This is a genomic window from Nostoc sp. (assembly GCF_036917935.1).
GTDB lineage: Bacteria > Cyanobacteriota > Cyanobacteriia > Cyanobacteriales > Nostocaceae > Nostoc.
Genome location: NZ_JBALEL010000009.1, coordinates 1 through 57,671 on the forward strand (window position 1 = coordinate 1; position 57,671 = coordinate 57,671).

General features: G+C 42.1%; 32 protein-coding genes and 1 pseudogene (1 of these 33 running past the window's edge). 17 read left to right on the forward strand and 16 right to left on the reverse strand.

The features are described 5' to 3' along the window. From V7K62_RS05075 to V7K62_RS05085, 3 genes are all read left to right on the forward strand, one after another. Positions 1 to 723, forward strand: a 723-nt coding sequence (locus V7K62_RS05075) for an S-layer homology domain-containing protein (RefSeq protein WP_334862333.1), incomplete at its 5' end; no start/stop codon positions are given. Positions 724 to 1,188: 465 nt separating this feature from the next. Beyond that, positions 1,189 to 3,300, forward strand: a complete 2,112-nt coding sequence (argZ, locus tag V7K62_RS05080; RefSeq protein WP_334862335.1) for a bifunctional arginine dihydrolase/ornithine cyclodeaminase — start codon at positions 1,189 to 1,191, stop codon at positions 3,298 to 3,300. Between the two features lie 33 nt (positions 3,301 to 3,333). After that, positions 3,334 to 3,858 carry a DUF2085 domain-containing protein gene (locus tag V7K62_RS05085; RefSeq protein WP_334862337.1) on the forward strand — a complete coding sequence of 175 codons (525 nt, stop codon included), beginning with the start codon at positions 3,334 to 3,336 and terminating at the stop codon, positions 3,856 to 3,858. 45 nt (positions 3,859 to 3,903) lie between these two features. On the opposite strand, the gene V7K62_RS05090 is transcribed toward V7K62_RS05085, so the two are convergent. The 10 genes from V7K62_RS05090 to V7K62_RS05135 form a co-directional block, all read right to left on the reverse strand. Continuing rightward, complete coding sequence (locus V7K62_RS05090) at positions 3,904 to 4,113, reverse strand: PIN domain-containing protein (RefSeq protein ID WP_334862339.1); 210 nt, start codon at positions 4,111 to 4,113, stop codon at positions 3,904 to 3,906. Between the two features lie 238 nt (positions 4,114 to 4,351). Next, positions 4,352 to 7,882 (reverse strand): methionine synthase, encoded by a 3,531-nt coding sequence (metH, locus tag V7K62_RS05095; RefSeq protein WP_334862341.1) that lies wholly within the window; start codon positions 7,880 to 7,882, stop codon positions 4,352 to 4,354. Between the two features lie 478 nt (positions 7,883 to 8,360). After that, on the reverse strand, positions 8,361 to 8,672 hold the full coding sequence (locus V7K62_RS05100) for a hypothetical protein (RefSeq protein WP_442937224.1): 312 nt from the start codon (positions 8,670 to 8,672) through the stop codon (positions 8,361 to 8,363). A gap of 11 nt (positions 8,673 to 8,683) precedes the next feature. After that, positions 8,684 to 9,961: a glycosyltransferase gene (locus V7K62_RS05105; protein WP_334862343.1), complete on the reverse strand. Its 1,278-nt coding sequence runs from the start codon at positions 9,959 to 9,961 to the stop codon at positions 8,684 to 8,686. A 558-nt stretch (positions 9,962 to 10,519) separates the two neighbouring features. Then, the gene (locus V7K62_RS05110) at positions 10,520 to 11,806 is read right to left on the reverse strand and encodes a glycosyltransferase (RefSeq protein ID WP_334862411.1); all 1,287 of its coding nucleotides are present in this window, start codon (positions 11,804 to 11,806) and stop codon (positions 10,520 to 10,522) included. Between the two features lie 115 nt (positions 11,807 to 11,921). Further along, positions 11,922 to 12,389 (reverse strand): DUF2141 domain-containing protein, encoded by a 468-nt coding sequence (locus V7K62_RS05115; protein ID WP_334862345.1) that lies wholly within the window; start codon positions 12,387 to 12,389, stop codon positions 11,922 to 11,924. Between the two features lie 34 nt (positions 12,390 to 12,423). Continuing rightward, positions 12,424 to 13,407, reverse strand: coding sequence for a glycosyltransferase family 2 protein (locus V7K62_RS05120; protein WP_334862346.1), 984 nt, complete (start codon positions 13,405 to 13,407; stop codon positions 12,424 to 12,426). 188 nt (positions 13,408 to 13,595) lie between these two features. Further along, on the reverse strand, positions 13,596 to 14,600 hold the full coding sequence (locus tag V7K62_RS05125; protein ID WP_334862348.1) for an NAD-dependent epimerase/dehydratase family protein: 1,005 nt from the start codon (positions 14,598 to 14,600) through the stop codon (positions 13,596 to 13,598). A 208-nt stretch (positions 14,601 to 14,808) separates the two neighbouring features. Further along, the gene (gene devC, locus V7K62_RS05130) at positions 14,809 to 15,987 is read right to left on the reverse strand and encodes an ABC transporter permease DevC (RefSeq protein WP_334862350.1); all 1,179 of its coding nucleotides are present in this window, start codon (positions 15,985 to 15,987) and stop codon (positions 14,809 to 14,811) included. Positions 15,988 to 16,047: 60 nt separating this feature from the next. Next, a complete protein-coding gene (locus V7K62_RS05135; protein ID WP_334862351.1) occupies positions 16,048 to 17,256 on the reverse strand; it encodes an ABC exporter membrane fusion protein in 1,209 nt (402 codons plus the stop codon). Positions 17,257 to 18,662: 1,406 nt separating this feature from the next. Here V7K62_RS05135 and V7K62_RS05140 point away from each other — a divergent pair. From V7K62_RS05140 to V7K62_RS05170, 7 genes and pseudogenes are all read left to right on the forward strand, one after another. Further along, positions 18,663 to 18,923: pseudogene (locus V7K62_RS05140) on the forward strand (hypothetical protein). A 242-nt stretch (positions 18,924 to 19,165) separates the two neighbouring features. Then, the gene (locus V7K62_RS05145; protein ID WP_334862352.1) at positions 19,166 to 24,580 is read left to right on the forward strand and encodes a beta-ketoacyl synthase N-terminal-like domain-containing protein; all 5,415 of its coding nucleotides are present in this window, start codon (positions 19,166 to 19,168) and stop codon (positions 24,578 to 24,580) included. A 296-nt stretch (positions 24,581 to 24,876) separates the two neighbouring features. After that, positions 24,877 to 26,604: an SDR family NAD(P)-dependent oxidoreductase gene (locus tag V7K62_RS05150; protein WP_334862354.1), complete on the forward strand. Its 1,728-nt coding sequence runs from the start codon at positions 24,877 to 24,879 to the stop codon at positions 26,602 to 26,604. A 350-nt stretch (positions 26,605 to 26,954) separates the two neighbouring features. Next, on the forward strand, positions 26,955 to 31,739 hold the full coding sequence (locus V7K62_RS05155) for a PfaB family protein (RefSeq protein WP_334862356.1): 4,785 nt from the start codon (positions 26,955 to 26,957) through the stop codon (positions 31,737 to 31,739). 234 nt (positions 31,740 to 31,973) lie between these two features. Beyond that, positions 31,974 to 33,650, forward strand: coding sequence for a PfaD family polyunsaturated fatty acid/polyketide biosynthesis protein (locus V7K62_RS05160; RefSeq protein ID WP_334862358.1), 1,677 nt, complete (start codon positions 31,974 to 31,976; stop codon positions 33,648 to 33,650). Between the two features lie 2 nt (positions 33,651 to 33,652). Then, positions 33,653 to 35,167, forward strand: a complete 1,515-nt coding sequence (locus tag V7K62_RS05165; protein ID WP_334862360.1) for a thioester reductase domain-containing protein — start codon at positions 33,653 to 33,655, stop codon at positions 35,165 to 35,167. Between the two features lie 561 nt (positions 35,168 to 35,728). Further along, positions 35,729 to 36,532: an SDR family NAD(P)-dependent oxidoreductase gene (locus tag V7K62_RS05170; protein WP_334862362.1), complete on the forward strand. Its 804-nt coding sequence runs from the start codon at positions 35,729 to 35,731 to the stop codon at positions 36,530 to 36,532. A gap of 82 nt (positions 36,533 to 36,614) precedes the next feature. On the opposite strand, the gene hetI is transcribed toward V7K62_RS05170, so the two are convergent. Both hetI and V7K62_RS05180 read right to left on the reverse strand, forming a co-directional pair. Continuing rightward, positions 36,615 to 37,331, reverse strand: a complete 717-nt coding sequence (gene hetI / locus V7K62_RS05175) for a 4'-phosphopantetheinyl transferase HetI (protein ID WP_334862364.1) — start codon at positions 37,329 to 37,331, stop codon at positions 36,615 to 36,617. Positions 37,332 to 37,496: 165 nt separating this feature from the next. After that, a complete protein-coding gene (locus tag V7K62_RS05180; protein WP_334862366.1) occupies positions 37,497 to 38,561 on the reverse strand; it encodes a YheT family hydrolase in 1,065 nt (354 codons plus the stop codon). Between the two features lie 158 nt (positions 38,562 to 38,719). On the opposite strand from V7K62_RS05180, the gene V7K62_RS05185 reads away from it, so the two are divergent. Continuing rightward, complete coding sequence (locus tag V7K62_RS05185) at positions 38,720 to 39,463, forward strand: response regulator transcription factor (RefSeq protein ID WP_094331110.1); 744 nt, start codon at positions 38,720 to 38,722, stop codon at positions 39,461 to 39,463. Between the two features lie 846 nt (positions 39,464 to 40,309). Here V7K62_RS05185 and V7K62_RS05190 read toward each other — a convergent pair. Beyond that, a complete protein-coding gene (locus tag V7K62_RS05190; RefSeq protein ID WP_334862368.1) occupies positions 40,310 to 45,943 on the reverse strand; it encodes a DUF4347 domain-containing protein in 5,634 nt (1,877 codons plus the stop codon). A 751-nt stretch (positions 45,944 to 46,694) separates the two neighbouring features. On the opposite strand from V7K62_RS05190, the gene V7K62_RS05195 reads away from it, so the two are divergent. Further along, positions 46,695 to 47,450: an SDR family oxidoreductase gene (locus V7K62_RS05195; protein ID WP_334862370.1), complete on the forward strand. Its 756-nt coding sequence runs from the start codon at positions 46,695 to 46,697 to the stop codon at positions 47,448 to 47,450. Between the two features lie 71 nt (positions 47,451 to 47,521). Here V7K62_RS05195 and V7K62_RS05200 read toward each other — a convergent pair whose 3' ends face one another. After that, positions 47,522 to 48,313 carry an SAM hydrolase/SAM-dependent halogenase family protein gene (locus V7K62_RS05200; protein ID WP_334862372.1) on the reverse strand — a complete coding sequence of 264 codons (792 nt, stop codon included), beginning with the start codon at positions 48,311 to 48,313 and terminating at the stop codon, positions 47,522 to 47,524. A gap of 155 nt (positions 48,314 to 48,468) precedes the next feature. On the opposite strand from V7K62_RS05200, the gene V7K62_RS05205 reads away from it, so the two are divergent. The 3 genes from V7K62_RS05205 to V7K62_RS05215 all read left to right on the forward strand — a co-directional run bounded on the left by V7K62_RS05205 (position 48,469) and on the right by V7K62_RS05215 (position 52,249). Next, positions 48,469 to 49,368, forward strand: coding sequence for a hypothetical protein (locus tag V7K62_RS05205; RefSeq protein WP_334862413.1), 900 nt, complete (start codon positions 48,469 to 48,471; stop codon positions 49,366 to 49,368). A 14-nt stretch (positions 49,369 to 49,382) separates the two neighbouring features. Next, the gene (locus tag V7K62_RS05210; protein ID WP_334862374.1) at positions 49,383 to 51,305 is read left to right on the forward strand and encodes an Hsp70 family protein; all 1,923 of its coding nucleotides are present in this window, start codon (positions 49,383 to 49,385) and stop codon (positions 51,303 to 51,305) included. A gap of 95 nt (positions 51,306 to 51,400) precedes the next feature. Next, positions 51,401 to 52,249 carry a zinc-dependent peptidase gene (locus tag V7K62_RS05215; protein WP_334862376.1) on the forward strand — a complete coding sequence of 283 codons (849 nt, stop codon included), beginning with the start codon at positions 51,401 to 51,403 and terminating at the stop codon, positions 52,247 to 52,249. Positions 52,250 to 52,671: 422 nt separating this feature from the next. Here the strand turns inward: V7K62_RS05215 and V7K62_RS05220 are convergent, their stop codons facing one another. Next, a complete protein-coding gene (locus V7K62_RS05220) occupies positions 52,672 to 53,316 on the reverse strand; it encodes a class I SAM-dependent methyltransferase (protein ID WP_334862378.1) in 645 nt (214 codons plus the stop codon). 373 nt (positions 53,317 to 53,689) lie between these two features. After that, entirely contained in the window at positions 53,690 to 55,426 is a 1,737-nt protein-coding gene (locus V7K62_RS05225; protein WP_334862380.1) for a hypothetical protein, read from the reverse strand. 250 nt (positions 55,427 to 55,676) lie between these two features. Here V7K62_RS05225 and V7K62_RS05230 point away from each other — a divergent pair, with 250 nt between their 5' ends. Continuing rightward, a complete protein-coding gene (locus V7K62_RS05230) occupies positions 55,677 to 57,281 on the forward strand; it encodes an ArnT family glycosyltransferase (RefSeq protein WP_334862383.1) in 1,605 nt (534 codons plus the stop codon). 172 nt (positions 57,282 to 57,453) lie between these two features. Then, positions 57,454 to 57,671, forward strand: the beginning of a protein-coding gene (locus tag V7K62_RS05235; RefSeq protein WP_334727527.1) for a MarR family winged helix-turn-helix transcriptional regulator. The gene runs 250 nt beyond the window's last position; 218 of the gene's 468 nt are visible here — the first part of the coding sequence; its start codon is at positions 57,454 to 57,456; the stop codon falls past the right edge of the window.

The window sequence follows — 57,671 nt, forward strand, 5'->3', positions numbered from 1 at the left end:
ACCCCAACAACTCCAACCCCAACAACTCCAACCCCAACAACTCCAACCCCAACAACTCCAACCCCAACAACTCCAACCCCAACAACTCCAACCCCAACAACTCCAACCCCGACAACTCCAACACCTACAACTCCAACACCTACAATCGAATTAACCGATATTGCAAATCATTGGGCAGGTGAGTTTATTCGGGAATTAGTCAAATTGGGGATAGTTAATGGTTTTCCCGATCGCACATTTAAACCCGATGCGACCATGACACGGGCGCAATACGCGGCATTACTGGTAAAAGCTTTCAACCCATCGCCAAACCGCCCGGTGAGCAAATTCAAAGATGTACCAGCAGACTTCTGGGCATCTAAGGTAATTCAGCAAGCATATCAAGGTTTATTTCTCTCTGGTTTTCCCGACAATACCTTTGGCCCCAACAAAAATATCCAGCGCGTGCAAGTGATTGTCTCTCTGGTGAATGGACTGGGGTTATCTAGCGATGGTACGGCAACTATCAAAGTTTTCGATGACCAAGCAAAGATTCCTGAATATGCCAAGGATGAGGTAGTAAAAGCTATAGACAAGGAAATTATCGTCAATTACCCAAACCTGAAACAACTCAATCCTACCCGCGATGCTACACGCGGCGAGGTAGCGGCGATAGTCTATCAAGCTTTGGTAGATGCTGGTCGTGTAGCAGCAATCAACTCGTCTTATATAGTGACTGCTTGATTGGCAATTGAAGAGGAGGAGAGCGATCTTGACTTTTGATGTCAATGTAGAAAAGTCCACGAAAAGCCTAACCCCCTAACCCCCTTCCCGATGCGGGAAGGGGGAAAATTCAAAACCTCTCTCCTTTTAGGAGAGAGGTTTTCTAGATGCCGTGAAAAGTCAAAAGAGCGATCGCCACCAAATATTTGCTGCTTTTAATGGTGTTTTTACTTGCCCCACTTGACTGGAAACCCAGATTAAATCAGGCTTTCTTAATTTTGAATTTTGTTAGCGAGTCCGAGAGCGTCATTTTGAATTTTGAATTGGTATTATTACCATCTTCCAGTAATAGAATTAATAACGAAGCCTTTGTAAAGTCTTCAACTATCAAAAGATAGAAGCTCTAGTAGCAGATTTTACCTGTAGAAAAACAAAAATCTGTATTCAAAGTAAGCTTGTAGCATATAAAACGCTTGTAAGATTTTTATGACTTCCCGGATTCGCTTTTTAATGTGCCCTCCTGACCACTACGATGTAGACTATGTGATTAATCCTTGGATGGAAGGGAATATTCACAAATCATCGCGCGATCGCGCCGTGGAACAGTGGCAGGGACTACACCAGATCCTTAAACAACACGCCATTGTAGACTTAGTACCACCTGAAAAAGGCTGGCCTGATTTGGTTTTTACCGCCAACGCTGGCTTAGTACTAGGCGATAACGTCGTCCTCAGTCGCTTTTTGCACAAAGAACGTCAGGGAGAGGAGCCTTTCTTCAAGCAATGGTTTGAGGCAAATGGTTATACAGTCAATGAACTTCCTAAAGATTTGCCCTTTGAGGGAGCAGGAGACGCACTGCTAGATCGGGAAGGACGTTGGTTATGGGCGGGATACGGTTTCCGCTCGGAATTAGATTCTCACCCTTATTTAGCTAAATGGCTGGATATTGAGGTGCTATCCCTGCGACTCATAGACGAACGTTTCTATCACCTGGATACCTGTTTTTGTCCCCTAGCAAATGGCTATTTGCTGTACTATCCCGGTGCTTTTGATTCTTACTCCAACCGCTTAATTGAAATGCGAGTCGCACCAGAAAAGCGAATCGCACTTGCTGAGGCTGATGCAGTCAACTTCGCTTGTAATGCAGTGAATGTGGATAGCATTGTCATTATGAACAAGGCGAGTGATGTTTTAAAAACCCGCCTTGCAGATGTAGGTTTCCAAGTGCTGGAAACGCCGCTAACGGAATTTCTCAAAGCTGGTGGTGCGGCTAAATGCTTAACTTTGCGGGTTACAGAACCAGTTAGAGATGAAATTCATGCCAATGTCTCGGTAGAAAGCCGCGTCATTCGGATGGAAGGACACTTGCTAGATGCTGGCTTAATTAACCGCGCTTTGGATTTGATTATAGATGCCGGGGGAAGTTTCAAAGTCCTGAATTTCAACTTGGGAGAACAGCGTCAAAGTACTTCAGCCGCCGAGGTGAGGGTATCAGCACCATCTCATGAGGTGATGGAAGAAATCATCTCAATGTTGATTGATTTGGGTGCAGTAGACTTACCCCATGATGAGCGAGACGCGATCTTGGAGCCTGTGATCCAAGATGGCGTAGCGCCTGATGATTTCTACGTCAGTACCATTTACCCCACCGAAGTGCGAATTAATGGTCACTGGGTGAAGGTAGAAAATCAGCGGATGGATGGCGCGATCGCAATTACTCAAACTCCCACAGGTTTAGTTGCTCAGTGTAAAATACTACGCGATTTAAAAGTTGGTGAACAGGTAATTGTAGACGTGTTAGGTATCCGCACCATCCGCAAAACTGAATCGCGGGAACTCCGCAGCACTCAAGAATTCAGCTTTATGTCGGCGGGCGTTTCCAGCGAACGACGCGTGGAATTGGTCGTTGAACAAGTGGCTTGGGAATTACGTAAAATCCGTGATGCTGGTGGTAAAGTAGTTGTCACGGCTGGGCCTGTGGTGATTCACACTGGTGGCGGCGAACACTTGGCGCAACTGGTTCGAGAAGGATATGTACAGGCGTTGCTGGGTGGGAATGCGATCGCAGTTCACGACATCGAGCAAAATATCATGGGCACTTCCTTGGGTGTGGACATGAAGCGGGGTGTCGCCGTCCGTGGTGGACACCGCCATCACCTCAAGGTAATTAATAGTATCCGCCGTTATGGCAGCATTCCGAAAGCTGTGGAGGCGGGAGCAATTAAAAGTGGCGTGATGTATGAATGTGTCCACAATAATGTACCTTTTGTGCTTGCAGGTTCGATTCGGGATGACGGGCCTTTGCCTGATACCCAAATGGATTTGATTCAAGCACAGGAGGAATATGCCAAACACCTAGAAGGTGCGGAGATGATTTTGATGTTGTCATCAATGCTGCACTCGATTGGCGTGGGGAATATGACTCCGGCAGGGGTGAAGATGGTGTGTGTGGATATTAATCCCGCTGTGGTAACTAAGTTAAGCGATCGCGGTTCTGTAGAATCGGTGGGTGTAGTCACAGATGTGGGATTATTCCTCAGTCTGTTAATTCAGCAGTTGGATAAGTTGACAAGTCCGTATATTAATAAGGTAGGTTAAAAGAACGAACCGCAGAGGCGCAGAGAAAGGGAGATGACAAGAGTAGCTTTCAGTGAAGAGTTGCAGGTTAATTGGGTTAGTTTGATTGCTGATTTCTTGTTGGTAGGGATGGTTTTTGGCCCACCTATCGCTCCCTTTTTGGCTGCGTCTGGGGTGTCTTTGCTTCCTGGAATTGCGGACATCATTTATTTCATGGGTAATCATGTCTGTCCGCAACCAGATATGGGGTTAGATTTAGCACCACCGTTTATTATGGCTGTGTGTATGCGCTGCTACGGCACTGTCACGGGTTTGCTGATTACTCGTCTGTTGTATGGCGTAACTGGTGGTAAGGGATTTTACTGGTTAAGTCAGTATCGCGGGAGTGGTGTGGCTTTAGCAAGTGTGTTGATGATGGCTTATCCTTTGGAATTAGCAGCGCAGGTTTTCGGTTGGTGGAGTTTTAATAACTATCTGGTTACGCCTTTTGGGTTAATTACAGGTTTGGCGTGGGGATTGTTTACCATGCCTATCTTACATGGGTGGCGGGTTGCTAAAACCAGCTTGCATCAATTGTAGAAAAAGTTTTTCGGCATTTACATTTAGCCTTTGACATCGCGATCGCTACCAGCCAATAATTTCTAATGTTGATACTTTCGCAAATTCCCGATCCGCCGTTACTAGGTTCGCAGTTGCCTGAAGCGCGATCGCTGCGATGATTGCGTCGGGTAGTTTCAGCCGATATTGCTGACGAAGTTGGATAGTTTGCTCAATTAACATCGTATCACTAGCCATTAGACTAACAACTTCCAATACGGTTCGGTTAAGGTGCATAGGTTTTAAAGATCCCCCTTAGTCCCCCTTAAAAAGGGGGAAATAGAGCGATTTTTAGTCCCCCCTTTTTAAGGGGGGTTGGGGGGATCGTGTCTTATCCGAACCGTATTGCTTTGAATCTTACTCCCCAACGCTAGTAGGGAAGGGGCTGTTCTTGTTAGGTCTCTATTGAAGGCCCCTGGAAAATCCAGGGCAAAATACCACTAACACCAAGCCTATTGCCTTAACGAATAGGATTCTACGCGCTAAAGTATTTCGCTAATGGGTGATAGGTAATAATCGCAGTGGTAGACTGTTCTGGATAAAGTTGTTCACTTTCATCCATATACAACTTAATCTTGTCAGTCTGCAATAACTCCAGTTGCTTGTACTGATCCTGAATATTTGGACAAGCTGGATACCCAAAACTATACCGTGAGCCACGATAGCGTTGTGCTAATATATCCCGAATATTGTCGGGTTCTTCAGCAGCAAAGCCTAACTCTCGGCGAATTCTGGCGTGTGTCCATTCAGCTACAGCTTCCGCAACCTGTACCGCCATACCGTGGAAATACAGATAATCTGTATATTGATTGGCAGCAAACAGCTTTTGGGCAAATTCTGTGGCAATTTCACCCACAGTCACCGCTTGCATCGGGAAGACATCAATAATTCCCGACTCCTTTGGTGCAAAGAAATCTGCTATGCACAGCCGCCTTAAAGACTTCTGTCTAGGAAACTCAAAAGTTGCAACCTGTTGTGAGTGGTTTTCTGAGTCATATATATGTAGAGAATTTCCCTCAGATTGACAAGGGAAATATCCATACATCACTTGGGGATGCAACAGATTCTCTTCAATAATACGGTGTTTCCAAGTTTCTAAAACTGGGTACACTTTCTCAGCTAAGAAAGCCTGATATTCTTCCTTAGATTGTTCCTTCGGTTTGCGGAATTGCCACTGTCCAGCAATCAAAGCTTGTAAATCCAAGTGCCAGAATATTTCTTCGATGGGAATATCACTAGGCTGCAATAACTCTGTTCCCCAAAAAGGCGGCGTGGGACGTTCAATATCTATCGCCACAGCATCAGAACGTCTTGTATCTACTTCTTTTGGTTCAGCAGATGTTGTTTTCTCACCAGTTGTAGTTACTGATTCTTTGTTACCATTCGTCGAAACTTCAGCAGTTTCGACTTCGTTCAAAAATCCCTGCAAATCTTGCCAGTTATCAGCGGCCTTTGCTGGCATTAATTTATCCATGAAGTGCAAGTCAGAAAAGGCATCTTTGCCATAAACAACTTTACCTTTATAGGTTTTTTGGCAATCTTCATAGACAAACTTGGGAGTCAGTGCCGCACCACCTAAAATCACGGGTACACTAATTCCCTTTTCGTTGAATATCTCTAAATTCTCTTTCATGAAAGCGGTGGATTTCACCAGCAAACCACTCATGGCAATACAATCAGGTTTGTACTGTTCGTAAGCGTTGATGATGTTTTCCACTGGCTGTTTAATTCCCAGGTTAATCACCTTATAGCCGTTGTTGGATAAGATAATATCCACCAAGTTTTTACCAATGTCGTGGACATCGCCTTTAACTGTGGCAATGATAAAGGTTCCCTTAGCATTGTTGCCAGATTCCGATTTTTCCATGAACGGTTCTAGAAAGGCCACCGCCGCTTTCATGGTTTCCGCAGATTGCAAGACGAAGGGTAACTGCATTTGTCCAGAACCGAATAATTCCCCGACAACTTTCATCCCATCTAGCAGGAAGGTGTTGATAATTTGCAAGGGGGGATATTCTTCTAGAGCTTTTTTCAGATGTTCTTCTAAGCCAATGCGTTCACCGTCGATGATATGGCGTTTCAGACGTTCGGGGATAGGGAGACTTTCATCTAAGGAGCGATCGCGTTTTGTCGTCACCCCAGCAAATACTGTGGTAAGCTCTCCCAATGGATCGTAAACGCAGACGTTACCCTCAAACTTCCGCTCGTCATAAATCAACTGGCGACAGATTTCTTGATGGCGTGTGTCAATCTTCGCGAGGGGTAAAATCTTGTTAGCGCTGACAATGGCTGCATCCATTCCCGCCGTCGTCGCCTCGTGCAAAAATACTGAGTTCAGCACCATCCGCGAGGCTGGATTTAAACCAAAGGAAATATTGGAAACACCCAAAATTACATGACTTCCAGGCAATCCTTCACGAATGCGCCGGATGGATTCAATTGTGGCTTTACCGTTTTCTCGGTCTTCTTCAATCCCGGTGGAAATTGGTAACGCGAGGGTATCAAAGAAGATTTCTGTGGGTGGTATGCCATATTCTACAGCTTGACGGTATGCGCGTTGGGCGATCGCAAACTTTTTGTCTGCCGTTCGCGCCATCCCATCTTCATCGATAGTACCAATGATCACACCAGCACCGTATTTCTTCGCCAACTCCAGCACCTTCAAAAAGCGCGGTTCCCCATCTTCGTAGTTGGTGGAGTTCAGCAAACACTTACCACCGGCAACTTTTAAACCCGCCTCCATCTTTTCCCATTCGGTGGAGTCAAGCATTAAAGGCAATGTCACATTATTAACAATGCGCGAAACTAATTCGTGCATATCCCTTACACCATCACGTCCCACATAATCGACGTTGATATCAAGGATATGTGCGCCTTCTTTTACCTGCGCCCTCGCCATTGAAACCAGTCCATCCCAATCTTCCGCATTTAGCAAATCGCGGCACTTCTTGGAACCACTGGCGTTCAGACGTTCGCCAACAATCAAGAAGGAATTATCTTGATCGTAAGGCTGAGTGGTGTAAATTGATGCTGCTGCTGGTTCTAAACTTGGTTGTCTAACTTTTGGCTTCAGGTCTTTAGCAAGTTCTGCCAATTGTTGAATGTGTTCTGGACGTGTCCCACAGCAACCCCCGATCACTTGGACACCCAAATCTTCAACAAAATGCATCAATGACATCCGTAATTCCAACGGTGTCAGCCGGTAGTGCGCTTGACCGCCGACGTTCTCAGGTAAACCCGCGTTAGGAATACAGGAAACGATGAAAGGTGAATGTTCTGACAGATACTTGATATGTGGTTTCATCAAGTCTGGGCCAGTGGCACAGTTCAAACCGAGAATGTCAATTGGATAAGGTGCCAAAATTGTCAGCACAGCGCTGATTTCGGAACCAACCAACATTGTGCCCATGCTTTCCATTGTCACAGACACCATCAACGGTCTGCGATCGCCCTTCTTAACAAACACCTCTTCAATTCCATTCAGCGCCGCCTTAATTTGCAGCACATCTTGGCAAGTTTCCACCAGAAATAAATCGACACCACCATCCCACAGCGCCTCTGCTTGTTCAGCAAAAGTAGCTTTCATGGTGTCAAAGTCAATATGTCCCAAGGTAGGGAGTTTAGTTGTGGGGCCGATGGAACCTGCCACAAACCGGGGTTTTTCTGGCGTGGAAAATTCCGCCGCCACACGCTTCGCCAATTCTGCGGCTGTCCTGCTGAGGTAGTAGGCTTGGTCTGCCAAGTCATATTCTGCCAGCACCAGGGACGTACTGCCAAAGGTATCGGTTTCAATCACATCAGCACCAGCAGCGAGAAAGTCGCGGTGAACCTTAGCCACAGCTTCGGGTTTGGTGTGGACTAAGTATTCGTTACAACCTTCATACTGTGGGCCGCCGAAGTCTTCAGCAGTCAGGTTTTGGGTTTGCAGGTTGGTTCCCATCGCCCCGTCGAATACGAGGACTGGGCTATCTGGACTACGCAGGCGTTCAAGGAAAGGATGAGTCATATTTTCCTAGAAGAAATGAGGAAATCAAGTGAGTCTTGTGATACTCGACTTACTTTATTATTTTCTCAAATTGTGATATTTTGGGCATCTTTTAATAAAGTCTATTTTGCTGAAACTCACTATTCGCTCATTTTGACCTGATTTATCAAGATTAGCGATGTCAGAATTATGCAAAAGCGTCCTCATATCATGTCGCTTGATTGCTTATTAAACTTGAAGAACCCCACCCCGCCAAAGTTGCGCTTTCTCTCCCCTAAGAGCAAGCCTACGGTTTACACACAAGTCTGAAATAGCTGATTAACCAAGATTTTACCCCACCCTAACCCTCCTTTGCACTATTGGACAGAAAACCTTGGTCAAACTCGAAGCATCAAGCTTGTAGGGTGGGCAAATATTTGCCCACCCTACAAGTTGTCTTGGTTATGTATATAAATATGTAGAGCGATCGCCCATGTCGAATGTGTTAATTTTTCCTAACTCATGATGCGACTAACTTTTTGCGGCTGGGACGCTTGTACTCTGATTTTTTCTTTAGTCCAACCGCTTGGGCTTGATCGCTATCTGCCCCGTATTGCCCGCGCACAACTTCTTTCATCGCTAATACCGCATTGTGAAATTCCCATTCTGCTAATCGCGCAGCATCAGCAGCAGCATTGGCATCAACCTGAACTCTAGTAGAAGTACCCGATTGCACAAACCGTAAGTAGCCATCGGCGATCGCATTAGTGCCACTGTAGCTTAAACTCTTGATCACCTGTGTAGCTGACTGTGGTTGCGATCGCGTCGGAATATGTTTGACTACTATCGTCTTATACTACCTGTACCTACCTCCACCTTCTGCGCTCCTTCAACGATTTGGTAAAGTTTGTGTTCCAATTTCTGCATACATGCCGACCAATCAAAGTCAAGTATAGAGGGGCGAGCCTGTCTAGTCATATCTGCTTTCAAATCGGGATTTTCCAGAATCGCAATTACCTTTTGGGCAAAATCTGTTGGGTTGTTAGGTTGGGCAAGAAAGCCGTTACGACCAGGAAATACCTGTTCTGAGGTTGACGGTGCAACAACAGCAACCAGAGGGGTTCCAGACGCTAACGCCTCGTTATTTGTAGTGCAGAAGTTCTCGGTAACGGAGGGGTTGACAAAAACATCTGCTCTGGCAAACCAACCTAAAAGTTCCGTACCGTGGGACTCACCCCATACAGTAACACCCGATCCAAACTTTTTAGCACGCTGACGAATCTCTTCATCTAGCGGCCCACTACCAACAATTACCAGATGGACATCAGGGATTTTGGCAGCTATGACTGGAAATATATCAAGCAGTTGGTTGACATTCTTTTCGGGTGTGATGCGTCCGACAAACAAAAGAGTTGGTCGGTTATCATTAGGAATGGGGTCGTAACAGATGTTTCGTGGGTGAAATTTTTCGCAATCGATGCCTTGATAAGCGACGTATTCAGCGCGTTGGCATTTCAGTTCTTCGTATTTAGTGAGTTGTTCTTTAGAAGAGAAGTAAGTGAAGTCATAAGACTCACTAAATTGCTTGACTAAAACGGGAATGATCGGACGAACCAAATTGAAGAAGCGATCTCCAAAGTAATATTTGATGTACGCAACGATATCTGTATGAAAGAGTGATATTATTGGTGTGCCTGTTCGTTTTGCGTATTGAGTGCCGATCGGACGACCATAACCTTGCAAGAAAAATGAGTATAAACCTCTCATTTGCGCGGCTTCTTCAACCACGATAATGTCGGGCTTGAATTTTTCTAGCAACTTGGTATCACTCCAATGTCGATAGTTCAATGGTTGAGGAAGAGACTTGTAGAATACTAGTGGTTCTGTGGGGAATGCGTAAGCAGAGAAATTGGGGAAAGACTGAATTTCCTCTAAACCTGGCATGGGGCGATCGCCGACATTTTTGGGGTAGCGATCGTTGATTTGCGGATGGATTAGAAAAACCTCATGTCCCTGCTCTAGCAACCAACGAACTCGTTGGTGAACTGCAACAGAAACACCAGTTAAGAAAGGAGCGTACAATCCTGTAAACAGTGCAATGCGAAGTTTTTGCTTAGTCATAAAAAAGGGAATATTTCACAAAATTGCTGGTTTTGAACTTAGGATTTACGCAGCTTATGTTTCATGAACATCCTGATTGTTTGGCTCATAAATCCCCACTAATACCGTTAAACTAAGGATTTACACATTGTCAAATAGCCGAAATTGTCGATTTTGAAGTGGATGTTTATAACGCTTCTCGTTTGTGTGCAATAGACTCTGACCTAGCTTCCATTCCTCTCTTCTTGTATGAGAGAGGCTTTGAGGCTTACTCCCCAACGCTAGTAGAGAATGAGTTGGGGGTTAGGTCTGGATTAGACTCAACAACAGACCGTTATATAAACCTGGATTGAAACTATCAAAACATCCAAAATACTAAGTCAAAATCCCCCTTAATATATTTGTCTAAACCCTTGTCATTAATGCAAATAGATTTTGGTAATCAACAATTAAAAACGTGTATTTTGACAAGGGTTATAGCTAATATAGTTCTACTAAATATAAGATAATATAATTTGAAGACTAGGGAATGTTTAGTGTAATAACTTTCATGCCCTAGTTCATATTTAGCGATTTAATTCAAAGAGAAACCTTGTTATTAATAGGCTGATCCAACCATTGATAAGGGCGATATTCAACTAGCCGGATATTCCAGGGCCCTTGAACCCGATAGCTGACACCGCGCCAGGTAACTGTTGATGTCCATAGGGATGATAGCATTGCTAACCCATAAACCCACTGTGTCAAGGGAATCCCAATCAACATTTTGATGATTGTAGCAGCTGATAATTTTGCGTAGACGTGCAACGGCTTGCCGATAGGCATCGCCTGGTCATTAGAGCGAACCATTCGCTGTATCTCTAATTCCAACACCAGCATTATCAAGAGTAATCCGACAGTATAGACACCATAGCAGACTAACAACAGACCCGCAGCTTCCCATTTTGCCTCTAACAACGACTCTAGAACTAAAATGAGCAGTAGAGTCGGAAACAAAATGCTAGAAACAGCTTCACTAACAAGAGCCAACCAACGGGGGTGATACAGTCGAGAACAAAGGATGAGGCGCTTGAGATAGTCTATTAAGTTGAATAAATCAGTCTCTTCACGATTGACTATTAGTAACGAAGGCACAAACTTTACCTGCAAGCCATGTTTTTTCAGGATGTCGTGCATCATAAAATCTTCGCTTAAAGCTTGTCCCCACTTATCTAGCAGTTCTGTTTGGCGAAGTACTTCTGTTTTCACAGCCAAAGTTCCACCCCAAGGAATCTGGAAGATAAACATTTGCACTACTGTGGATACATTGCCGACGTAGCGCACTAAAGAACCCCAATACTTACCTGTAGGTACGTACCAACGATTACCTGTTGTTGCCCCTACTTTGGCATCGCCTAAAGGACTGACTAATTCTCGCAGCCAATTCAGATGGACAATAGTATCAGCATCTACTAAAGCAACCACCTTGTAAGAATCGTCCAACTCACGGATAGCTTGGACTAAAGAACTGCATTTGAGACTACAATTGTTGCGTACTATTCTCAAAGGGCTGATTTGAACGTTGGTTGCTTCTTGCTCTGTGATGGTTTCACTAGCAATTTTCCAAGCGGGATCTTCCTGACTATCAACGATCAATTTTAAATCATACTGTGGATAGTTTTGATTTAGGAGCGATCGCAAACATCTAGGCAAAAACGGATCGGCTCCGCGTAAGCAAAGAATCACTGCGGTTTTGGGTAACTGATCATCTGGTAATAAGTTCTTTTTGGATGAGCGCAGATACCATATAAAGACAAGCGTGAAACACACCTGAATAACCAGCCAACCCGTCAAAGACTTAAACAGAAATATTGCCAAATCTTCCATTAAATTTTTAGTCTCCGACAGAATAAGGGATTGGGGATTGGGCATTGGGCATTGGACATTGGACAGTTGACAGTTGTCCACCGTCAACTGTCCACTCGCCACTCCCCAGTCGCCTTTACGAATCAAGTGAATATTTCATGATGATGTTGACAGTTGTATTTTTGTTTACAACAAAACTGGCATCACGAAACTTTGGTGTACCTGTTTGTATAGACACAGTTGGATTTTTGGAAATTCCAAAACCTTCTTGGGGAATACCGAAAAAGTCTTTATTGAGTTTGCGATCGCCATTCTGATCGTCAACTACGGCGACAGCATAAGTTCCTGGTTTTAAACCGGAGAATTCTTTTTTTACAGAAGTGCCAGTAATCTTAGTACAGCCACTTTGAGATCCGCTAGAATTACTCATCGGAAATCCTTTTTCACTTGCGTAAACTCGGAAGCAAATCTCACCTTTTTGGTGATGTATTCCATTTACCACTACACTTAGTGTTGTAGTTGGCTCTGCATTCACTGTTTTAGCAAAACTGATGCTCACTAAAGTAGCAAGCAAAACATGAGATAGTTGAGATAGTTTCAGCATATTTTTGTAGTCAGAATAGGTGATTTTGATTCGTTCAAAATGTGGCTTGTTGTTTTTTAATTGATGCTTTTCTGCAAGCTTTCCAAAGTCTTGGCAGCGCTATTAGCAAATCTTTCAGCAAAAGATATTCTGTCCCTTTTAACTGCTGATGTAGACTTATATGACAACACAGCCGCTCATTTAAACTCATGGGACTACGCCAGATGGAGAGTATATACTCCCAGATTATTCTCCAATGGGGCAATAAAATTCGTCCTTTCTTTGCTGAATCAAACCATACCGCATACCCATAAAAATCGGGGAGCATACTCAATAATGGTTTTTTGCTTTTGTCAGCAAACAGCAAGTAATTTGGAAAGAACATACTCATAGATTGCTGCGGATGACTTCTGACAAAAAACAGGGATTCAGGGATTTCATAAAACCTACCAAGAATACCAAGTCTTAACAAGAGAATTCCATCTGCATTACCGTAACCACCCATAGGTGGTATTCTTCTCAAAGCACTGGCGCGAATTACGCCATAACATTGATAACATAAATGCTTGGTAAGCAATTCGTGAAAACGCTCGTGTCTTTTTAGTGCATCTGCCTTGAGTTTGATATCGTAATTTTGGAGAAAATTCCCCTGTTCATCAATGAAATATGTTTGGGAGTGACACAAGATTATACTAGGATCTTGGTCAAGTACCTCAACACACTTCTTGATAAAATCTGGCGAATGTAGATCATCATAGGCTGCCCATTTAAAGTACTCACTCGAAGACAATTTAAAGACGCGATTAAAGTTACCAGCACAACCGATATTCTTGTCATTGCGGTAGTAACATATACGTTGGTCTTGTTCGGCATAAGCTCTACAAATTTCTTCAGTTTTATCTGTAGATGCATTATCTGAAATAATTAGCTCAAAATCTTCAAAGGTCTGAGCCAATAGTGAATCTATGGCTTCTTTAATAAATTTTTCACCATTGTATACAGGTAATCCGATGGTCAATCGTGGCTGATTACTACTCATATAAAACAAGTATGCGTAAAATGGTGGATTATTTTATGCTGAATTGCATTTAATTGTTAGGCAGATGCAACGTAAGAATTCAGAAGTCAGAATAATTTGTGGTGTCTAGTTCACCGACTTCTTTAATAAGTCGGTGAGCTAAATTTTTACGTCGTTACAATTCAACAACGATTGCAAAAATCTGTGGACTATTTCATCAAGCTTTGAATATCTGTTTTTTGCAGCCATTCGTGTGTTCGCTGCATTCCTGATTCTAGGTCAACTGTTGGTTTATAATTTAACAAACTTTGGGCTTTGACAATCGAACAAGCGTATGGACGAGTCATAAAATCTATGGACTCTGGTAAGATATCAACTTTTTGCCGAAAAAGTTTTTGTCCTTGAACACGTAGCTTTAGAAACAACTTAATTTCATCTTTCGATAATGAAAGAGGTGCTGATAAACTTTCCATTGCTGCTAAACGCATAAAATACTCTTTCCAGGAAGTTTCTTGTCCGTCGGTGATATTAAATATTTCACCGTAGATTTCTTTTTCTATCGCCAGAAAGATGCCATCAATCAGGTTATCTATATATACGTGATTGATTACTCCTTTACCATCGTTGGCACAGGCAAATAGTTTTTGGCGCATCATCAGAATTGGTCTAACTATCCAGGGAATACTTCCTGGGCCGTAAACATCTCCGGCTCGAATAACGATGATGCCAAAATCTGAAGAATTATTCAGTTCTAAGAGTGCTGTTTCGGCTTCTATTTTCGTTTGACAGTAGGGATTATTTTCGCCAGAGAGTGGCCCGGATTCCGTAACACCATTAGGATAGTTGAAACCGTAAACCATCACGCTGGATAGATGCACAAATGTTTTGACACCAGCCTGTTTAGCGGCTTTAGCTATGTTGACAGTACCGCCAACATTCACATCACGAAAATGCTTAATTGCACCAGTTTCTTCGGCAATTTGCTCTGTATGTAAAACGATATCTACTCCCTGGCAAGCCTTTTGAGCAATAGTAGAATCGGTGATACTACCAATAATTACTTCAACACCTAAATTCTGTAATTGTTTGTTCTGTTCTGTAGAACTTTGCAGTCCACGAACCTTCATTCCTTGCGCTATGGCTAACTCGGCTGTACGCAAACCGACAAATTCATTAATTCCGGTAATTAGGAGGGTTTTGTTTTGGAGGTTCATAAAGTTGAGATTATTGTTAAATAGGTGAATTTTATTTTTTAGATAAAAGACTTCAAAGCTATACAAAATTGGAATTTTTGTAAAGACTTACAATCTAAAATCTAAAATTGGTATAAGGAGCAATTTTTCTGTGGATAGGCTTACCAATGCATAGTTATGAGCCTAGTTCCGGGCAAAACAATTTGATTGTTTTGCTGCTATAAATCACCTAGAAAATATCTCCCGGATCTGCGGAGCGAAGTTTGTTGATAGCAAGCGCTCCTGAAGTTATACACATTAAAACTGTTGAAGTTAAGACAATCAATGCATTATTATTGGTCATAACTATTGGTAGTTTAGTTGCTTCTGCGGCAAAACTATACAACAATACAGAAGTAAGAAATCCGGGAATATAAGCTAATATTGCCAAAATTAAAGCTTGCTGAAATACCACGTTTAACAAATATCTATTGGCATATCCGATGGCTTTTAAAGTGGCGTAAGCAACGAATTGCGTAGCAATATTGCTATAAAGAATTTGATAAACAATAACCACGCCAACAACCGCAGCCATTGTCAACATCAAGTTAAGTATAAAACCAATGGGTGTTCTGACTGCCCAATATTTTTTCTCAAAATCAATGAAGCCTTGACGTGTAAAAACTTGGACATCATTAGGCAAACTGGCTTGTAAATTTTTTAGTACTGTTTCTGCATTAGCACCAGGTTTGAGGGAAATCAAACCGATATCGATCATATCTGCCGGACGAGTATTGGGATTTATCCTCAAGAAAGTTGAGTCACTGACAAGTAAATTGCCGTCTACCCCAAAGGAAGGCCCTAAGGTGAATAAGCCACCAATTCTGACTCTGTAACCAATTAATGAATTGAAGGGAAATATTTCAATTGTTTGTGCAGTGTCTCCCGCATTAAATTTTTCAGCTATTGGGCCAAACTCTGGGCGAGAACCCCGATCAAAAAGCATGACATCGGGAATTTTTAGTTTATCTAAATTTTTCTCAACTTCTGGGAGGTTCATCACCGGTCTACCTGGATCGAAACCAATAACATATATTGAATATTTCTCACCAGTTGCCGGATTTTTAAGTTTGGCAAATTGCAAATACATCGGGCTAACTGACTCTACGCCATCAAACCCCAGTGATTGGTATAAACGAGTCCGCGAAAAGCTTTGATTTGATGTCAAAGATTTATATTGCGAACTAACTAAAAATAAATCTCCCTTGAGATTCTGATGCACTGCGGTTGCACTGGAATAGAGAGCATCTTGAAAACCAAGTTGCACAAACATCAGCAGCACAATAAAACCAATCCCGGCTACAGCTACTAGTAAACGAACTTTTTGCTGGGCTAGCTGTAGCCATGCTAAAGGAATTTTGAAAATCATGAATTTATTTATTAGTTGTTATTTGTCATTTGTTAGTTGTGAATGACTAATGACCAATGACTAAATATGAATGGCGACATCTACCTGTAAGTTGGTTAAACGAGCCACCCGCTCACTATCTGCGAGATTATTGATAGAGATTTTTACCTCAATTATTCTCCGGTCTGTATCTGAACCAGGGTTGAGGCTGAAGATACTTTGCTTGTCAACTTGCCAACCAATTTCTTTCACAGTTCCCTGTAATGTTCCAGTAAATGCAGTGCTATTAATGGTGGCTTTTTGTCCTACACGCACTTTTTGAACATCGGTTTGATACACCTCTGCAATCACATACATTTGAGATGTCTTACCTATTTCAGCAAATCCTCTGCTGGTGCTGATAACTTCTCCGGTTTTGGCGTGAATTTTCAAAATTTTGCCATTTATGGGAGATTTGATATAACTTAAGTCCAAGTCGGCTTTTGCTTGTTGAACAGAAGTTGTTGCACTGTTGACTTCGGTTTGTGCCACCTGAACATCTACACTACGCACTTCACTAATACTAGTGAGTTGGGCTTGTGCTTGCTTGCGTTGTGCTTGGAATGTGTCTTGAGTTCGCTTGAGAGTGGCTTGGGCTTCTGTTAGCTGCTGTTGTGTAGTCTTTAGTTGCAAAGCTTTGGTATCTGCTATAGAAGCCGCGATCGCACCTTGTTTGTATAATTGCTGATAGCGATCGTTCTCGGCTTGAGCGTTGTCTACTTCCGCCTGGATGCGGTCAATTGTCGCCTGTTGTGTAGCAACATCTCCCTTATATTGTGGCTCTAACCTGGCGATTACAGCTTTTTGAGCATCAACATCTCCGGTTTTACCTCCAGATTTCACCTGCGCTAATTTAGCTTTGGCAACTTGCAGCTGGTCTAAAGCCTGTTGTAATGCGGTTCTAGAACGACCATAATTTTCTAGATAGGCCAATAATTGCCCTGCTTTAACCGCATCTCCTTCTTTCACCAACAGTCTATCTACTCGCACCCCATTATTAGAAGTGGGAGCAGTCAAAGTAGTAACTTCGCCTTCTGGCTCCAAACGTCCCAAAGCAGTCACAGCAACTTTCGCAGGTGTGGCAGCTTTTGGAGGATTTGCTGGTGCTATCACAACTTTAGGTTTAGACCAATAGGGTGTCAAACTATAGAAAGCGATTAATCCAGCCGCTAAAGTCAGAGAAGCTGCTAAAATTACTTGCGATCGCCCTACGGGTTTTGTGAATAATCGACTTTCTTTATTTACTGCCATATTTTCATTCCAATTCTGCTTTTTTAGGGGATAACTTGGTTATATTTAGTCGATTAGAATAGACTCATCCGCAAATTACCAAGAGGGCTTTTCCTCTAGGTTTTCTACCTTAATCAAGTGGATGGGTCTAAATTGGTTTTATATGAATTGTTGTACGCTTTTACCGCCCAAACTTAGTATTATGGCGTGAAAATTCATGGCGTGTAACTTCAAAGCTTCCTAAGTTATATCCTAATTTGACATCTAATCCCGTAGCGTAAAATACAATAGTGCTAGTCAGAAAACTTAACTTTCAAGAACAACGAAGCGCTAATAAAAATGAACTAAAAATTTGGATAAACTTGTTATTAACTATGGCGTAAAATATGATTTTTGTCAACCAATTTAATTTGTATAAGTCCTAATCCTCTCACTAAAATATCTCATCGCAGTCAGATTCGAGACTGAATATTTTACTCATCACTAATCCATTGTCTAGCAATTGAATACCAACAAATAGTTAGTTTTTAAGCAGATTTGATATTACTAACAGATTATTATTAGCAAGGTTGTGTACTATAAGACATTCTGATAGTGATTCCCAGTAGGGGAAATTCATGAATTGCCCCTACTGAAAACTATTTCACCCATATTATGTTTATTACACAACATACCAAAAATTAACATTTGCTTTATAAATAACCGCTTTGCTTCTTAACTTGACTTATATTCAAAAGTAACCAACAACTTTGACTCAATTATGATGTTTCTCTGAGAAAAAATACTTATAGTTATTCGAGTTATCTATGTATTCATCGAATTTTTACTTACTAGACAACAGATTTGTAGTGTTAATTTACAGTGGTTTTCATTTAATTGAATCACAGATGTTGTGAAGAACATTGCTCATAGGTGTCAACTTAAGCCCAAAGCCTTTTCAAACCTCGTTTCCAGCCTCTGGCTGGAAATGCTGATCGTTGCGGCTCTGCCGCGAGTAAGGGAGGCGGAGCCTCAATTAAGGGCATTCCTAGTCTCCGACTGGGAAGGAGGTAACGAGGTAAATCTCTCACACCTTTATGTAGTTATAAATTATACTTTTATGCTGAATTTAATTCCAAATTCACATCAGTAACAGGATAGGCTTGTTTATAAAATAACTTTAAAGGAATGATTTAGTTTCTGTAAAGTATGCTAGTGTTTTTATTAATTCAATGCTTTAAAGTGGTTAAAGAAACTAGTTATTTAATTGAGATTTGGAAATTAAAAATAACTAAAGAGAACTGCTTTGTCATCAGCTTGTGATCGTTTAATTACTTTTCTAACTTGCATAAACTCGGATTAAAGGCGGTGTCTTTTCTGTAACGAACTTGTCAACTTTCCTGGGTTAAATACCATAAAATATATTATCCCGGACGTTGAAACTGGCTATGACATTGATCGAGATACAGAACGTTGTCATTAATACCAGCTATTTTGCTGCAATTAAGCTAGATAATCAAACGGTGTCGGGTGAAAAAAGTGTTTCTGTTTCCTTAGCTACTCCTCAGTTTTTATTGCTCCAGTAGGATACCATTGCTCAAAATCTCTACTATTACAAATGGATTGAATTCACTGGTTAAGCAGCTATTACACTCCAAGACTATTTTACCAGTTTTAACAACGTTATCGACCTATTGCCACAATATTAAGAGTCTAGCGTTGTCTAACATTTTTTCGCGATGTCTACGACGGGCTACGCCTACGCTGTGTGCCAAAATCGCCTATAAATCTAAGGCTTTAACAGGGCAGTATGTGTCGTGTGGTGTCGATTTGGAGAAAAGCATTTAGCACAGATAGGATAGCTAGCTGCTTACAAGATGAGAGATTTTCATTATTTAGTAGGCAACAGAAATTACTGTAGCTACACAATCCACAGTACTAACTATGCCCTATGTCTGCTTATTCAATTGATAGTGCCTTAGCGGAGTTAGAAAGCCTTGTCAATAATTGTGAAAAGGCTGTGATGAGGTCTATAGAGGAAAAAAACATGAAGTCAGATAAATCAGATAAAACAGTGTCAATTAACAGAATTAACAGACAATTACAGCACAATCCTATCGCCATTGTTGGGATGGCTTCTCTATTGCCTAAAGCCAGAAATTTACGGGAATACTGGCAAAATATTGTAAACAAAATTGATTGTATTACTGATGTTCCTTCCACTCATTGGAGTGTCGAAGATTATTACGATCCGAATCCCAGAACTACTGAAGATAAAACCTACTGCAAAAGAGGTGGGTTTCTTCCAGAGGTTGATTTTAACCCGATGGAATTCGGTATACCACCCAGCATTTTGGAAGTCACAGATGTATCGCAACTATTAAGTTTAGTGGTTGCAAAAGAGGCGATGGAAGATGCAGGTTATGGCGAAAAACGTGAGTTTAGCCGCGAGACTGTTGGCGTAATCTTAGGCGTGGCGATGGCCAAGCAGTTAGGAATGCCACTTTCTGCGAGGTTGGAATATCCGATTTGGGAAAAAGTTCTCAAAAGCAGTGGTTTATCCGATGAAGATACCAAAAAAATCGTTGATAAAATCAAAAGCGCTTATGTGAAATGGGATGAGAACGCTTTCCCTGGAATGTTAGCTAACGTAGTCGCGGGTAGAATTGCCAATCGCCTAAATTTTGGCGGGATGAATTGTGTAGTTGATGCTGCTTGTGCTAGTTCCTTCGGTGCTTTAAAAATGGCAATTAGTGAGCTAGTTGAGCATCGTTCTGATATGATGCTGACTGGTGGTGTTGATACCGATAACACCATTATGGCTTACATATCATTCAGCAAAACACCGGCGGTTTCTCCTAGTGAAAATGTCAAACCTTTCGATGCTAAATCTGATGGGATGATGCTGGGTGAAGGGATTGGGATGATTGTCCTCAAACGGCTGGAAGATGCTGAACGCGACAACGATAAAATCTATGCCGTAATTAAAGGTATTGGTACTTCCAGCGATGGACGTTATAAGAGCATTTATGCTCCGCGCAAAGAAGGCCAAATTAAAGCCTTAGAACGTGCTTATGAAGATGCCGGTTTCTCTCCCGCTACCGTTGGTTTGATGGAAGCACATGGCACCGGTACAATGGCTGGAGATCCGACAGAATTCGGTTCTTTAAAAGACTTTTTTGGCGAACATGATGACAAGAAACAGCACATCGCTTTGGGTAGTGTAAAATCGCAAATTGGACACACAAAAGCGGCTGCGGGTGCGGCGAGTTTGATTAAAACTGCTTTGGCTTTACATCACAAAGTATTACCGCCGACAATTAACATCACTGAGCCGAACCCCAAACTAAATATTAAAAATTCGGCCTTTTATTTGAATACCGAAACTAGACCTTGGATTCGTGCAGAAGGGGAAGCACCAAGACGCGCGGGGGTAAGTTCTTTTGGCTTTGGCGGCACCAATTATCACGTCGTTTTGGAAGAATATGAAGCTGACCAAAACGCCGCTTATCGCTTACATAGTGATGCTAGTGAAGTGCTGTTATTTGCTCCCACAGTAGACCAATTGTTGAGCAAATCAGAAGAGATTTTAGGTAAGTTGCGATCGCCAGACGCACGTACACACTATGCAGAATTAGTCAAGGAATGCAAATCGCCACAAATTCCCCTCTCTGCTGCCAGATTTGGGTTTGTAGCTGAGAATCTTGAAGACGCTTGCAAGTTGTTGCAAACTAGCATTGACTGGCTGAAACACAAAGGAACAGCAGCATCTTGGGAGCATCCCCAAGGGATTTATTACCGCGCCTCTGGTATGGAGTTGGGCGGAAAAGTTGTCTCTCTATTTTCTGGTCAAGGTTCGCAATACTTGGAGATGGGGCGCGAACTGGTGATGAATTTTCCTTTGATGCGGCGTCTTCATGGCTATATGGATAGCTTGTTAATCAAAGATAATTTGCAGCCATTATCAGAAATCGTTTTTCCTCATCCGGTGTTTGAGGAAGCAGAAAAAAATGTCCAAATTGCTGCCTTACAACGCACAGAATACGCTCAACCAGCCATCGGGGTGTTGAGTGCAGGGATGTACAGCATACTGCAACAAGCTGGGTTCAAGTCAGATTTTGTGGCGGGACATAGCTTTGGAGAACTCACAGCACTATGGGCTGCGGGGGTTTTGAGTACAGAAGATTACTTGTTCTTAGTGAAAGCTAGGGGTCAAGCAATGGCTGCACCCGAAGACCCGGATCATGATGCGGGTAGTATGTTGGCTGTTAAAGAAGATATCAGCAAAGTGGAAGCTGTGCTGAGACATTTTCCCCAAGTTGCGATCGCTAATCAAAATTCTCCCACTCAATTTGTCTTGGCTGGTCCCACCGGAGAAATAGCGAGAATCAGAGAGGCTTTACACGAGAAAGGATATACAGCTGTATTGTTACCTGTATCAGCAGCTTTCCATACACCACTAATCGCCTTTGCTCAAAAATCCTTTGCGATCGCTACTAAGTCTGTCAAGTTCCAAAGTCCGAGAATCCCTGTTTACAGCAACGTCACCAGCAAGCAGTATCCCAACGAACCTCAAGGTATTCAAAAAATCCTGGAAACGCACCTTTCCAACTCAGTGCTGTTTAAACAGGAAATTGAAAATATCTATGCAGCCGGTGGTACTTGCTTTGTGGAATTTGGCCCAAGGAAAATTCTGACCAATTTGGTAAAAGATATCCTTGGCGATCGCCCTCATCTTACCGTATCTTTAAACCCCAGCACTCAAAAGAATAGCGATCGCTCTTTGCGAGAAGCAGTTGTGCAGTTGCGGGTAATTGGTCTGGCTTTGACTAACCTCGATCCTTACCAACTTCCCCAAACTATACCGCCAATTGAGACGAAGAAGACATTAAATGTCCGTTTAAACGGCATCAACTACAGATCCGAAAAAACGAAAAATGCCTTCGCTCTAGCTTTGCAAGATGGGCATAAAGTCACATTACCCAGCCCCGAATCTTCTGAAGCGGCTCCTTTATTTAGCAGCCCAGGTGTAACTCCACCTCTGGCGGTGATCGAGACTAACGGACATAAAAAAACACCTGCGATCGCTAACGTTGTGACTGCTAATATCATCACCCAAACAGAGCAACAGATGAATCCTGTGACCCTTTCACAACCAGCCCAGGAATCTAAGATGCAACCAACGCCAGAAAAGCTGACAAATTACGAACAACTTTTAGCAAGTTTAGAATACCTGCTAACACAGTTTCAGGAAAATCAAGCCGAGAATTTACAAGTTCACGGTACTTATCTCAACCATCAAATGGAATACGCCAAAGCGTTTTTCCAACTGATGCAACAGCAGAATTCTTTGTTGAGTGAAAGTAAATCAACAGCCGAAACTGCCAAAATGAAGCTAGTTGTGATGGAAAGCTTAGAGCGCAGCATGATGCAGTTTCATTCCCAACAAGGTGAAACTCTACGCATCCATGAGCAATATCTCCAAGAGCAGTTGGAATATACCAAAAACTTTTTCCAACTCATCCAGCAAGAGTATTCTCAAATCATCTCAGGTGAGGGAATAACTCAACTAACAGAGAAACTAAGCAATTTCACTCCGTTCACCACAGAAACAACTGTTACTGATGCACCCGTAGCTCCTACTACCAAGCTAGTAGAAAGCCAGCCTTTGCCTGTAACTGAGCCTGTAGCTAAAAATGCCTTAAATGTTACCCAAGCACCTCTGCCGTCTGCTGTAGAGCCTGTAGTTGCAAGTGCCTACTCCTCCCCACTTCCTACTCCCCACTTCGCCACTGTCGAGACAGTAGAGCCTGTAGTCGCGCCACCTGTCCCAGTAGTAGAACCTCAAGCTGAGGTTGTAGTCAAAATTAGCTCACCTCCAGTCAACGAAGTTGTTGCATTCACCCCAGAACCAGCACCCACAACTGCTGCACCTGTATCTGGCGCAACTATCGATATTGTTGACTTGGATAAAAACCTCTTAGCCATTACCAGCGACAAGACGGGCTACCCAGTCGAGATGCTGGAAATGGATATGGACATGGAGGCGGATTTAGGAATTGACTCTATCAAACGGGTGGAAATCTTAGGGGCGTTACAAGAGATGTACCCCAACCTACCCAAGCCCAATTTAGAAGAACTGTCAGAAAAACGCACCATCGGCCAAGTTGTAGAGTATCTGCAATCCCACGCTTCCAAAAGTATTACTGTAGAAATTGCAGTTCACGAAGTACAACAACCAACCGAGATTCTAGTAGAGGCTGCACCCGTAGTTGAGGTAGTTACTGCACCGGAAGTAAGCGTAGTTGTTGCATTCACCCCAGAACCAGAACCCGCTACAAGTGATGAATTTGCAAACTTAGGTGAAACCCTGTTAGCCATCACCAGTGATAAGACGGGCTACCCAGTCGAGATGCTGGAACTGGACATGGACATGGAAGCCGACTTGGGGATTGACTCCATCAAACGGGTAGAAATCTTAGGGGCGATGCAAGAAATGTACCCCAACTTACCCAAGCCAAATATCGAAGAACTCGGCGATCTCCGCACCATCGGTCAAATAGTCGATTACCTACAGCAGTTGGCTGGAGGTGAAAAAAAAAAGTCTGAGCCTGAGTTTGTCCAACAGCGATCGCCTGAATTAGAGCATAATATCCAGCGCCATCCCGTCAAACTCAGAAGCCTACCACAGCCCGATTATTTGGATTTCACGTTACCAGAGGGACATATCGGTTTAATCACCGATGATGGTTCCCTCACCACTTATAAATTAGCTGAATCTCTAATCGAGAAAGGCTGGAAGGTAGTAGTTGTCAGCTTCCCCCAATCGCTGATCGCCCAACAAGCGCCATTACCTACAGGAGTAACCCGCGTCACCTTAGCAAACTTGAGTGAAGAACATCTTCAACAACAATTGCAAGCGATCGCATCTCATTGCGGAACGATTGGGGCTTTCATCCATCTACATCCAATGTTTGTAGGAAATAACACTGGGAGTATTTCTTATAACGAATCAGAAAAGGCGATCGTTAAGCACGTATTTTTGATGGCGAAACACCTGAAACCCTCTCTAAACGAAGCTGCGCGTCATGGACGTAGTTGTTTCTGCACAGTTGCTCACCTTGATGGCGCCTTCGGTTTAGAGTACAAAGTCAACTTCGGTGCGATCGGTGCTGGCTTGTTCGGATTAACTAAGACTCTGAGATGGGAATGGCCAAAGGTGTTTACTCGTGCGATCGACCTAAGTCCCAGACTTGATGCCAAACAGTCAGTACAAAACATCATAGCCGAGCTTCACGATCCCAATCTTTATATTAGTGAAGTTGGGTATGGTTCAAAGGGACGAGTCACCATTCTCGCTGATTAAAAATCTCTTCTCTCTGCGCCTCTGCTTGAGATTTTCGTTTAGTGAGCAATGCTGATATCTAAGTACGCAGTTTCGTAAATTCGTGGACAATTGAGGGTTTGATTTTAAACGCAAAGGGGCGCAGGGTAAAGCGCAGAGGAACGCAAAGTTTATTTGAGTCGATTCGCTACGAACTGAGGCAAAGCTCTACTAAGCTTTTTAAAAGAACCGCAGAGGACACAGAGGAAGAGATAGGAAACAATTTGTAACCAGTTTTATAGAGCATCTCTTAATTACGAATTAATATCAGAGGATTTATGACACAAACAGCCCAGCTTAGTCCATCATCTGTCTTTGTCGTGAGCGGCGGTGCAAAAGGGATTACGGCTGAGTGTACTATCAGATTAGCCCAACAGCAACCCTGCAAATTCATCCTCCTCGGTCGCTCTGAACTATTAGAAACTGAGCCAGATTATGCTCAAAATTCCGATGAATCCGCATTGAAAAAATGCATCATGGAAAATCTTCTTTCTCAAGGAGAGAAGCCCACACCCATGAATGTGCAAAAGATATATAACAAAATTACCTCCAGCCGCGAAATTAAAAGGACTCTAGCAGCAATTGAAAAAACCGGAGCTAAAGCCGAATATATCAGCGTCGATGTTACAGATACGCCAGCTTTACAAGAAAAACTTGCCAATGCTGTGCAACATCTCGGGCCAATTACAGGAATCATCCACGGTGCGGGAAACTTGGCTGATAAGTTAATTGAAAAGAAAACAGAACAAGATTTTGAAAAAGTTTACACCGCCAAAGTTCAAGGATTAGAAAATCTGTTAGCTTGCGTTAATCCTAATCAACTACAACATTTAGTTTTGTTTTCTTCAGTCACAGGTTTTTACGGAAATCCCGGACAATCTGATTATGCGATCGCTAATGAAATTCTGAACAAATCAGCCCATATATTTAAGCAAAGTTATCCCTCATGTCATGTAGTCGCGATCAACTGGGGCGCTTGGGATAGTGGAATGGTGACAGCAGAATTAAAGAAGATTTTTCAGGAGCGAAAAATCGAAATAATTCCCATTGCAGTTGGCGCACAAATGCTCGTGAAAGAAATGGATAATACCAATCATGCAACCGCACAAGTTGTTATTGGTAGTCCACTAGTTCCGATGGCGGCGGAGTTAGATTCAGAACTACGAACTTATCGTATTCGTCGCCAAATGACATTAGAAGCTAATCCATTTTTACACGATCATACTATTGCTGGTTCTCCGGTTTTGCCAGCAACTTGTGCAATGACCTGGATTATCAATGCTTCTGAACAATTATATCCCGGTTATAGATTGTTCAATTACCAAGACTTCAAAGTTTTGAAGGGGATTACTTTCAATGAAACATTAGCTAAGGAACATATTTTAGAAATAGAGGAGATTTCCAAAGTTAATCTTGAAAGAATCGAACTTAAAGCCAAAATTTCGAGTAAAAACCCAGAAGGAAAAATCCATTTTCATTTTAGCGCTCAACTCAATCTCCAGCGTGAAATCCCAGATGCACCCATCTATGAATCTCTCAATCTCGAACAAGATAATATCATCACCGCTACCGGAAAAGCTTTTTACCAAAATGGTGGGGCTACATTATTTCACGGCCCCGGTTTTCAAGAAGTTAAGAGAGTTTTAAACATCAGTCCTGAAAAAATCACAACAGAATGTCTGTGGCCAGAACTCAGTGCCCAGCAACAAGGACAATTCCCTGTCCAATGGGTGAATCCTTATACAACTGACTTGAGTATGCACGCCTTATGGATTTGGACACAACACTTTCATGAAGAAGGTTGTTTACCTGGAAAAGTCGAAAAATTTGAACAATTTGAGATGATACCACATAACGAAACTTTTTACGTTTCTTGTGAAGTAATATCTAAGACACCAAGTAGTGCGATCGCTAACTTTATCATACACGATCGCCAAGGTAAAATCTATTCACGAATGCTCGGCGCTCACGCCATTATTTGGTCAATGAAAATGCTCAGAAGCTAGTAATCGGTCAAGCTGAAAGTTCCTAGGAAGGACTTTAATCGTTATTTTACAACTACAGCTTTGCGTAAATTCGTGGCGAATTCAGGGTTTAAATTTAAACGCATAGGCGCTTCTCTGCGAGACGCTACGCGAACGCCTTCCCGCAGGGTAGGTTCGCAAAGGGAAACGCAAAGGAGCGCAGAGAATCCGCTAGAAGTTTTGTACTAAGCAATAAAGTCTTTACTGCAAACTATCAAAGCTAGCTTAATCTTAGGATTGTTATAACTTGCCACTTCAAAGTTTGGGGAATAGCGTAAATCCTGCCTTTTAATTATCTCTTGCTAAATACCCAAACTCGGAGCATATAAATCGTGGAAAAAATAGCCATCATCGCATTATCATGCCTATTCCCCGATGCTAAAAATCCTGAAGAATACTGGCAGAATATCGTTAATCAAAAAGATTCTACATCCTCTGCAACCGTCGAAGAAATCGGAGTAGATCCGACAATTTTTCACAATCCAGTTAAAGGTACACCAGACAAAACCTATTCCCTCAAAGGCGGATACATCCGCAACTTTCAATTTAATCCTTCCGAATACAATCTACCATCAGAACTTGTTGCTAGTTTAGATAACACCTTCAAATGGTCATTGTATGCCGCTAAACAAGCAATCGTACAGAGTGGTTATTGGGGTAATCAAAATGTTCTTGCAAAATGCGGCGTAATTTTAGGTAATTTGTCATTCCCAACAAAATTATCTAATCAATTATTCTCTCCAATTTACCAGCAATCTATTACCCCTGCTGTCAGAGAACTTTTGCAATATGAAGACTTTGATTTAGCTGCTCTCCCAACTGCAACTAAAGCGTCTTTATACAATGCTCTGATATCTGGCTTACCAGCATCTATCATTGCTCAAGCCTTCTCACTCTCCCAGATTAATTTATGTCTGGATGCTGCTTGTTCGTCATCATTTTATGCTATTAAACTAGCATCTCATTACTTATGGTCACACAAAGCTGATGTCATGTTAGCTGGAGCCATCAGTTGTGCAGATTCCCTGTTCGTGCGGATGTTATTTTCCGGTGTTCAGGGGTATGCAGAAAACGGCATCAGTCGCCCCTTAGATAAATCCTCTAGAGGGCTAATTCCCGCCGATGGTGTTGGGATGGTGATGCTGAAGAGATATTCTGATGCCGTTAGACATGGTGATAATATTCTCGCTACTATCTGCGGTAATGGACTCTCTAATGATGGCAAAGGTAAACATTTACTTAGCCCTAATCCTAAAGGACAAATTTTAGCTTTTGAACGAGCCTATAATGAGGCGAAATTTAGTCCCAAAACCATCGATTATTTAGAGTGTCACGCCACAGGCACATTGCTAGGAGATACAACCGAATTCAACTCCATAGAAACATTTTTTGGTCAAAATCAAGCTGCGCCTCTGGTAGGTTCTGCTAAGGCAAATACTGGTCACTTGTTAACTGCTGCTGGCATGGTTGGCTTGACTAAGGTGATTTTGAGTATGTCGCATGGTCTAATTCCACCAACCATGAATGTTTCTGAACCTTTAACGTCAGAAAAAAGTACAATTTCTGCCGATAAAATTGTTAGAACAGCTACAGCTTGGCCAAATAATAACGCATCAATTAAACGAGCAGCTATTAGCGCTTTTGGTTTTGGTGGCACTAATTCTCATCTGATTTTAGAACAAGGAAATACTACACAACCAGTTGAATCAAGTTCACCTGTTCCACCTGCCAAAATTGCCATTGTCGGCATGGATGCCTTTTTCGGTAACTGCAATGGTTTAGATGCTTTTGAACGGAGCATTTATGATGGAACACAGCATTTTACTTCTCTACCGCCTCAAAGATGGCATGGGATAGAAAATCAAGAAAACCTCCTGAAAGAGTACGGTTTAACAGACGGGAAAGCACCAGTAGGGGCATATATTAAAGATTTTGAAATCGATACTTTATCGTGCAAAATCCCACCGAATGAAATAGATAAGTTAAACCCACAACAATTATTACTCCTAAAGGTTAGCGATCGCGCCGTCAAAGATGCGAAACTACAGGAGGGTGGCAATGTGGCTGTGATTATTGCCGCCGAGACAGAATTCTCTGTGCATCAGCTACAGCAAAGATGGAATCTCTCTTGGCAAGTTAAAGACGGCTTACTCAACCAAGGAATTTCTCTACCTGCTGAACACCTTTCCCAACTGGAAACCATTGTTAAAGATAGCATTCACCAACCAGTAGAAATCGGCGAATATGTCAGTCACATCGCCAACATCATGGCGAGTCGGATTTCGGCTTTGTGGAATTTCACTGGCCCGGCATTCACCATCAGCGCTGGCGAGAATTCTGCCCTCAAAGCGTTGGAAGTTGCACAAATGCTACTCGCTACGGGTGAAGTTGATGCAGTGGTTGTTGGTGCGGTGGATTTAGCCGGTGGTGTGGAAAATGTCTTGTTCCGCAACCAATTTGCCCCAATTAACACGGGTGTCAATACGTTGGGTTATGACCAACAAGCTAATGGCTGGACGGTTGGTGAAGGTGCTGGTGCTGTTGTCCTCAAGCGCTACGAAGCTGCTAAGGAAGATAATGAACGCATCTATGCAGTAATTGATGCCATGAGTTTCGCACAAGGTAATTCTACTTTGAGTAATGCTCTGGTAAAACCTGATGCTTCAGCTATCAGTGATGTCTGCAAACAAGCTTTCCAGATGGCAGAGATTCAACCCACAGAGGTTAACTATGTGGAAGTCTTTGGTAGTGGCATTTCCCAGCAAGATGAAGCCGAAATCACAGGTTTACTGCAAGCTTATCCGAAAGTGGGCAATGGTCTGCATTGTGCATTGGGCAGCGTCAAAGCCAATATCGGCCACACCTATACAGCATCAGGAATCGCTAGCTTAATCAAAACCGCTCTCTGTCTTTATTACAGGTATATTCCCGCCACACCCAAATGGTCTGGTGTCAAAACACCGCAAGTATGGTCAGATAGCCCCTTCTATGTGGCAATGGAATCAAGACCTTGGTTTGTCGATAAAGGCGGCACACGCAGAGTAGCAGCAATTAATAGCATGGGTATAGATGGCAGTTACGCCCATTTAATCTTATCGGAAGAACCCAGCCAAGAGGAGCGCGACAACAGATATTTGCAACAAATGCCTTTTCATCTGTTCCCGATCGCAGTTAGCGATCGCTCCACCATACCAGATATACTTAACCATCTTCAAAAATCCATTGAAGCTAGTTCTTCTTTATCAGCTACCGCCAGCCAAACATTCGCTACCTTTGAACAGCAATCTAATGCAAAATACGTCTTATCAATCACAGGACGTAACACAAAAGATTTACTCAAAGAAATTGAATCTGCCCGTAAAGGTGTAAATAATGCTTTTGAGAACGGCACAGATTGGCAAACACCTTTAGGTAGTTATTTCACAGCAAAACCATTGGGTAAAACTGGAGCAGTTGCTTATGTTTATCCCGCCGCAGTCAATTCTTATATTGGCATTGGTCGCAGTGTCTTCCGGTTATTTCCGAAAGTTTTCGAGGACTTAAAAAGTAACAATCTCTACAACCGGGCTGCCGATGTTGAAAAGTTAGTTTATCCCAGAAGTTTACCTAAATTGACAACCAGGCAACTAGAAACCCTCGAAAAACAATTGTTAGATGATTCACTGGCAATGTTTGAAAGTGAAATCGCCTTTGCTAGATACATGACGGCAATTTTCCGAGATGATTTTCAAGTCAAGCCGCAATCAGTTTTTGGGTATAGTTTGGGTGAAACTAGCATGATGGTTGCCCAAGGAGTTTGGAGTGATTTTGAGGGCGGAAGTAACACCTTAAACTCATCACCTCTATTTGGCGATAAGTTATCTGGCCCGAAAAATGCTGTGCGTGAATATTGGGGATTAACAGATTCACCAAACAACAATTTTTGGAATACCTATGTTCTCATGGCTACACCATCTCAAGTTAGAGAATGCCTGAAACATGAAAATCACGTCTACTTAACTCAAATCAACACACCAGAAGAAGTATTAATTGCTGGTGAGGATGCAGCCTGTAAGCGAGTGATTACAACTTTAGGTTGCAATGCCTTCCCCGCTCCCTTCGACCATGTGATACATTGTGAAGCGATGCGATCGCAGTACGAGGAAATCAAGAAGGTAAACACGTTACCATCCCAAAATCTTCCCGGTATTGTTTTTTATTCAGCCGCAGATTATCAACCGATCGCACTTGAAAGTGAAGTAATTGCTCACAACATTGCCAAAGGATTGTGTCAAGAACTTGATTTTCCGCAATTAGTTAATCGTGTCTACGGTGATGGTGTGCGAATATTTTTAGAAGCAGGTGCCGGTAGTGTTTGTTCACGATGGATTGATAAAATCCTCGGCGATAAAGAACACATCACAGTCTCTCTGAATCGTAGAGGGATGGATGATCACGCTTCAATGGTCAAAGCATTAGCAAAACTACTCAGTCATCAGGTGAACGTGGATTTATCACCACTGTATAGCAAAGCCCAAGAAACCGCTAATCAAAATAAAGCAACATTGAGAACAGTTACCTTGGGTGGGAAAGCGATCGCTACTACAATTTTGAGCGACGAAAATCGCAAACTTGTTGAAAATTTGATTGGGGATATTAGGAGCGATGGCTCCGCCAACGCCAAGGGCGAACGCTTCAAAAAACAGCATCCAAACATACCTAATCTCCAACAATCTGAAATCACAGATTTTCTTAAGACTTCCAACCAGATAACCCAAGAAGAAAATTACTCCCCTAGCATATTGCGATCGCTTACTCAGTCAGAAGAAGTAAAAGCGAAAAATATCATTGATAACGTTTTTGAAACGAAAGAACAATTACAATCTTCTGAGTCAAGCGCAATTAGACAGCAAATTCCTCTTTCTTCCCCACCTGTTATCACTCAAAAAATTAGTAGCATCATCAGCATGTTCGATTTAAATAAGACACAGTATCAAAAGCTCAATGCTAATAATTCAAAGATAACTAAAGCGCACACAGCTTTTTTACAAGCTAGACAAGATTATAGTCAGCAAATGAGCGAAATCATTCAATTGCAACTAACTTGCGCCCAAAATTTGCTTAACGAAGAATCTTGATGATTCAAAATGTAGACTCCTCTCAATATGGTTCGGATAAGATCCCCCCGCCTATGGCGACCCCCTTAAAAAGAGGGTAAAAGATGGTTATAAGCCCCCCTTAAAAAGGGGGGTTGGGGGGATCTTCGAGTGATAAACAAGCTAACCAAACCGTATTGAAACTCTTTCCAAGAGTTTACATCTTTCACCCTTCAACTTTATCACCCATTGCTTATAATCCGAGGGATAACTGCCGTGACAACCGTAGATACGGTACTAAGTAAACACGATAATGGCCTTAATTTCTCTGCCTGGTCTTATAACAAAAACCAGGTGTGGAAAGGTTCTTTAGAAACTGTATCTTTTGAAAAACAAACCATCAAAGATAAATTGATGGTATTAGATAAACCCTGCTACATCGTGAAAGTTGCCGGAAAAATCGGTGTCACTAATGAGGGTTATTTATCCCCTGGTGATAATGGCACAACAGCACAAGTAGAACTGCTAACATTTGCAGCCCCAATCCGCATTCAACAGTTTGGAGATGCCAATTTTCTCTCCTCTCATGGAGTGAAATATGCCTACGTTACTGGCGCAATGGCTGGCGGAATTGCTTCCGAAGAAATGGTCATTGCACTCGGAAAAGAGCAAATTTTGAGTTCCTTTGGTGCAGGTGGTTTGACTCCAGAACGTTTAGAAGCAGCCATAAATCGCATTCAACAAGCTTTACCTCAAGGGCCTTATGCATTTAATTTAATTCACAGTCCCAATGAACCTGCGATTGAACGCCGGGCTGTGGATTTATACCTCAAATATCAAGTGAGAACAGTAGAAGCATCTGCATTTCTCGACTTGACCCCCAACATTGTTTATTACCGTGTTGCTGGATTGGGTTTGAATAACGCCAATCAAATTGAAATCAAAAATAAAGTCATTGCCAAAATTTCTCGCCGAGAAGTTGCTACTAAATTTCTGCAACCAGCACCAGCGAGAATTCTCAAAGAACTTCTGGAACAAGGATTAATTACTGAGTTACAAGCAACTCTTGCAGCTAAAGTTCCGATGGCTGATGATATTACCGTCGAGGCTGATTCTGGAGGTCATACAGATAACCGTCCCCTGGTTTGTTTATTACCTTCTATTATTGCCTTGCGGGATGATATTCAAGCACAATATCATTACCAAACACCCATTAGAATTGGAGTAGCAGGGGGAATTGGAACACCACAATCAGCATTAGCAGCCTTTATGATGGGTGCTGCTTATATAATGACCGGTTCAATAAATCAGTCATGCGTTGAATCTGGGGCTTGCGAACATACCAAAAAGTTATTAGCCCAAGCAGAAATGGCTGATATGATTATGGCCCCAGCAGCAGATATGTTTGAAATGGGAGTCAAATTACAAGTTCTCAAACGGGGTACAATGTTCCCCATGCGAGCGCAGAAATTATTTGAACTCTATCGCGCTTATAATTCGATTGAAGAGATTCCTTTGGCAGAAAGAGAGAAATTAGAAAAACAAGTTTTTCGTAAAACTATTGCTGAAGTATGGGAAGGAACTGCGGCTTATTTGTCCCAAAAGAATCCTGAAAAACTTGGGAAAGCAGTCAATAATCCTAAACTGAAAATGGCGTTGATTTTCCGCTGGTATCTAGGATTATCTTCTCGTTGGTCTAGTTCTGGTGAAAAAGGCAGAGAAGTCGATTATCAAATTTGGTGTGGCCCGGCAATGGGCGGTTTCAATGACTGGGTACGCGGTTCCTATCTGTCTGAACCAAATAATCGTCAGGTAGTTGATGTTGCTAATCAAATTATGACTGGCGCAGCCTTTTTGTATCGTGTCCAAAATTTGAAAATTCAAGGACTGCAAGCTGACGATTATTACAGTCAGTATCACCCTGTTCGTTCTACATCATTGTTGGAGATTTAAAAATGACTATAAAACAGTCTTTCACAGCAGACGATATTCAAGTATTTTTGGTATCTAACTTAGCTAAGTTGCTAGGAGTACCAACTGATGAAATAGATGTCAAAGAACATTTAGAAAACTATGGTTTGGATTCAGCCCAAGCAATGATTCTAGTAAGTAACTTAGAAAAGTTGCTAGGATTTCAACCATCTCCATTGCTTCTGTGGCATTACCCAAATATTGAAGCTCTTTCACAGCGTTTAGCTGAAGAAGTGCAAGAAGGTTCACCGGTTCAAGATACAGGCGTGAAATCCTCTAATGCCAACGTTGCACCCTCAATTCTAGATTTAGGTGCTGAAGCTGTTCTTGACCCCACCATCCATCCCGGTGCTGCATCTAATGTGCCTGTAGCTGAACCAAAAAACATCTTTTTAACTGGAGGAACAGGCTTTTTAGGAGCTTTTGTCATCCGGGAATTGCTACAGGAAACTAATGCGGATATATATTGCTTAGTGCGTGCTGCCAATGCCGAAGAAGGCAAAACCAAACTCCAAAAAAATCTGCAACAGTATGCAATTTGGCAAGAAGAATTTAACTCCAGAATTATTCCTATTGTCGGCGATTTATCTCAGCCATTGTTAGGTGTTGGCTCTGAACAGTTTCAAATGTTAGCTACCAATATTGATACTATCTATCATAGTGGTGCTTTGTTGAATTATGTTTTTCCTTACTCAGCATTGAAGGCAGCCAATGTTTTAGGAACTCAAGAAGTTTTGAGATTGGCTTGTCAAATTAAAGTCAAGCCTGTACATTATGTTTCTAGTGTTGCTGTTTTTGAATCCACCGCTTATGCTGGCAAGGTTGTTAAAGAACAGGATGACTTCAATCATTGGGAAGGTATTTATCTTGGTTACTCACAAACTAAATGGGTAGCCGAAAAGTTAGTCAAAATTGCTCGTGACCGAGGACTTCCTATAACTATCCATAGACCACCACTGATTTCAGGTGATAGCAAAACAGGCATTTGTAACACACATGACTTTATCAATTTGATGACCAAGGGCTGTCTACAAATGGGAAGTTTCCCTGATGTAGATTATATGTTGGATATGTCTCCTGTTGACTATGTAAGCAAAGCCATTGTTTATCTATCACGGCAGAAAGAATCCATAGGTAAGGCTTTCAATTTACAACATCCCCAACCTGCTGCTTTAAAAATGCTAGTTGAGTGGATACGCTCTTTTGGTTATTCAGTTGAGATGATTCCTTATGAAAAATGGCAATCAGAGTTAATCAATAATGTGTCTTCTGTGGACAATCCTTTGTACACTCTGCGACCCTTTTTGCTAGAACGTTGGTCTGATGAACAATTGACTATTCCTGATTTGTACCTACAAGCTAGAAGACCCCATATTAGCTGCCAAGATACTCTCCATGCACTAGCAGGAAGTTCTATTGTTTGTCCTCCAATTGACTCTCAATTGTTTATGACTTATACTGCCTACTTGATTCAAAGCGGCTTCTTAAATATCGCTTAGAAACTCAAGAATTGCGTAAGATGTCTTAAGAATGTAACGCACTATCTCGGATACTTTCGGTGTGTTACGGCTTCCGTAACACACCCTACGAAATAATTGTATTTAGTCCACGTTTTTTAAAACTCAGTACTACTGAATAGCCAATATTTCAGATGCCAGCAACAACTCATATATCAACAGCGGCAATATAATTGCCCTGTTTTTTTATGCTCAACCATGTAAATTTTTAGTATTCACCCCTTGACAGAAGCAATTGAGGATAGAATGGTTAGTGTCGGGCATAAAAGTTTGATTTTACCTGCTGGCTGTTGTGAGTAATCAAAAGCCAGTGCTAGTAGTTTGAAATAACCGAACTTCTTTAATGCCCAAGTTCTTCGATGCATAAATCCTAAATTTGCGTTTGGATTGCTACATCTATCCAAGGCATCACACAAGCATTTGAAAGGGTAATAACTCAAGACATTTCTCGTCATTTGAGATATTACGCGTACTTAATTGTAGAACGAGAAAGACTGTAAATGCAACGCAGCTTCATCAAATTGAATTCACCAACATTCTTACATGAACACAACACATCAAGGACAGAGCAAACAAACTGCTCTTATTACTGGGGCAGCCGGTGGAATTGGCTACGAATTAGCATGTATTTTTGCTGCTCATGATTACAATCTTGTCTTAGTAGACAGAAACGGGCCAAAGCTAGTAGAAATTGCGGTTAAATTCCAAGAAAAATTTGGAATTTTTGTCAAACCTATTGTTAAGGATTTATCTATATCAACAGCTCCTGAAGAAATTTTTACAGAGTTGCAAAAAGCCGATATTAATGTTGATGTGCTGGTAAATAATGCCGGATTTGGTATCTATGGATTATTTCACGAAACAGACTTAGCTACTGAATTGGAAATGCTACAGGTAAATTTGGTGTGTCTGACCCATTTAACCAAGCTATTTGTGAAGGGTATGGTAAAGCAAGGTAAAGGAAAAATATTGAACGTCGCCTCGGCTGCTGCCTTTCAACCAGGGCCTTTGATGGCAGTTTATTTTGCTACTAAAGCCTATATCTTATCTTTTTCAGAAGCGATCGCTAATGAATTAGAAGGTACAGGTGTCACTGTGACAGTTCTTTGCCCAGGCTCAACCGCATCTGCTTTTCATGAAAGAACCGGAATGGCTGACTCTAAGTTGCTCAAGGGTAAGAAAATGATGGATGCAAAAACAGTAGCCGAAATTGGTTTTCGCGCCTTAATGAAAGGCCAAACCATTGTTATTCCTGGTTTTATCAATCAACTACTGGCGAAAATCGTCAGATTTGTACCCAGAAACCTGGTGACAAAATTTGTGAGAAATATGCAGGAAGATAAGTAGGGGGCATTGGGCATTGGGCATTGGGCATTGGGCATTGGGCATTGGGGAAGAATAACTAATGACTAATGACTAATGACTAGTATTAATATTGCCAACACTTCAAATCCCAGCCAAAATTCTCTACAGCAACAGCAGCAACATAATTGTTAGTAGGTACTAGTTCAAAAAGACTCCAGTCTTCAGTTATCTGTAACTTGGCTGGTTCTGTAGGAGTCAGCAACACCTCAATTTGCTCTAACTGGGATAGTCCATCTCCAGTTGCTTTTAGATAAGCTTCCTTACAAGTCCAGTAACGGAAAAATACCTCTTGCTGTTGGTTGGGAGATAGCGATCGCAACATTTCATATTCTCTCGGTAAAAAGAACCGTTTGGCAAGAGCTTCAATATCAGACATCGGGCGAATATATTCTAGGTCTACACCAATTTGGTGAGTACAATTCACCGCACATAAACCGAACCCTTGGGAATGAGACAAGTTAAACGCCAGTCCACTATCGGCAAATTTATCCGCTAATACTGGTTTGCCACGGTGTTGATAATTAAACTGCACTTGTCCGGGCTGGATACCCAAATAGCGACCTAATATAGTTCGTAAAATACCACGACCAGCAATGAAACGCTGCCGATGTTCCTGAAAATAGAACCGTTCAGCACGAGCCATTTCATCACTGGAAAGAGTCGCTGCTAAATTTTGCAGATGTAGTTCTGGTTGGTCAAGGTCTATGCGCCAGACATGAATCTCATCCGGTAGCAAAGTTAAATCTGTCGGTGCAGGTAGCCAGAGATGATGAGCGGTCATGATAATTCGTAATTCGTCATTCGTAATTAACTTGGATTAGGTTTTTGTTGGTGCTGACGATTGTCGTAGAAAACCTACTAGAGTACAACAACCTTATACCAATTATCTAAAAGAATATTACAGATGCTTTCCCTGTAAACCCAGATTTAATCTGACGAATCTTAATTACGAATTACGCTGTTGCTCCAACCATTGTAAAACCCGATTCCATGCCCACCAAGGATCAGAATCGTTTACTTGACGTTGACACTCTTTACTGCTCAAATAGCCAACATGACCGCCGTACTGAGTAAGAAACAAATCTATTACGGAATTGCGATCGCACGCTTCTTGTAATTCCGGTATGATAGCTGGGTCAAAAAGTGGATCGTCAGCAGCATATAAAATCAAAGTCGGTTTCGAGATTTGCGGCAATATTTGTAAAGCACTACTAGCTTGGTAATATGCTTCCACAGAAGAAAAACCTAGTCGTTTAATTACCAGTTCATTGTCAAAACCCCAAATACTGTTCGCCCGTTCAATCGCTTCTGGATCAAGGCTTCCAGGATGAGCATCATGTATCCGCCATGCCAGTTTTTTTAAATTCTGTGCAATCCCCGCTTCCAAATATCTGCCAAAGGGCTTTGTAACTAGATAAGATAGCGATCGCTTTGAATCCAAACTCGGACAAATTACCATACCACCGCCAATATCGCTATCTTCTAGTCCTAAATCTTCATACTCCCTAATCACTTCACCAGCAACTTTCAACGCCCATAGCGCCAATTGCCCTCCTAAAGAAAACCCTGTAAACCAAAATTTCCCCGGACATCCCATTGCCTTAGCAGCGGCGGCAATGCGAACAAAATCTTCCCCCTCATACAAACCATCAGAAGTTAGAGTCGGCGACAATTGAGCAGTTTTGCCGTGGGCACGCCAATCAAATAACACCACAGCGTATCCTTGAGCGTAGGCTTTACGCCCTAGCACTCTCAAAAACCATTCTGTTTTCAATTCTCCAGTAATGCCGTAAGTACCGATAATCGTGCTATGAGCGTTTTCCGGGATTGCAACCAAGCCAAAAATTGGCACACTTTGGCCACCAATAAATATTTCTTCGTGATATGACGGTTCTTGTAATGGAGTAGTACTTTCCCAATAACGTTTTCCCCACAAAGCGGAGTATACAGTCATCATTACACCGTTTTGTAAAAACCAAGACGGATTGTAGGGGGGAGTATAACACATCATAGACTATAAGATTTCATGTAATTGAGTCTTGATTTCACAGTCATTTAATCTTAATATTTATGTAAGATTTAAAAACTTTTTCATCATTGATTCAAAAATCTTTGTATCTATACAAAGGTTGTTATTTATCCTTAATAAGTAGTAAAAATTTTTTAAGAATGCCGAGGATTCTTGTCATAGACGATGACCCAGCGATTTCAGAACTAGTTGCCGTCAACTTGGAAATGGCTGGCTACGATGTTAGTCAAGCTGAAGACGGCATCAAAGGTCAAGCGCTGGCTCTCCAGCTACAACCAGACTTGATCATGCTAGATTTAATGTTGCCCAGGGTAGATGGGTTTACTGTTTGCCAACGCCTGCGCCGCGACGATCGCACCTCTGAGATTCCCGTGTTAATGTTGACGGCTTTGAGCCAAACTCAGGACAAGGTGGAAGGCTTCAATGCTGGCGCAGATGACTACCTCACCAAGCCTTTTGAAGTTGAAGAACTGCTGGCGCGGGTACGGGCACTTTTGCGGCGTACTGACCGCATTCCCCAAGCCGCAAAGCATAGTGAGATTCTCAACTATGGCTCACTCACCCTCGTTCCCGAAAGATTTGAGGCAATATGGTTCAATGACACGGTGAAATTGACTCACTTGGAATTTGAGCTACTTCACTGCTTATTGCAACGCCACGGTCAAACAGTTTCTCCCAGCGAAATCCTCAGAGAAGTTTGGGGCTACGATCCTGATGATGACATAGAAACGATTCGAGTCCATATTCGCCACTTAAGAACTAAGCTAGAACCAGATCCCCGCCATCCTCGCTATATAAAAACAGTGTATGGTGCTGGATACTGTCTTGAATTACCGGGTATACCTCCATCAAATGAAGGGGCTTCGGTAACAGTCGTTGAATGAAATCACGCTAAATACCCTTAACGAAACCATCACTTAGGCAAGAACTCTCAGAAACGAATGGCACTAAGTTAAGATATAGCCCTTGCCCTAACTGGTTCCCAGCCTAGAGGCTGGGAACCCATCCTGGGAGGCTCCGCCTCCTCTTTCTTGACGAGAGGCAGAGCCTCTCGGAATACATTCCCAGTCTTAAGACTGGGAACGAGGCGACACAAACGAAACCATCACTTAGGCAAGAACTCTCAGAAACTCTTATTCCTTACCGTTTAGTTAAGGTTATTGGTGAGATTTTTCGCGCTTGTAGAGACGTTGCATTGCAACGTCTCTACAAGCGCATCCGTAATATTTTAAGATAAAACGTATTTTGTCAATGACAGGATTTACGCATTGACAGAGACAAACAACTGTGGATGACCTCTCGTTACAAGGCAGAGCCTTGTAATGCTCTTGTGGGAGGGCTGCTGCCTCCTGGTTTGACGGGAGGCAGCAGCCCTATGATCGCATTCCCCGGCTCTGCCTGGGAATGAGGCAGGGTAAGACTTTTAGCTTAACAAGCTAAAAGTCTATATTATGGTCAATATGTAAAGTGCGTAAGTCCTAGTACATTCTCTTGATGAAAACAACTTTGTAAAGCTGCTTGTTTTACCCAAAGTTGGTCGCCTAATATCCAAACCCCAATTGTCATTGTTAGTACCATTAACACCCATACCTACAGATAAACATAGATAGTGCTTATCTGTAAGGCGTGGGGGAATGGGTTTGATTTAGTAGTTTACCTCTAGAATTTCTGGAGGCGATCGCCAAAACTCCATCCCAAAATAATCATGTCGGAACACGAGGACGCAGATTTTAGAGAACTGGTATAAAGTCACTCTCTGTAATCAAGCTGGGATTGATGCCGCTCAAAATAGCTAACGTCTCATTTGTGGAAGTAATCCGAATAGAAGTCTTATTACTAGTTGCAGAGATAGTTAAAGCCCCATAACTTAAACCACCGAATAAACCAAGTTTGTCGATGCCATCCTTAAAATCAAGGATGCTATCATTGCCGTTGCCGGAGGCGAGAACAAAAATATCCGCACCTGTTTGTCCATAGAGTAAATCATTGCCAGCACCGCCAATTAGGATGTCATCACCTGCACCACCATAAAGGTAGTCATTGCCAGCATTACCAATCAGGCGATCGCTGTCATTTTGACCGTACAGGTAATCATTATTACTGCCGCCTACGAGACTATCATTACCATTACCGCCATAAAGATAGACACTACCAATCGTGAATGATGAAGCATCTAAAGTATTGTTACTAATACCACCTGTCAGCGTTACCCGTTCAATATTGATCAGGCTATCATTACCTAAACCGCTTAGTTGAGTGTTAGTTAAAGTAAAGTTGACATCAGCTGATTCATTTACGTAATCAATTCCATCACCACCGTCGAGAATATCATCGCCTTTACCGCCATAAAGGTAGTCATTGCCAGTACCACCAATCAGGCGATCGTTACCATCCTGACCGTAAAGGTAGTCATTTCCTGCATAGCCGTAGATAGTATCATCAGTTGCACCGCCATTTAGCCTATTGCTTGAAGACGTACCATAGATGGTCTTTTCGCTGACATCATTAAGATTGACAGCGATCGCTTGTTTGGCACTTATATCAGTGCCATCACTGACAGTAACTTGTAATTTAAAGTTAGGGTTGCTCTCAAAATCAAGATCGTCGCGATCGCTAACAGTAATTTGTCCTGAAGTGGGGTTGATGCTAAAAGCGGTTTTCCCATCTCCATCGAGGTCAAGGTTGCCATCAATAATTGTCCAGTTGGAAAATGAGCTAGTTCCCTCGATATCGGTAGCAACTACAGTACTAACCACCGTGTTATTACTGCTATTTTCATTAACGCTAAAGCTTTGATTTGGGTTAATGATCGGGGCATCGTTGACAGCAGTCAGGTTAATCGTCTGGGAAACTGTGGCACTAGTACCGCCATCACCATCAGTCAACACAAAGCTGACGGTACGGGCAATAGTGGAAGGATTCTCAGAAACATTGGCGTAACTAATACTGCGTAGCACAGCTTGAACAGCAGCAGGTGTAGCTTTAGAGTTAAAGTTGATTACCAAGTCTTGAGCGCCAATACCGCCAGTGAAAGTACCGATCAAGTTACCATCAGACAAAATGCTTGTATCGTTGACTGCAATTTTATTTGTTGTATTGCTTTGGATGATCAGGCGATCGTCAGCACTTCCACCATTACTGAAGTTAACAGTCAATTTACCTGAATCTAAGTCTTGGGAATCAAGGTCTAGGACGGTTGCACTAGGGTCAATGAAGATAGCAGTGGCATTTTCAGTGTAGGTGGGATTAGTTCCTGACAAACTGATTATAGGAGAATCGTTGATAGCGATAACGTTAATCGTCTTGGAAACTGTGGCACTAGTACCCCCATCACCATCAGTCAATACAAAGCTGACAAGACGGGGAGTAGTGGAGGGATTCTCAGAGACATTGGCGTAACTAATACTGCGTATCAAGGCTTGGACGGCAGTAGGCGTAGCATTATAGTTGAGGTTGATTACTAAATCTTGGATGCCGATACCAGCAGTGTAATTACCAATCAAGTTAGTATTGTAAAAAACATTTGTGCCAAAGTATTCAATTTTATTTGTCGGGCTGTTTTGAATGGCAAAACGGTCATCAGCACTTGGGCCATTACTGAAGCGAACAGTCAATTTACCTGAATCGAAGTTTGGGGAATCAAAGTCTGCAACACTTGCATTAGGATCGATGAAGATGCCAGGTGCATTTTCAAAGTAAGTGGGGTTTGTGCTGGGCAAAGTGACTGTAGGCGCTAGATTCCCAACATATAAACTCACTGTTGCAATATTAGAATCTGCGTAGGCGTAGCCCGTCGTAGACATCGCATCATTAGCTTTATAGCTGAAGGTATCAATGCCTTGAAAGCCAGCTTGAGGAGTGTAAGTAAAAGAGCCATCAGAATTGAGAATAAGGCTACCGTTGTTTGGCCCAGACACTAAAGTTGCTTTCAGTGCGGTATTTTCGGTATCTGTGTCATTGGTTAATACACCACCCACTAAATTGTTAGGAGTGGCGCGGTATTGAATACGACCTTTAAAGCTTTCGCTAGCAGGATCGCCATCGCCGTATTCTTGGAAGGTGGCATCAAAATTGAGAATTTCGCTGCCAGAACCATAGACGATTTGGTTAACTGTAAACTGCCCTGTCAATGAGTTATAGCCGCGTCCATCACCACCAACATCTAAACCAGGCTGATTAGAGGTTTGGAATGGGAAACGTGCTGCACCTGTGTATGTGGTGCCTGCTGTAAGTGGAGCGTTAAATGGAGCTGCAAATGAAAGATCCCACCATGTGCCACCAGATCCAGACTCAGAGTAGCTGATGCGGATGGCGTTGTTGCTACTGGAATTGGAGGGGTAGGCACGAACAGCGTTGAACTTACCTGTGCCGGGAGTATAGCTATAATAATCACTCTGACCAATGTAGTTACCGCGATCGCTATCTAAAGTCAGCGCGGTAATTGCCGCAGCAGTCTGGAAGGAAGTATTTGCTGAGACAAAATAAGTATCGTTTGTCACTACTGGCAACTGATTAGTGCCAATAGCTTTACTCGTCACCTTGATATCATCAACCCCAATCCACTCATCTTCCCCATTCGCATCAGTAGTAATAAAGCGAACTTGGACTTGCGCCTGATTGGTAACTTCGGGTGGTAATAAGATACTTATCCGTGCTTCTCGTGTGTCATAAGAAGCTGAGGTTGAGGCATTATTAGAAGCATCAGGTACAAAAGCAGCTGGCAGGTTGATGAAATTCCCTGTATTTCCAATGCGGTATTGTGCAGCAACAGATTGAATAGCATCGCGTGTTGAGGTATCTATGTCACGTAGCGTAAAGCTAAGTTGGAGATTTTGCCGCCCAGTAGCATCTAAATAAATAACTAAATTCGGCGCTGTCGCAGTTGATGAGCCTCTGAGGGCAATAGTTGGATTGCTCAATGCAAATTCTGTAATCCCGCTATTTGTGTAGGTACTTGGATTACTTTGATTAGCATTCACATCAACAGGAGTGGCAGAACCATCAGCTAGTACTGTTTGTGGGTTAGTACCCATACTACTAACTAAACCATCACCTCGAAAACCCCTAATATTGGGTAAATTACTCCAATCATCATCTATGGTGATTAAATTAGTATTTGACCAGTCTTGGCTAAAGTCGCTTGTTACCAGTTGATGATAAATAGGAGCAGTGGATTTTACTGTTATCGAGATAGTGTCCGTTACACTACTAAAGGCAGTAGTACCACCATTAATTGTGGTGTCACCAGTACCACCGTTCGTGCCGCTAGTTCTGTCCCAAGCACGAAAGGTGATAGCATTACCGACATCACCATTAAAATTAGCATTAGGCTGGAAGTAAATACGGGTATTAGCATCTGCTGCCAGCAAACGAGCGCTAGTGTCGGATACCGCAGACAGAGAATTCCAGGTTGTGCCATTGTTAGTGCTGTACCACAAAGTACCGTTGGTAGTGTTAGCAGCACTAATGGCGATACCTGTTAAACTACCACTGTCCGTATCAGTGACGTTGCCATTTAGACTGACCAAGGATGAGACTAGAGTACCGATTGTCCCGGAAGGTGCGCCTGCGTTGTCATTTACTGGGTTGAGAGCAACAATGGTGTCAGTTAAAGTAGGTGCTGTATTTGAGGGAGTGGCAGGTATTTCGTTGGAAACACCAAGGTAGCGTGCCACCGCAAAGTAGCCATTGTTATTCCCAACAACAACAATATTTCCATCCGATTGAGTTGCAACGACATTACCCCCTTCGTAGTTACTCTTAATCGGAGTAATAACCTGACCGCCCGTACCAAAGCTGCTATCCAGCGTTCCATTAGGATTATAGGCTAATAGAACTGTGTCCCGATTATTTCCGTTTTCAACATAACCAGCGACAACAATTTTGCCATTTGATTGAATTGTCAAACTACTGGCACGATCATTATTACTTATGCTTACAGGCGCAATGACTTTACCCCCATTACCAAAGCTAGTGTCTATACTGCCGTCAGTATTGTAACGGGCAATAGCAAAGTCTTCTTGGTTAGAGCCATTCCATACACTCCACGCATATCCAGCAACAACAATTTTGCCGTCCGACTGAATTGCAATGCTATTAACCCTGTCAAAGGATGCACCTATAGGAGTTAAAACCCTACCACTATTGCCAAAGCTAGTATCTAGACTGCCATTGCTGTTATAGCGTGCTAAGGCAAAATCATTATTAGTGCCATTCGACGCAGTTCCAGCAACAACAATTTTGCCATCTGAGAGAATTGTTGCAGCATAGCCATTTGTGCCGTTGACTTTGCCACCGTTACCAAAACTGCTATCTAAACTGCCATCACTGTTGTAGCGTACTAGAACATAATCTCGATTACCATTGCCGATGTATCCTGCTAGGATCATCTTGCCATCTGGCTGAACTAAGACTTTATGACCGAAGTCCTCACCAAAGTTGCTAATAACTTTACCACCATTGCCAAAACTGCTATCTAGACTACCGTCAGTGTTATAGCGTGCTAGGGCAAAATCTGGTTGGTTAGATTGGGTACTGTCCCAAGTATATCCAGCAACAACAATCTTACCGTTTGATTGGAGAGTGACACTATAACCATTATCACTGGCACTACCTACATGAGTAGTAACTGTACCACCGTTGCCAAAGCTGTTGTCTAGACTGCCGTCTGGGTTGTAGCGTGCTAGAGCAAAGTCAGGGGCACTTAAATTACCGTGCTCCATGTAAGTATAGCCGACTGCCAAAATTTTGCCATCTGACTGAATTGCAACACTATAGGCAGAACCGCCATTGCCAAAGTTGGTGGTAATTTTACCACCAACGCCAAAGGTAGTATCGAGGTTCCCAGGAGCAAGTATTCCCGTATAAGTAGAAAGAGTCTCTTGTCGGAATGCCAAAGCTATAGGATATGGCATTGGAAAATCTTTGCCGACTTCAACCTGTAAATTCCAATCTCCTCCCAAGGTTGCATTACCTGTTGGTGTAGTAGAAGCAGCAATATTTGCTCCAGTCAATTGGTGCAACTTCTGCAAAAATTCCTCTCCTGCGTCCCCAGCGGCGACATTACAGCCGTAGAGTATTAGAGATGAAGCGAACCAAGTTTGTAGCTCTTGGGTATAGCGTTCTAAACTGCTGAGACTGAGTTGGGTATTACCCAGGTAAAGACAACCGGGAGAACCATGAGAGACAATGTGGACACTTTCAACTTTATGGCGCTGTAAAAGTATTTGAGTAATTTGCTCTACCCCATCTTGGTTTGAGTCAAGGACTATTACCTCAATTCCTGATACAACGCTTTTCAGCAATATTTCATAGTTCTTAACGGAGGAGTCCAAGAAAAGTATGCCTGTATTCTGAATATTCATTTTCTCGGAATTCTCTACTAAAGTTTAGATATCTAATTGTTAGTGAAACTCTTGGATAAGAGATAAGAGATTGGATGATTTAAGGACAAGAGCATAATCTTTAAATCATTTATTGATAATTCAACTTGATTTTTCAGTCCAATTAATGAAGGAAATTTCAAACAGAAAAATCATTCTCTATTCGCAATTTTGCTGGTTGCAGATATTAATTACATCGATAGATTTTCTGAGATATTATTAAGAAGCTATAAAGCCTCAACAAATAATTAGTAATGATTAGTAATGATTAGTAATAATTACTACTTTAACAAGAGAGAATTCAGGAGTCAGAATTCAGCATGAATTCTGTACGTCTGGTGGATGAATCAATGGATATCTGACAATTTCCACATTCGACCCAAATAGGTGTCGTCCGACCTGACCAGTCCAGCAAAGCTATCAGGGTAACCCGTCGCAATTCATCACACGTCCGCAGCTTGGACTGCTATGCCAACGTTAACGGTTGTGACGAAGCAGTCCAGAGCGATCGCTATGAGATTTTTCTATTTTCATACCTTCTAGTATAAAACTCACTTGACAACATGAGTTAAAAGGTGATATTACTTTTATACCGATTGGTAAAAAAACACTCGCCACCAGTCCTGCCGCTTCCTACGTCACCGAGACAATGCCTGATGTCAAAGGCGGCTACAGTGCTTAAGTATAGATACCATCAAAACTCATACTCAACTCATTCAAGGGAGTCATTGCCATGTCACAGAAACTCATAGGAAAAATCGCACTTGTTACCGGTGGCAACAGCGGTATCGGACTAGCCACAGCAAAGCGGTTCGTCGCAGAGGGGGCGCACGTCTTTATTACAGGTCGTCGTCAAGACGGACTTGATGCTGCGGTCAAGGAGATCGGCGAAAATGTTACTGCTGTTCAGGGTGACGTGTCGAATCTCGCCGATCTCGATCGCCTTTACGCCACAATCAAAGAGGAGAAAGGACGCCTCAATATCCTCTTTGCTAACGCGGGTGGCGGCGAGTTTGTGCCGTTGGAACAGATCACCGAGGCGCACTTCGACAAGTATTTTGGCATCAACGTCAAAGGCACACTTTTCACCGTGCAGAAGGCGCTACCGCTAATGCCTGCCGGTGGGTCGATCGTTATCAACGGGTCGATGGTATCGATCAAGGGCATACCAGCTTTCAGCGTTTATGCTGCTACCAAGGCAGCCCTGCGCTCGTTCGCACGCACGTGGTCAGTCGATCTTAAAGACCGCCAACTCCGAGTCAATGTTGTCAGTCCTGGGACGGTGATCACACCTGGCTACAAAACTGAACTCGGCATGAGCGATGAGCAAATTGAGCAAATGAAGGCGGACACCGCTACCACCACGCCTTTGGGTCGCCCAGGCACACCCGACGAAATCGCCAAAGCAGTCTCCTTCCTTGCTTCGGACGACAGCAGTTATATTACTGGCATCGAATTGTTCGTCGATGGCGGCACAGCACAAATCTAATCGCTTTTAGTTAGGGTAACTCGATAAAGCCAGCCTACACTCAGCCCCAGACAGAAGCCAACTACCCGATTTTAGGCAATTCGAGTTACTTGCTGATTCACACGGGGACGACCAAAGCGCTCCCAAGCACTCCCTCCTCGCAGAAATAGCTCTAGGAAGCGCAATGGTTCTCCTGAATCGCCTCTTGACCAACCGGAACTACCAGGAGCAAAGGCTAAAGTTCCTTCAGACACCTTGAAACTGCCATCAGAATACACTGCATCGCTGACCACATCTCCAATTCGGATCACGATCTTGCTTTGAGGCTCCAAATTAAGTGTATGGGCGGCAATAGTTGTTTTGATATTGCCGTAGCCATCAATCCAGGCAATTCGATCTGGTGGAACATCTGGGATTTGCTCACTCTTAAGGCTATCTCCCAAAAGGCTAAAATCTTCATTCATAATGGCCGCCGCCGCCGGAGGAAACACATCTCGTGAGCGAAACTGCGAACCACCACGAGAAACGTTGACCACTCGCAACTCCTTTGTATAGTCTTTGATAAAGGAGAGGGTGTAGCCCGCATTCACACCCACGACTTTTACGCCATTGGATAAAAGCGCATAAGTTAGTCCTTCACCTTCATTGTCTCGACGGGCTTCAGGATCATCCTGACGAGGCGCACAGTTATGATAAATTAGGCGATCGCTAGGGCCTGGGTTGAGTCCTAGTTGGGCAATCCAGAATCCCGTTGCCAATGTACTGAATGCTGGAACCGAAAGCAAATGAATTTGGGCATGGGGAAAAGTCATCAGCAGACGTTGTGTGACTTCAGTAAATGCCGGATCTCCTGTACCGTAGTCTGCAATGACGCAGATAAACATTCTGCTCCTCCTTTTGATGGGTAGTAATTTGCAATCAACCTAATTCATAATTAGTAATTATGAATTATTCCGTCATGATGTAATTACAGATTGAAATGAACAAGCAAGTGTTTATTTCACTCCTAATTAATAACGTTAAAGTCTTAGTCAACGCAATGAAAACAATTACTTCACTTTTTAGCGAAGAACGCAACCAACTTCAGATAGATATTGATAACACAACCAATATTGAGCAGATAGTTAAACTGGTTCAAAACCGACTCGATCATCTCGAAAGAATTTATATTGAAAAGCTTAATCTGGCTCAAGTTCGTCTAGCTTCCTTTTTCCTGGATACGCTGCGGCAGTCTATCGCCACTCTTGCAGCGGCTAACTATCTTCAAGTTGCTCCAACAGAGCAAAGGCAAATTACTAACCCAGGTACAAAGTTTTTTAGCAGCAGATTAATCCTGAAACTACTACAGGGACTAGTTTATATAGGCATCTTAGGTTCGTTGTTTTCCTTAACTAAAACTACCCCAGGTGCGTGGATGGCTATCTTATTAACCTCTTTACTTATAGGACTAGAAATTGTACTTCAACTCGAATTAAACAATCAGCAAAATAATTCTATATCTGAAGGGCTATTGGAATTACCTCAACCGATTATCCGGATTGATAGCAAAGTATTTTTAGATCACCTTGGCGATGCTCTCAACACTATCGATCTCGCAGTGGCTAGAGTAGAAGAATCAAATAAACATGAAAACGATCTAGCAATAGAAGAACTGCCAGAACTATTGAATTTTTTGCAAAGGCTAATGGGCGCATCAAAACTTGATAAACCCCAAATGGCTTATGAATTGGCAAAACTTCTGCCACAGATTTTAATGTCTCAGGGAATTAACGCTCAAATTTACCGATCAAATAGCGATCGCGAGTATTTTGACTTTGAGCCAAGTATAGACCCCGATACCAAAGATCACGTAACTCTAACTCCGGCTTTGTTAAAAGGCGATCGCTTAATTCGGCGCGGTAGGGTAATTGAGCCAGCGTATTCTTCTTCTAGAGAATAATAGACAATAAGGGTATGGAAATTTTAGAAACAATCGGTTTTGATTTGGGACACGGTGAAACGGCTGTAGCTAAAGCGATCGTGGAAAGCATCGAACCTCCCCAGATGTTGGAGATTAATAACAAGAAGAACCAAATTACAGCACTTGGCTGGCATCCCAAACTCGGTTATCTTGTCGGCGAACAAGCATTAATTCAAGCTGGCGTTACCCAACTGACAATTTCTTTCAAGCAAAAACCCAACAACGATCCCAAATATCGGGAAACAATTAGCACTTTTGTGGCAACCTACTACCGCCTTTTGAAAGAAAGCGGACAACTTGAAGGTGGCGAAGGTAGCTATTTTTACATTGGTTGCCCTTCAGGATGGTCAGTTAGCGATCGCTCCGAATACCAAAAGCTGCTTCAAGAAGCTGGCATTCCCCGACTAAATGTTGTACCCGAATCGCGGGCTGCTTTCATGCAAGCCAAGGAAGCCGGGAAGTTGGAGTATGACAAACTTCTGGCATCGGTGCTAATTGTCGATATTGGTTCTTCAACCACAGATTTTACTCTGGTTAAGAGCTTAGAAGAGATCCCGATAGATTTCGGGAGTAATATTTTAGGTGCATCCCTAATTGACAAGGCTATTTTTGCCCGAACTCTCGCCAACCACGAACAAAAAGCATTACTCGAAAAAGTATTTGAAGAATATCCGCATCACCAAGCTCGTTGTGAACTTGCTTGCCGCAAAGCTAAAGAAGATTACTTTTCTAATGAACAACTATACAGCGATCCTGAATCCTTTGCGCGTGGCTTCGAGTCGATCAACGAACAGATTTATTTTATTCCCCAAGTGAATAAATTGATGATGGAGGAAATCTTAAACCAACCTTTACCGCAATTAGAGCTTAATAGTTGGATTAAATCATTTCGTGACTCTTTAAAGGAGGCGAAAGAAAAGCTGGAAAAACTTGGAATCGTACCGAAACTTGTGCTGATGACTGGCGGAGCATCTCGCATGAAGTTTACGCACGTTTTTTGTCAGGAAATGTTTCCCGAACCAGAAACGCTGCTTCGCCCCGATCCGGAACCGGAACGCTGCATTGCGATGGGTTTAGCACGAGTAGGACGATGGGATTTGCGTGCTACTGCTTTTAAAGAAGAAGTCAACAAACTCTTTACTTCAAATAAGCTTAAAGGTTTGATTGAAAGGCATATTCCAGAGTTAATCGAATCACTAACTAAGCCTTTGACAGATGGCTTGATTATCAACGCAGTTAAACCAGGTTTAAAAGATTGGCAAAAAAACAAAATACGGACTTTAGCAGATTTGGAAACAGCTTTGATCGGTCGGGCAGAACAGTGGCTCAAAAGCGAACGCGCTGTAGAGATAATTAATCATCAATGCGCTTCTTGGTTTAACAATAAAATACAACCTGATTTAGCCGCACAAACCGATCCAATTTGTCGAAAGTTTCAGATACCTAGAAGCAGCTTAAGATTCGAGGATAGTATTGACCCCAATTTTGTTAACCCAGAGTTACAAATTGGAGATGCTATCCTGGCTGAGACAGTAGCGTTTATCGTCAATGTAGTAATTGGTGGAGGCGCTGTAGCTAGCATCATCACTCTAATACTAACAGGACATTTAACCTGGCCTATTGCACTAGTCTATGGGGCTTCGCTTATGGCGGCAGGAATGGAGCTAAATCGTAAGAGTGTTCAAGAAGTAATCAAGACAAATGTGGATGTACCTAGTTGGATTCGTTCTAGTTTTTTGAGCGACAAAAAAATTGAGGATATGTGTGAGCAAATAAAGCCTGAGTTAAAGATAGTTCTTCAAGAACAACTGACAGCGAACCAAGAGGCTTTTGACAAACTGATTGTCAAAGTTGAGCAAGGACTTCAAAAAAGCCTTTCCACCAAGGTTCAATCTTGCATAATTCTGATCCAATAGCGGTGATGGGTGGCAGTAAATCACAACAATAACAATTATTTTATCTAAATTTTCTGCTTACCACTGAATTAAATATGTAAACTGCTCAAAAGTCAATGATTAAAACAATAGTTTTCTTTCTGATCATTGGGCTGATGATCACTAGGATTTTAGTTAATCCCGTTTTAGTAAAAAGGCGAAGAAACCGTCTCAAACATCGTTCTTTCCCTCCGCTTTGGAATGCCATTATTGAGAATAATCTTCCCATTTATCCCTGTCTTTCTCCCGATGAAATCAGACGGCTTCAGGGACATATTCAAGTGTTCTTAGCAGAAAAGCAATTTATTGGCTGTAGAGGATTACAGGTGACGGAGGAAATAAAACTTACCCTGGCATCTGCCGCCTGTTTACTCCTACTCAATGAACGTGGGCAGTACTTTCCTAGACTTCGTTCAATTCTGGTGTATCCCAATGCTTATTTTGTTCAGGAAAAGACTTCCGTCGGCAATTATGTTGTTGAAGAAAGGCGTGTGGCAAGACTGGGTGAATCGTGGACAACTGACCAAGTAGTAGTGTCTTGGGAACAGGTGAAACAAGACACTGATAACTGGAGGGATGGACGTAATGTTGTGCTTCATGAATTCGCCCATCAGTTAGATCAAGAAGATGGTAAAGCTGAAGGAGTTCCTATATTACAACACAACTCAGACTATCCTATTTGGGCGAAGGTGATGACAGAAGCATATCAGCAACTTTGCAATGATGTTCTACAAGGCGTAAAGACGGTAATGGATAGCTATGGCGCAACGAATCCCGCAGAATTTTTCGCCGTAGCGACTGAGACATTCTTTGAGAAACCGCACCAATTGCTGTCCAAGCATCCGGCACTTTATGAGCAACTGCAACGTTACTATCAATTAGATCCTGTGCAATGGGCGTCACACAATTTGAGATTTGAGATTTGAGATTTGAGATTTGAGATTGAAAAGAGCAATCAAGTCACTGGCTCTGTCATGAATGGCACTAAGTTAAGATACAGCCCTTGCCCTAACTGGTTCCCAGCCTAGAGGCTGGGAACCAGTTAGGGAGGCTCCGCCTCCTGTTTCTTGACCAGAGGCAGAGCCTCTCGGAATACATTCCCAGTCTTAAGACTGGGAACGAGGCGACACAAGCCTTTGGGCTTTTCTTAGTGCTATTCGGCTCGTCATTTAATTTTAGATTTTGGACTTCGGCGTGAGCGCTACTTCTCTACGTTGGCGCAGCGTGTCGCAGACAGAGGCTGCGCCAACGACAAAGCTCAGTACAAGTCAGTCGAACGCTTTTGAATCTTCAATTCCATCTTCCAAAATTTAAAATCTAAAATTGGGTTAAGTACCTACCGATTGGCTTAACTGCGGTAAGCTATGACAGCATAAAACGGATCTCCTCCAGCTGCACCCAACCATTGTAAGAAATTCGGTAATGTTGATTTATTAGCTATAACCTCTGCGGTTGTAAATCCTGGAACTGAGGCGAAGTACTCTTTGACTAATTCCACTCTAGCTGCTTCTGAAGCCTCTCGCCAAGCTTGAATCGCCTTTTCAAAAAACATCCGGTTAGAAAAGCTGATAATTGCAACACCACCCGGTTTCAGGATGCGGTACATTTCGGAAAATACTGCTTCTGGATATTGCAGATATTGCACAGATACGCAATTGAGAACAGCATCAAAATCTTCATCTGGTAAAGGTAGCTGCGGATTTTCGTTAATATTTTGCACAAAGTAATGATTTAAGCGGGCATTACGTGCTAATTCCTGGGCGTTGAGTCCGTGTCCCTCCACATACTCAAACTCCATCTCTTCTGGTAGATGAGACACCCAACTGCTCATCATATCAAAAATGCGGGTGTTGGGTTTGAGGCGATCGCGATATAAATCCGTTAGCTGTTGAATAAATCCTTCATCTACATGGGTGACGAAGCGGGGAGAGCCATAAAACAGCTTATCATCTGTGTCGTCTAATTTCAGGCGTTGATTCGGTCTTAACTGCATAAATCTCTGTTTTGGAGTACTTGTTCCTAAAATTGCGGCAATTTCACGTATTTTTCAACAATCACTATCTAACATAGTTGGTTCTTCAGTACTAAGAGGATGAATGAACAAGTCCTCTTCTTGGTAGCAAATACTTTGAGATCCCCCTAAATCCCCCTAAATCCCCCTTAAAGAAGGGGGACTTTGAGAGAGGTTCCCCCCTTTTTTAAGGGGGGTTAGGGGGGATCTAGAAGTGCCTAAAATCACAGCCAACCACTTTTCAAACATCCTCTAACTATAATTACTACTGAAGAACCTTTTTTTGTTAAGTCAAAGTAGTTTAGCAGCATTGGTATTTAAATTAGATAGCTTTGATTATAATTGGGCATTATGTTCAAGTCTTGATTACGGCTTTGATACATTCTGTTTTGAGAAGGACTAAATTATCAGTCTCCAAAACTGCACAAGAGTTAATTAATGTCGCTAAGACAGGTAGAGCCTTCTGTAACTTGGCGTTTGCTTCTTGTGCTGCTGGCTGATATTGTTGTAGCCAAGTGTTTTTAGTTATATATTCTGGAATGAATGCAGAACGTTCTAATAGCCAGAAGGTTACGTGGTATTTTTCGATAAAGTCTTTAATTTGGTTAATATCTTCAGTATATTGGGCATTAATAAGGTCAACCATTCGCTGGCGAATTTGAGCATAATATTTTGTATGGAATGGTAAAGCATATTCTTTACCCACCAAAATTGTTCTTTGAGCAAAGATAGGTATGTTATCTGCTTCTTCAGAAGTAGAGGCGATGACAATATTTTGCGGTTGCTTTTGCAAAAAATTATATAAGGTTGGGACTTGACCTACTACATAAAGGGTTTTGGGAAAAACTTTTAAGCTGAAGCTACTAGGGTACAAAACCAATCCTGCACCAAAGATCATAATAGTCCCCAAGATTAAAAGTTGTCTCCCATTTTGTCTCGACCATCGAAGTGTAGCATCTAAAATCAAGGTAATAGAGATTGCTGCTGCAATCGCAAGTACCATCTTAAAAGTATGATGGGTGTAGCGGCTAGGCCAGTGCAGCTTAAAAGCTAAGGCATGGGCAGTAAAAAACATTATTAAACTAGCTATTACTACCTGTAGTAATAGTTTGACTTCATCCTTTAGTTCCTTGCTTAGGAGAAAGTGAGACTGGAATTTTAGGATAATTGGTAATAATAAACCAAATAATAGTTGAGGAGGTGAAATTAAAGCAATAAAACCACTATCTCTACCAAAAAACCAATAAGTAAAAATATTATGACTAAAATAGCTGACTCTTCCTCCATCCCAGTACTCCGGCATAGTTCTCGCAACAGCAGCAGTAATTGCCGGGCCAAATTGTGATGATTGAATGGCATAAGGTAAAATTACAATACCAGCAATCATCATGGCTGCTGCAAATAAAATAAAATCTTTTCGGTTCTGAGAAATAGTTATTTGCCCATTCTGCCAGCGAAATAATCTCAGAGCTAAAATTAATAAATCAACAAAACCTATTAAGGGGTATATTAAACATTGGAGTGCAAGTACAATTAATATACCTAACCTAGAAGACCGTATTGAATAATATAGAAAAGCTAAAAATAGGGGATAAATCAAATCTCTAGGAGTAGCAGAAAATAGATCATCATGCATACAAAGACTTTGATTTAAAAGTAAAGATGCGATAAATCCTACCATTGGAACTGGTAATATCTCCATAGAGACTACAAAGCAATAGCTAGTTGTAATTAGTCCCACGACTATTGGAAAAATTTTGCTAAAGAAAGTTAGATCGATATCTAAAGCTGCAATTATTTTATAAAGAATACCATATCCAATTGGTGTCACCGACTGAAAATAATCAGCGATTAAATCCCCAGGAAATAAATCTGGGTTAAAGTAACGATACATCCAAGAAATATATTCCCGTGCATCGTCGCTAACTATATATTTACTGCTGAAAGCTTGTCGCAGCCCCATAAAAATATAACCAAGACCAAAAGTTAGACTTAGACTGTACCAAAAAATGACAGTCAATCTAGATTTATTTTGTCTACTTTTTTGAGTGATAGGTGTTGTTAACAGTTTTTGTAATTGTGGAATTAGCATTGTGTGCCTCCATGTCTGAATAAATCGTGTTAATTAGAAAAATCAAAAGCTTTCTTCAATTTTTATGATTGTACAATCTTCAAGTACTAAGTAGTCATTTCTAGAGTTAATAATTCTAGCAACACTCTGTTTCCTACCCCGAACGAAAATTATTTTTTATTTTAGTAAGTTTATATTATTATGATTATTAGTTTGTGCTACTTGTTGATTATACTTAGATTTTGGCTCACGATCGCCCTGAAGAAAGACTTTGCGATTTACTGTTTTTAGTTTGTTAGTTTGGATACTGCCCTTATTATTATTTAATTCTGGGCACAATAGTCTGATGGCACATGATGAAGGGCTTTACGCATCGCGTGCGCGTCTGATGTTTGATTCTGGTAATTGGATATCTCCTTGGGAACATGCACATCATAAAACCCCTGGCCCTTATTGGTTAATTGCCAGTTTCTACAAGCTGTTTGGTATCAGTGATATTAGTGCGCGTCTTCCTAGCATGATTGCTGGCATTTTTAGCTTATGGCTGGTGTATGAAATCGGCAAAGTTATGCTAGGTAAAAAATTAGCTTGGCTAGCTGCTGCAATTTTAAGTGTGGAATTTCTCTGGCTGCAATACTCTCGCTTAAGTACACCTGATGTACCGATGGTTCTCTTGGTACTTTTAGCTATTTGGTCTTTCATAAAAACGGAATTACATCCTAAGTATCGCTATTTTTGGAGTTTTCTAGCTGGTTTAAGTTTAGGTTTAGGCTTCTTAGTCAGAAGCTTTATGATTTTTTTGCCAATCATAGCTTTATTGCCTTATTTAATTGGGGAACATCGCCGTCATCGTCATCTGACTAACCCAATTTTATATTTAGGCTTTTTCGTAGGTTTAATACCTACTTGTATTTGGCTGTGGTTAAGCTGGCTGCACTACGGAAATCAGAGTTTTGAGGAGTTGTTCAACTTTGTTGTGCATCTAGGTTCTGAGGATCGTTATAATAATGGGCCGCTGTTCTATATATGGAATATCCCTTTAAATGCATTTCCTTGGGCTTTTTTCGGGATTTTAGGTTTAGTTTTGACTCTCCGTAATCCCATTCCTCGCTACCAGTTAATATTAGTTGGTTTTCCAGTTGCCCTATTTTGTGAACTTAGTCTTTTTACCACTCGTTTACCTCACTATAGTCTTTGCCTTTATCCGTTCATAGCTTGGTTTGCATCTGTGGGTTTAAACTGGTTAGGCAATATTTACCAGACAGGGATTACCCAACAATTACCTCTTGAAAACGGTAAAAAAAATATATTAAACCTTTTCGCAAGGAAGAATCTTCCTCGAAATGTCAGTTATGGCTTTGGTGGGTTAGGTGTTTTACTTGTAATAGCGAGTATTGGCGTTTTTAGTTGGGGTGGTTCTGATATTCGCAAGTATGCAATTATTGGCTTGGCTATGGGCTTAGGTTGGCTAATTTTGCCTGTGGTGTGGATTAGTCGTTACCACTTTGGTAAAAAGTTTCTCACAGCTCGTTACTGGATTGCAGGTTGGTTAATTCCCTGTTGGCTGGCTTTGGTGACGATGGGTAGCATAGGTCTGTTAAGTGACTATAATCCTGTTTTGAGAACTTTTTTACAACAAAGTGCGATCGCCTCAATTATCCAATCTCATCCGATCTACTTTGTGCAACTAGACGCTAAAACCAAAGTACTGCTTAATTTCTATCTTTCTAGTCGCCCCCAACCAGTAGTCTCTATTTCCCAAGTACCAGCTTTGAGCTATGTTTTGATCTATACTGACCAATCCCCTAAATTATCTCGGCCTCACCGCATTATTGGTACAGTAAAAGAGTACCAATTGATTCAAATCCTTCCCTAATCGGACTTACGCAAAATTACACGCTGTAGGGGTAATTCATGAATTACCCCTAGCTGAAAATAACGGTTTCGGCTATTGTTTGCGTAAGTCCTGCCTAAGACAGATGCAAAGCAAGTATTGCTAAAAAAGATTAATCTAGTTATAATAGTACGTACCCTAAGTATTTTATGAAATGGTTTCTACATCTAATCACTCCCCCACTTTAGAGTCGTGGCAGCAAAATCTCGCACCATACAATTTGGGCTACAGAATCAAATTAGTCTCACAACTGCTGAGTCGCAAGTTTACTGAGAAGCTAGAACCATTTGGATTGACACCATTTCACTGGTTGGTGTTGTGCTGTCTTTGGCAAGAAGATGGTTTACCTACTTCTAGCATTGGAGACAAACT

Excerpts from the sequence above, each read along its gene's own strand:
- V7K62_RS05165 (WP_334862360.1), top strand. The coding sequence starts at position 33,653 with ATGACTATAAAACAGTCTTTCACAGCAGACGATATTCAAGTATTTTTG.
- V7K62_RS05105 (WP_334862343.1), bottom strand. The coding sequence starts at position 9,961 with ATGACTAAGCAAAAACTTCGCATTGCACTGTTTACAGGATTGTACGCT.
- V7K62_RS05090 (WP_334862339.1), bottom strand. The coding sequence starts at position 4,113 with ATGCACCTTAACCGAACCGTATTGGAAGTTGTTAGTCTAATGGCTAGT.
- V7K62_RS05225 (WP_334862380.1), bottom strand. The coding sequence starts at position 55,426 with ATGCTAATTCCACAATTACAAAAACTGTTAACAACACCTATCACTCAA.
- V7K62_RS05085 (WP_334862337.1), top strand. The coding sequence starts at position 3,334 with ATGACAAGAGTAGCTTTCAGTGAAGAGTTGCAGGTTAATTGGGTTAGT.
- V7K62_RS05170 (WP_334862362.1), top strand. The coding sequence starts at position 35,729 with ATGAACACAACACATCAAGGACAGAGCAAACAAACTGCTCTTATTACT.
- V7K62_RS05120 (WP_334862346.1), bottom strand. The coding sequence starts at position 13,407 with ATGAGTAGTAATCAGCCACGATTGACCATCGGATTACCTGTATACAAT.
- V7K62_RS05180 (WP_334862366.1), bottom strand. The coding sequence starts at position 38,561 with ATGATGTGTTATACTCCCCCCTACAATCCGTCTTGGTTTTTACAAAAC.
- V7K62_RS05110 (WP_334862411.1), bottom strand. The coding sequence starts at position 11,806 with ATGGAAGATTTGGCAATATTTCTGTTTAAGTCTTTGACGGGTTGGCTG.
- V7K62_RS05145 (WP_334862352.1), top strand. The coding sequence starts at position 19,166 with ATGTCTGCTTATTCAATTGATAGTGCCTTAGCGGAGTTAGAAAGCCTT.
- V7K62_RS05210 (WP_334862374.1), top strand. The coding sequence starts at position 49,383 with ATGGAAATTTTAGAAACAATCGGTTTTGATTTGGGACACGGTGAAACG.
- V7K62_RS05220 (WP_334862378.1), bottom strand. The coding sequence starts at position 53,316 with ATGCAGTTAAGACCGAATCAACGCCTGAAATTAGACGACACAGATGAT.
- V7K62_RS05215 (WP_334862376.1), top strand. The coding sequence starts at position 51,401 with ATGATTAAAACAATAGTTTTCTTTCTGATCATTGGGCTGATGATCACT.
- V7K62_RS05125 (WP_334862348.1), bottom strand. The coding sequence starts at position 14,600 with ATGAACCTCCAAAACAAAACCCTCCTAATTACCGGAATTAATGAATTT.
- hetI (WP_334862364.1), bottom strand. The coding sequence starts at position 37,331 with ATGACCGCTCATCATCTCTGGCTACCTGCACCGACAGATTTAACTTTG.
- V7K62_RS05200 (WP_334862372.1), bottom strand. The coding sequence starts at position 48,313 with ATGTTTATCTGCGTCATTGCAGACTACGGTACAGGAGATCCGGCATTT.
- V7K62_RS05205 (WP_334862413.1), top strand. The coding sequence starts at position 48,469 with ATGAAAACAATTACTTCACTTTTTAGCGAAGAACGCAACCAACTTCAG.
- V7K62_RS05195 (WP_334862370.1), top strand. The coding sequence starts at position 46,695 with ATGTCACAGAAACTCATAGGAAAAATCGCACTTGTTACCGGTGGCAAC.
- metH (WP_334862341.1), bottom strand. The coding sequence starts at position 7,882 with ATGACTCATCCTTTCCTTGAACGCCTGCGTAGTCCAGATAGCCCAGTC.
- V7K62_RS05150 (WP_334862354.1), top strand. The coding sequence starts at position 24,877 with ATGACACAAACAGCCCAGCTTAGTCCATCATCTGTCTTTGTCGTGAGC.
- V7K62_RS05135 (WP_334862351.1), bottom strand. The coding sequence starts at position 17,256 with ATGGCAGTAAATAAAGAAAGTCGATTATTCACAAAACCCGTAGGGCGA.
- devC (WP_334862350.1), bottom strand. The coding sequence starts at position 15,987 with ATGATTTTCAAAATTCCTTTAGCATGGCTACAGCTAGCCCAGCAAAAA.
- V7K62_RS05190 (WP_334862368.1), bottom strand. The coding sequence starts at position 45,943 with ATGAATATTCAGAATACAGGCATACTTTTCTTGGACTCCTCCGTTAAG.
- V7K62_RS05185 (WP_094331110.1), top strand. The coding sequence starts at position 38,720 with ATGCCGAGGATTCTTGTCATAGACGATGACCCAGCGATTTCAGAACTA.
- V7K62_RS05115 (WP_334862345.1), bottom strand. The coding sequence starts at position 12,389 with ATGCTGAAACTATCTCAACTATCTCATGTTTTGCTTGCTACTTTAGTG.
- argZ (WP_334862335.1), top strand. The coding sequence starts at position 1,189 with ATGACTTCCCGGATTCGCTTTTTAATGTGCCCTCCTGACCACTACGAT.